Source organism: Psychrobacillus sp. FSL W7-1457 (genome assembly GCF_038593405.1).
Taxonomy (GTDB): Bacteria; Bacillota; Bacilli; order Bacillales_A; family Planococcaceae; genus Psychrobacillus.
In genome coordinates, this window is sequence record NZ_CP151993.1 from 3,458,388 (window position 1) to 3,516,058 (window position 57,671).

Sequence of the window (57,671 nt, forward strand, 5' to 3'; positions counted from 1 at the left end):
CTTTAGAAACAACCACTCCAATGTCTGAAATACCTAATGCATCTGATGCTAGCTTTTTAAACAAATGATCGACCTCCTTAAAGTAACTTTATCCTATATTAATCCATTCTATTCATAAAGAAAAGTGGTAAAAATTATTATTTTTTGATAATATTAATTTCTATATGAGTTGAAAGGAATGTGATAAATGAAAAAGTTAGCAAAAGTACTTGCAATATCGTTTCTTGTAGGGCTTACTCTTACAGGCTGTAAGGACGAAGAGGCAAAAGATGATCAAGATAAAGTAAAGGACGGAGTAATCAATCAGTTATTTATCATCTGTTGATGTAGATTATGCCTATGAATTTACTAAAAGCTTAGAAGAGTTTAAAACAAATGAAAAGCTTGGATATCGAACAGCTGGTTCTGATGCTGAACTCAAGACCGGTGAAAAAATTGGACAAGAAATGGAGAAAATCGGCCTTACAGAAGTAACGAAGGACGAGTTTACTTTAGATACTTGGACATTTGAAAAAGCAGATTTAACGTTTACCGATGAAAACGGTAAAGAGCATTTAGCGGTTCTTGGTGGCTACCAGGTTAATTTCAATACAAATGGCGTCAAGGAATACGACATTGTTTACGGTGGCAAGGCCACAGCTGAGGACTTAGATGGACTCGACATCGAAGGCAAGCTCGTTTTAATAGACATAAATCAACGTGAAGAATGGTGGATCAACTACCCCGCATACCAAGCTCATGTAAAAGGTGCAGCAGGAGTTATAGCTGTACAGGAAGCTGGTTATGGAGAAGTCTCTCCAGATGCCTTAAATGCTCAAGATTTTTGTGGACCGGATGATGCTCCTGCATTTTCAATGTCCCAAACGGATGGAAATAAGTTAAAAAAATTATTGGAAGCTAGTGAGACAGGCTCCATGAAAGTGAAATTTGATGCAAAATCTACTGTTGAAATGGATGGCAAATCCTATAACTATTATGGAAAAATAGTAGGAAAGGATCCGGAGTCCTATATTATTCTATCCGCCCATTATGATTCCTACTTCACAGGATTTCAGGATGACCATGCAGCAATAGGATTGATGATGGGAGTAGCCAAAGGACTGATCGATAGCGGCTACCAGCCAGAAAAAACGATTATCTTTAACGCACTTGCTGCTGAAGAGTGGGGAGTTTCAAACTCTCGCTATGACTGGTCCACTGGTGCATACAATCAAATATTTAACATTCACCCAGAATGGGCTGGAAAAGCATTTGCTAACATGAACTTTGAACTCCCTGCATATGAGCACACGACGCAGGACGAAATTCGTGCTACATACGAATTGAACAATTACCTTACAGAATTCTCTAAAGATGTTCCAGCGGTAGAAGGTGTTTATAAGGATGGAATTTCTGTAATATCTCCATTGCGTACTTGGTCAGATGATTTTTCCTTTAATATTGCTGGGGTTCCAGCTTTACGAAACGATTTCCAAGATAGCGATTTTATGCGCTCTCATTACCATTCACAATTTGATACAGAAGAAACGTATAATGAGGAAGCTTTTAAATTCCACTTGAATTTATATGGTCTTCTAACTATGCATTACGACAAAACGGCTGTGGTGCCTTTAGACTTTACCACTCGTTTGAATGCTATGAAAGAAACAATTGATGAAAATGCCTTTGAACAAGCTGAGGTATCTAAGGACGAGCTGATTGACGAGATTGATCAGCTGATGGATACAGCAAAGGACGTAAATAAAAGAGTTGCAAAGATTAATGAGGATTACTTAAATGCTATAGCTAAAGACGACCAAGCTGCTGCTAAGAAGCTTTATAACGAAAGCCGTCAGCTTAACAGTGATTTATTAGCTGCATTCAAGCATGCAGAGGACAGCTTCACTCGCCTGACTTGGGAGGACGTTGTTATATTCCCTTACGAGCACGCACAAAACAATATAAATAATTTATCCCTTTCTATTGAAGCGTTAGAAGATGGAGATCTTGCTACGCCTCTAGACGAATATTTATGGAATATCGATAACAACTGGTATGCCTATGATTTCGACCAAGAAGTATTTGATTACTTTACAGACTACGTGATAGATGCACCTGCTGAAAAGCTGATGTGGGGTGCTGGAAGAATTGTTGGTCATGAAGATCTATATGAAGTCATCCATTCTCTTAAAGGAAAAAGCGACATAGAAAATGCTGACTTAACAGAAGAAATTGAATCACTCAAGCAATCATTAACCAATCAAAAAGCTTTACTAAAAACAACTACATCACAGCAAGTTGCTGATTTAAGAGAACTAGGCAGACAGTTAGAAAATTTGAAGTAAAATGATAGAACGAGGCACAAGACTATGAGATAGTCTTGTGCCTCTTTTGCATGAATCGGTCGGTTTTCATTCATAATCGGTCGGTTCGCGCTATTAATCGGTCGGTCCCCCTAATTATTGGCCCACTGGCTTAATTTATCTTCCGAATTTCTGCTCCCTCAAGAAAAGCTACAATGTCCTCTACCGCTTCTGTAAAGTAGACGCGGTAATTATGTTCACTTACATATCCTAAATGAGGAGTTGCCAGAACGTTAGGTAGCGTACGATATGGATGTTTCTCTGGCATTGGCTCTTCATCAAATACATCTAAGCCTGCTCCTGCAATCCAGTTTTCTTCTAATGCCTTTACTAGTGCCTGTTGGTCTACAATTGCTGCTCGTGATGTATTGATGAGATAGGCACTATGCTTCATCTGCTTTAATTCCTGCCTGCCTATTATTCCTCTTGTTCTATCGCTCAACACAAGGTGGATTGACACAAAGTCACTAGTTGCTAAAAGTTCCTCCTTTGAATTTGCTAAACGAACTCCTAATTTATCTGTATCTTCCTTCTTAAGGTTTTGACTCCATGCAATAACGTCCATCCCAAAAGCTTGGGCAATCGTGGCCATACGTCCTCCGATTTTACCCAACCCAAGGAGTCCCAACGTTCTTCCGTGTAAATCTACTCCTACTGTGCTTTGCCACGGCCCGTTTTCTCTTAAAGCTCTATTCTCCAAAGTAATATTTCTAGCGAGATTTAAGAGTAGTGCCCAAGTAAGCTCAGTCGGTGGCTCCGAGGAGCTCGCGGTACCACAAACAGTTACTCCATACGTTGAAGCAGCAGCTAAATCAATCGAGGCATTCCTCATCCCTGAGGTGATTAAGAGTTTTAATTTAGGTAATTTTTCAAATAAAGAAGCCGTGAATGCAGTTCGTTCTCGCATAATCACAATAATTTCATACTCTTTGATTTCCTCTATTAGATCTTCTTCGTTTTCGAAATGCTGTGAGAAGGAGTGTACCTCCACCTGCTCCTCAATAGTCGCCCAGTCTGCCATTTTTAAAGCGACCTGCTGATAGTCATCTAAAATTGCACATTGTAATTTCATCGTCATTTCCTCCTCACTTATTACTTCACATAATCCCAAATTATTTGCACAATCAATAATACGGTTACTACTCTTAGTAAAGGCTTAATATGCTCTGATTTTAATTTCCGGGCAAGCCTTACACCTAGCTGCGCTCCAATAATTGCACCAATCATTAAAGCAATGGTCACTGGCCACATGATTTTCCCCGTGGATATATACGTAATAGAAGCACCAAAGCAGCTTGCGAATACACCGATTCTAGCAAGGCCAACAGCCCTGATGTATGCAATTTTCTCGCTGGCATACAAGTAAAGGGCAAGGGTGCTACTCCCTGGGCCAAACATTCCATCATAAATGCCTATACCTAATAAGGATGGTATTGTTTTTCTATTCAACTGAAAGGTCGATGTCCCATCAAAATTTCCTTTTCCCATAAATGAGTTGATGAAAGCAAAGCTTAATAACAGGATGGCTATGACCATGAGTGTCTCCCCACTTAGAAAGGATGCCGTAAGTCCCCCTAAAATTCCTCCACCTAAACAAAATACTAGAACAGACAGCGCTTCTTTCGCTGACACTTCCTTTTTAGTAAAAATAACTAAAAAGCTAGATAGGGAGCTCACAGTATTTGAAACCTTGTTGGCACCAATAGCCGAATGAATCGGTAAGCCCATTAGCAGCATCATTGGAAGACTGATCAGTCCTCCCCCTCCAACTAGCGTACCAACCATATTTCCTGCAATCCCAATAATAAAAAATATTAGAAATTCCATTATTTTTCCTTCTTTCTAAACTTCTCTGTTAATTCAGCATACTCCTCCATTTATGATAAGTAAATTTGATAGAATCTATCGTTTCTCATTTGTAAAACTTATGGTAAAGAGCAGGAATCTGCATTTCATTCCTAGAAGTAGTAACTAGAGGAGGTTTTTATATGAAAAGACTCATACTTTTAACACTTCTATTAGTTGGTTGCTCAGAAGAAGCAGCTGAACCAGAAAAAGAAGCCGCAGATAAAATAGCAACCAATTTAGAAATCCCTTGGGCAATCAACCAACAGGACAGTATCTTTTATATATCAGAGAGAGTAGGTACAATAGCTGTCATTGATGGGTCTACCGTTACCCATGAGGAAGTCATTTTTTCGGATACCTTGTCCTCCGCGGCAGAAGCCGGACTTCTCGGCTTTGTATTAAAGTCTGACTTCAGTAAAACCAATGAGGCATTTGCCTATTATACGTATGACAAAGACGGGGAATCCTTTAATCGTGTAGTGACTCTAAAACGAGAGAATAATCAGTGGCAGGAAACTGAAATACACCTCGATGACATCAAGACCGGTAATATCCATCATGGTGGACGACTGGAGATAGGTCCTGATCATAAGCTATATGTAACTATTGGAGATGCAGGTGACCCTGAGCTTGCTCAGGACGATAATTCCTTGAACGGTAAAATTGTGAGAATGGAAGAGGATGGATCATTCCAAATTTTCTCCTCTGGTCACCGTAACCCACAGGGACTTGCCTGGCACGAGAACGGGACTCTTTTTGAGGCAGAGCATGGCCAGTCAGCTAATGATGAGGTCAATTTAATTGAGCAAGGAAAGAACTATGGCTATCCCATCATTGAAGGATCTGAAACTAAGAACGGCTATGTAACACCGCTCATCACTTCTGGCAGTAATGAGACTTGGGCACCTTCTGGAATAACCTTTCACAAAGGTAAGCTATATGTCGCTTCCCTCCGAGGAGAAGCTGTTAAGGTCATGAATGTTGAAACTGGTAAGGTAGAACAATCTATCACTGGCTTTGGTAGAGTGCGTGATGTCTACTCTGATGGAGAATCGTTGTACTTTGTCACTAATAATACCGATGGACGCGGTAATCCAAGCGAGGAGGATGATATCTTATATAAATTAAACTAAAAGTGGAAGAAAGGAATTTCAGAGTATTTTAGTTTTTATGTGACTAATATTTTCTCATCAAAAAAGCATCTATCACAGATGCTTTTTTCCTTAAATCTTTCGCTTATATTTTAAGGAGATTGCTTGGTCCTCTGGGTTACTCTCATAAGATTGCTCCTCGCATTGAAAGACAAAGCCACGTGCCTCATAAAAAGGAATTCCAAGCATATTGTTTTTGGCTACGGACACCCATTGCTCGTGCGCACCATACTTCTTTTTCTGAACATCCGATAAATAGTTTAAAAGCTTTGTCCCGATTCCTTTGTTTCGTTTCTCGGGATCTAAGTAAAGGACATATACCTCAGCAATTCCTTCTTCGTCAACCCCGCCACCTATAGCACCAACTATTTCATTGTTAAGCAGAGCGACAAAGTATCCATTCCAATAACGGTTGGTTTCAGCAATTTCCTTTTCAATTCTATCCACTGTGTAAAACTTTTCAATAACACCTTCTATGTATTCCTTGTTATATAAATTCTTGTATGTGTTCCATTGGGCGGCCACACATACATCGACTATCCCTTGTTCATCTCCAGGTATTGCTTTCCTTACTATTACCTGGTCAACCTTAAGACACAAAGCTAATTGGATTCCAGCATTACCTAAGTATCGACGCCCCTTGTCGATAAACCCATTTTTTAAATAGACAGCCTGAGCAGCTTTATTAGCCTCATTTACACCAAGCACAACCTGCTTAATAGATGGAAAATGCTCCATTACAAACTGGGGTAAAAGCTGCATAGAAGACTTTGCTATTCCTCTCCCTTGGAAACTAGGATGAACGGAATAACCTCTAAGTAGGATACTTTCTTTCATATCCGTATAATTTAACTTATCATCTCCAGTGTCCAATACAAAAAATCCAGCCACCTGTTCACCGTCTAAAATAACAACCGGTGTATAGGTAGGACACATTTCAACCTTTTTAAGCATTTCTATTGGGTGTCCCGTGAAGCCTAATTGCTCTTCAGATAATGGATAATGGTCTAATGCCTCTCGATGCTTTGATTCATACATGCGCAATGTAATCATGTTTCTCCCTCCCTCTTTTTATTAGCATATCATAAATTTTCTGCTAGACTAGAGATAATTAAGGAGGTAGATCCCATTGAACATTGCCATCATTGGCGGTGGTATTGGAGGACTTTGTGCAGCAGTTACTCTGCAAAAGCAAGGTCATGAGGTGCACGTGTTTGAGTCTGCTCCAGTTTTCCACCCAGTTGGTGCTGGAATAGGAATTGGCTCCAATGCTATGCAAGCACTAATGGAGATTGGTGTTGGAGAGGAGATATTCCGCAATGGCTATATCCTAAACACACAAGTCTTTCAGGACATGCATGGAAAAGTGCTCAATACGATCGATTTCTCGGTTCTTAAAAAAATGTTTGGACAAGAGAATATCACCATCCATCGAGCAAACCTCCATCGAACCTTTCTCGAAAATCTAAAACCAAATACCATTGAATTTAATAAAAGATGTATACGTATTAAGCAACATAAGGAGAGGGTCACTGCTTTTTTCGAGGATGGGACAGCCTTTGAAGCTGAGCTACTTATAGCGGCAGATGGCATTAATTCTCCTATTCGCCAACAGCTCGTTCCTGAATCTAAACTAAGATATGCTGGATATACTTGCTGGAGAGGGATAACTGAAAACAATGGTCGAGTAAAAGAATTTACATCCACAGAGCTTTGGTCCACAAAAGGGAGATTTGGTATGGCACCCATGAAAGATGGGCTCATTTATTGGTTTGCTTGTATTAACACTTCTCAAAAAAATCCAACCTATCAACAGCTTGAACCTAATGAGGTGTCATCTATCTTTCGTCATTTCCCTGAAACGGTTTCCGATATTATTGCTAGCACACCTTCTGAACAAATTCTTCACCATGACATTTCAGATATCAAACCACTACGCAGTTTTGTGTTCGATCGGGTTGTCTTATTAGGTGATGCAGCCCATGCGACTACCCCAAATATGGGTCAAGGGGCTGGGCAGGCTATTGAAGATGCAATCGTCCTCGGCAATGGCTTTAAACAATTTGAAGATATAAGAAGCGTATTAGATTTTTACAATGAAAAACGAGTAGCACGCACCGGAAAGGTAATTCGTCTTTCCAGACATATTGGAGCGATTGCCCAAATTTCTTTTAGCCCAATAGCAGCTGCTCGTGATTTGATCTTTCCCCTTCTCCCTTCAAAGTCTTTACTATGGCGTCTTAAGTTCTTATTTGATGTAAAACTATAAGGAATAAAAAAGGAAGCAAAAATCAAAAGACGTGAGATCAGCAACTTGATTTCACGTCTTACTTATTTTAAAAGTAACTAATTCGATTTTGAAATCTCTCAATAAGAAGACTACAAATATTTTTTTCTACGCCTCTTTACTGTTCTTTATCCCGTATTTTTTCTAGAATTTCAATGACACGGTCGTTTTGTCTTTCAAAGTTTTTTAATCTCTTTTCGATTATATTAGAAGAGAAAAACACGATAAGTACTAATGCTATTCCTGCTATTAAATCCAAAACCATATTCCTCCTCTTAATAAATTTGTAAACCTAAAGCATCATCTATTTCTATATGCTTTGGAACCTTTAGGTGAATATAGGTCATACCTCTTACATTTGTAAAGGAATAGGTATCGTCACTACTAGCTTTTGGTAAACTTACTAAACGGTTAGAAAACTCACTAAATTCCAGGCTTATTCCTATTGGCTCCTTCACAGATAAGTGATTTCCAGCCCAATATAGCTCATGTAAGGGGATTATTTTATCCAAGTGAATACCTTCTATAATAGAGTTAGATCTATATACTTTACCTTCTATCAATTGATTATTAGCATCTGTCCATTCTATAACAAACCTAGTGGAATAAGAATCAGCGCCTTCATAGCCTATAGATAACGTATTTCCACTTAACTCATGAGACCACTCATCTATCAGAAATCTTTCAGTAAGATTATTCCCCTCGTAGTTTCTTAAAGCTTCTTCTAATTGAATGTTTTCTGCTTCTAGAACTTGAACTTCTTCCTTTGTTAAAGGCTCCAAGTGGTTATTAGGAATGAGCTCATAAACTAACATTGCTATAAATAGTATGACAACATAGATGAAAATGATATATTTTTTAAGCTGCAAGGAACCATTTAAATTTTTTGTACCTTTCTTTATACCACCTATCAATACAAAGGATATTAATAATATTAGAACAATAGGGAGCAGGCCTACTATGAACGCTATCCACACACCACTCACGCTCGTACCTCCCATCTATTAGCTACTGCAACTGAAATTAAAAAGAAAATTACTGATAAACCAAATATTTTAAGCATGAATACCCACAAGTTTCCCTCCACTATAAAGAAAAACTCTACAATTTTAAGCCCCATAGAACTCATTACTACCCCAACAAGAACTATCGGAAAAATTAAAAACAATGCCTTATGCTTTTGGACTAAGGATCCGATTAAATATCCAAAGGAAGTGAACATCCATATTAAGATAAATAGTAAAAGCAAAGTTTGTATGGTCTGCATAGGCTCATCCAATATCCCTGGGCCATCAATAAACACCACGTTACTAAACAATACCTGATATAATCTCAACAAATACGTACATAAAAAAGTTGTAACCGATGCAACGGCACTTACAATCATCAGCACAGCAATATTCGCGATGTTGCTACTTAATCTCGTGGAAACAAATGTAAAATCGTCATAGCGATAAGCCTTCGTAGTGATTAAGTTTCCTACAAATACTGCCCATGCAGCTACAAAGAATAAGACACCATCAAGTGTATATGTGTTGATAGTAATTTCTGTGCCTATACTGCTTGTTCCTATCATTCCAGTGCTACTAGTGAGAAGTAATCCTAATATTTGTATAAATATAAGCGATAGAACAGCCCCTATATATGCCTGTAATTTGAATTTAACCTGCATCCTTACTATGCTTCCTAAACTGACATTACTTAAAAACATCATCAATCCCCTCCTTTGTTTCACTCGTCACGTACATACACACATCGCTTGCCGACAAAGCCTGGAGCATAGCACCCTCTGTTCGAGCCTTCTCTATAGAAGAATTGTATTTTACAACGACATATTTTCTTTGATGATCTAACTGCTTGGAGAAATAAACCTCTTCCCCTTGCGTCCATCTTTCAATGTCAGTTGCATTCCCCTGTAATCCCACGGCATACTCTCTTATTTCGTCAAGCGGTTGATGTAATACCACCCTTCCTTGGTGAATCAAGAGGATATCCTCCAACAAGTGCTCTATCTCTGCTAAATGATGACTAGAGATTAAAATAGAACGAGGATGAGCTATATAATCCTTTAGCAACGCTCGGTAAAAGTCTGACCTTACTGCTTCATCCATCCCATTCATCGGTTCATCAAGCAGGGTTAGCTCACAACGAGTAGAGAGCCCAAAAATTAGATTAAACGTAGCAGCTGTTCCTTTAGATAAGCTAGAATGATTAAGCTTAGGATTTAATTTGAAATAATCCATTAGTCTTTTAGCAAGCTCTCCATCCCATTTTTTATAAAAGGCTGGAGCCATTTTCAAAATCCCTTCTAAATTCAGTGTGTCAGGAAAAGTCATTTGATCATCCACTAAGATACTGTTCGCAGATACTAACAAATCATTATAGGGACTTCTATCGAAAACGCGCACTTCTCCAGAGCTATGGCTGGTAAAACCAGAAAGGATTTTCAGTAAGGTTGTTTTCCCAGCTCCATTGCGGCCAATAATCCCTGTAATTTTCCGATCACTTAGCTCGAAGCTTATATCCTCCAATGCATTCATCCGATGAAAAATTTTTTTGACATTTCGACATTCAACTACCTTCATTAGACTTCCTCCTCACATTTATGTATGAGTTGAATTAGCTCCTCTTTGGTTATTGACAATCTTTTAGCTTCCATCACTAAATCTGACACCATTTGCGTCAACGTCTGGTCTCTCCGTTTAGCTAATATCATTGCCTTGGCCTCTGTCGCTACGAACATTCCCAGTCCCCTTTTCTTATATAAAATCTCTTCTTCTACTAGTATCGTTAACCCCTTCGCTGCAGTTGCTGGATTAATATTAAACAATTCTGCAAGCTGGTATTGGGAGTAAATTTTCTCATCTTCTTTAAAATGCTCGGCTATAATTTCATTCTCTAACCATTCCGCAATTTGTACATAGATGGGCTTTGCACTATCCGAATTTAAAATCATTGCGGTAAGTCTCCTCTCAATCTAAAGTTAGTGCATTAGTGATGTAATGTAGTATATAACATAAAAATGTAATTGTCTATATAATTTAGACAATAAAAAAATCACACCCTTAGGATGTGATCAAGAACTCAAAGAATTTATTGCCGATAAAGAACTTCAGAACGATAATTAACACAAAAATAATTACTATAAAGAGATAACCTATTATATTTTTTCTCTTACTTTCCATACGACTAATTAATCTCTACATCAAAATTCAAATTAATCGGTTCTGTTGGCAAATTATCAGGAGCTTTTAAGTTGGTTGTCGGTGTTTTCTCATCTACTTCTTCAAAAGTAAACTCATCCATCCATAACGATCCGGAGCCTTGTAGTAAAACCCCGAAGTATATCGCTCCTGCATTTTGAGGCACATCTAACACGACACTATAATAGTTCCATCCAGTTGTACCAGTAATGGGACGATTACTCATATTATCAAATTGAAGTGTGTCCCCATCCTTGGCGTCGATGCGCATCCAAAGCCCTGCAAATCCATTTATATCCTCGGTTTTAATAAAACAAGATAGCTTTAGTCGTTTCCTACAGTATTTACTAGCTTGGAATTGTTGCATAACGGTGCCAAACTGTTCTTCTCCTCCTGCCTTAATAGAACGCAAGTAACCGGAAGCATTGCCTTTGTGGACCTCTTGAAAATCTCTACCCACCTCAAAGTTTTGTGGGGTTGCCCCACTTAAAAACCAACCATTCATAACCTTTACCTCCTCTGGTTTTTCTAGTAAGGTTCGCATGAGCATTCGATACTTGCCTGGTGGCAAGCCATGCACCTTACGGAAGGCTCTCGTAAAAGCTTCCTGAGATTCAAATTGATAGGTTAAGGCCAAATCCAATATTCGTTCATCTGTATAAATTAGCCTTTGTGCTGCCATGGTAAGTCTCCTATTACGAACATATTCGTGTAAAGACATCCCGACTTTTTGTTGAAATAACCGATGGAAATGATAAAAGGAATAACCAGTGACTTGAACCACTTCATCATTACGAACCGGTTCTTCTAATTTTTTTTCCAGCCAATTAATCGTCTGGTGAATTATCTTCATTTGCTCATGCACCTCCTATTAGCTCCAGTTTATATGGTATAGGTTAAAATGTTTTGATATTTTTTGCGGAAGTTGAGTGGGGGTTGCCTTACCGACCGATTATCGGGGGAAACCGACCGATTTTCCTTGAGAACCTACCGATTATTTGGAAAAACCGACCGATTTTTTACTCGAACCGACCGATTATTCCTTTAAACCGACCGATTATCTCTTTTTCTATAAAATGTTCTCTTATTCGATCCACATTCTTTTAAATTCATCGACTTTATAATTCGTAAAGTTGCTTGCTGAGAGTTTAACTGTAAAAATTCTCTACATTCTTTATTATTCAAGCTGCCTTTTACTAGAATAAACCATTCATTTATTGCTTTTTCATGTGCTTTCCGATCTACTTGACGACACACCTCACAATACCAACCAGCTTTTATTTTTTTCATTCCGAATAACGAACACTCTGGACACTGAACACCTTTAATTATATCCTTCGTTTCAATTCCCCATGCATCACACATAGGGTAAGGACAATAATCCTCATGATTGTTCTTTAAACTATTAGTCACCTGCTGAAACTGTTCTAGTGATAGGTAAGCCTTATCTCTCGGGAGCCCCCATATAAAGTTGGGGATAGTAGTAGGATACATAATAGGAGAGGTAACTGGAGATTTATGAACTCTTGACTTTGTAGACCCTAAGATTATTGCTCCTATAACTGGAATATCTACACGCTCCTTTTTTAACCACTTTCTAAGCAAGTTAATATTCCGTTCTAATTGCACTTCTGGGCTCTCATATATATCAACCTGCCCACTATCTAACTCTCTTCTCAAACAGAATGGATCTCTTTCAAAACTCAAGTTTCCAACAACGTTCTTAGACTCTAAAATCAGTATATAATGTCGAGTAATAAATAAGGCATCAATTTTAAATTTACCATTAGAACTCAAATTTAAGTCTAACAAAACTGCATAATCAAAAGGAAAACTATATTTACGGAAAATGGCTTCTACATTTTTCTCTCCTATAATACCTGCTTTCGCAGATAATATTTTGGAGTGAATACGTTCTTTTAGTGCATGATTATTACCTAAGCGTTCATATAGTGCTTGTAAGCCAATATAATTATAATTAATAGCCTGCTCTTTTAAAATCAAATCTTCCCTCCTTTTTGCATAATATAACATAATTTTAGAAAATGTAAATTTTACACATTTAATAACTCTTTTATTTAGCCTCCAATTATCAGCTCTTTTTTCTATTTTCCTCGTTATTACTCTTTGAAAATTTTATTTTGATTGTTTCTGTCGTATATAGTTTCTATTTCCCGGGAAATGTCAATTTAGAGGAGGAACTTAAAGGTTTTATTCGACATAAATTATAAATTGCAACGGGATTCTCAGTTGTATGCTTCGATGAAGAGATTATCTTTCGCTTTGGTAATAATAAAAGTAAAAAAAGCCGCCACCGATTACTCGGTGACGACTTCCTTTAGTGCCCAGCGACGTCCTACTCTTGCAGGGGAGACCCTCCAACTACCATCGGTGGCTGCGAAACCAGATGGGCGGCAGATTTCTTCGTCAGCCGCAGTCGTTCGGTTCTCGCGTATGCCATACGCTCCGATCCTCTCTTCCTTGCTTCCTCGAACTCTTTGCCCCTCCGGCTTCTCGCACACTTCTTTATGGAGAGAGTGCCTTCGGCTTTTATAAAAGACAAAACAAAAAAGCCGCCACCGATTACTCGGTGACGACTTTCTTTGGTGCCCAGCGACGTCCTACTCTTGCAGGGGGAGACCCCCAACTACCATCGGCGCTGAAGAGCTTAACTTCCGTGTTCGGTATGGGAACGGGTGTGACCTCTTCGCCATCATCACTAGACTTTTTCGGCTTTCAATACACTTCGCATTGCGTTGTCAACTTCGTTCGTTCAATCAGTCACGTACCTAAGTACGTTCCTTCATTCACTCACTCGTTTCCTAGCACTGCTTGCGCCTTGAAACCCTCAGAGTTGTTCACTCAAAACTGGATAAAAGACATCATTAATCGAAACAAACCATTTGGTTAAGTCCTCGATCGATTAGTATTCGTCAGCTGCACGTGTCGCCACGCTTCCACCCCGAACCTATCTACCTCATCGTCTTTGAGGGATCTTACTTACTTGCGTAATGGGAAATCTCATCTTGAGGGGGGCTTCGTGCTTAGATGCTTTCAGCACTTATCCCGTCCACACATAGCTACCCAGCGATGCCCTTGGCAGAACAACTGGTACACCAGCGGTGTGTCCATCCCGGTCCTCTCGTACTAAGGACAGCTCCTCTCAAATTTCCTACGCCCACGACGGATAGGGACCGAACTGTCTCACGACGTTCTGAACCCAGCTCGCGTACCGCTTTAATGGGCGAACAGCCCAACCCTTGGGACCGACTACAGCCCCAGGATGCGATGAGCCGACATCGAGGTGCCAAACCTCCCCGTCGATGTGGACTCTTGGGGGAGATAAGCCTGTTATCCCCGGGGTAGCTTTTATCCGTTGAGCGATGGCCCTTCCATGCGGAACCACCGGATCACTAAGCCCGTCTTTCGACCCTGCTCGACTTGTAGGTCTCGCAGTCAAGCTCCCTTCTGCCTTTACACTCTTCGAATGATTTCCAACCATTCTGAGGGAACCTTTGGGCGCCTCCGTTACACTTTAGGAGGCGACCGCCCCAGTCAAACTGCCCGCCTGACACTGTCTCCTACCCGGGTTACGGGTATGGGTTAGAATTTCAATACAACCAGGGTAGTATCCCACCGACGCCTCCTCCGAAGCTGGCGCTCCGGGCTCTAAGGCTCCTACCTATCCTGTACAAGTTGCACCAAAATTCAATATCAAGCTACAGTAAAGCTCCACGGGGTCTTTCCGTCCTGTCGCGGGTAACCTGCATCTTCACAGGTACTATAATTTCACCGAGTCTCTCGTTGAGACAGTGCCCAGATCGTTACGCCTTTCGTGCGGGTCGGAACTTACCCGACAAGGAATTTCGCTACCTTAGGACCGTTATAGTTACGGCCGCCGTTTACTGGGGCTTCAATTCGCACCTTCGCTTGCGCTAAGCACTCCTCTTAACCTTCCAGCACCGGGCAGGCGTCAGCCCCTATACTTCACCTTACGGTTTTGCAGAGACCTGTGTTTTTGCTAAACAGTCGCCTGGGCCTATTCACTGCGGCTCTTCTAGGCTATTCACCCAAAAGAGCACCCCTTCTCCCGAAGTTACGGGGTCATTTTGCCGAGTTCCTTAACGAGAGTTCTCTCGCTCACCTTAGGATTCTCTCCTCGACTACCTGTGTCGGTTTGCGGTACGGGCACCTCCCACCTCGTTAGAGGCTTTTCTTGGCAGTGTGAAATCAGGAACTCCGGACATACGTCCTTGCCATCACAGCTCAATGTTACAGAGTGCGGATTTGCCTACACTCACACCTCACTGCTTGGACGTGCATAACCAACAGCACGCTTACCCTATCCTACTGCGTCCCCCCATCACTCAAACGGTGGGGTGGTGGTACAGGAATATCAACCTGTTGTCCATCGTCTACGCCTATCGGCCTCGACTTAGGTCCCGACTAACCCTGAGCGGACGAGCCTTCCTCAGGAAACCTTAGTCATACGGTGGATGGGATTCTCACCCATCTTTCGCTACTCATACCGGCATTCTCACTTCTAAGCGCTCCACCAGTCCTTCCGGTCTGACTTCAACGCCCTTAGAACGCTCTCCTACCACTGATACCAAAGGTATCAATCCACAGCTTCGGTGATTTGTTTAGCCCCGATACATTTTCGGCGCAGCGTCACTCGACCAGTGAGCTATTACGCACTCTTTAAATGATGGCTGCTTCTAAGCCAACATCCTGGTTGTCTAAGCAACGCCACATCCTTTTCCACTTAACAAATACTTTGGGACCTTAGCTGGTGGTCTGGGCTGTTTCCCTCTTGACTACGGATCTTATCACTCGCAGTCTGACTCCCAAACATAAATCATTGGCATTCGGAGTTTGTCTGAATTCGGTAACCCGGGATGGGCCCCTAGTCCAAACAGTGCTCTACCTCCAAGATTCTAACGTTTGAGGCTAGCCCTAAAGCTATTTCGGAGAGAACCAGCTATCTCCAGGTTCGATTGGAATTTCTCCGCTACCCACACCTCATCCCCGCACTTTTCAACGTGCGTGGGTTCGGACCTCCAGTAAGTGTTACCTCACCTTCATCCTGGACATGGGTAGATCACCTGGTTTCGGGTCTACGACCACATACTCATTCGCCCTATTCAGACTCGCTTTCGCTGCGGCTCCGTCTTCTCAACTTAACCTCGCATGTAATCGTAACTCGCCGGTTCATTCTACAAAAGGCACGCCATCACCCGTTAACGGGCTTTGACTATTTGTAGGCACACGGTTTCAGGGTCTATTTCACTCCCCTTCCGGGGTGCTTTTCACCTTTCCCTCACGGTACTGGTTCACTATCGGTCACTAGGTAGTATTTAGCCTTGGGAGATGGTCCTCCCGGATTCCGACGGAATTTCACGTGTTCCGCCGTACTCAGGATACACTCTGGAGGGAATGAACTTTTGACTACGGGGCTTTTACCCTATCCTGCGGACCTTTCCAGATCGCTTCGTCTAGCTCATTCTTTTGTAACTCCGTATAGAGTGTCCTACAACCCCAAGAGGCAAGCCTCTTGGTTTGGGCTCTTCCCGTTTCGCTCGCCGCTACTCAGGGAATCGAATTTTCTTTCTCTTCCTCCAGGTACTTAGATGTTTCAGTTCCCTGGGTGTGTCTCAGATGCGCTATGTATTCACGCAAATGTACTGCCCCATTACGGGCAGTGGGTTTCCCCATTCGGAAATCTTCGGATCGAAGCTCACTTACAGCTCCCCGAAGCATATCGGTGTTAGTGCCGTCCTTCATCGACTCCTAGTGCCAAGGCATCCACCGTGCGCCCTTATTAACTTAACCTAAAAGTTAAAAGTACTACACTTGCAATCACGTAAGTGATCACAATTTGAATATCTTGCGTTTGTTTCTTTTTTTGATGTCGTTTTATCCAGTTTTCAAAGAACAAGTTAAAAAGCTTTAAATGCTCATATAGAATGAACATTCAAAACTGAACTGCAAAACGTTAAGATACAGATAAAGATCTGTATTCCGAATATATCCTTAGAAAGGAGGTGATCCAGCCGCACCTTCCGATACGGCTACCTTGTTACGACTTCACCCCAATCATCTGTCCCACCTTCGGCGGCTGGCTCCCAAAAGGGTTACCCCACCGACTTCGGGTGTTACAAACTCTCGTGGTGTGACGGGCGGTGTGTACAAGGCCCGGGAACGTATTCACCGTGGCATGCTGATCCACGATTACTAGCGATTCCGGCTTCATGTAGGCGAGTTGCAGCCTACAATCCGAACTGAGAACGGTTTTATGGGATTTGCTCACCCTCGCGGGGTTGCGACCCTCTGTACCGTCCATTGTAGCACGTGTGTAGCCCAGGTCATAAGGGGCATGATGATTTGACGTCATCCCCACCTTCCTCCGGTTTATCACCGGCAGTCACCTTAGAGTGCCCAACTGAATGCTGGCAACTAAGATCAAGGGTTGCGCTCGTTGCGGGACTTAACCCAACATCTCACGACACGAGCTGACGACAACCATGCACCACCTGTCACCGCTGTCCCCGAAGGGAAAAGCCTATCTCTAGGCCGGTCAGCGGGATGTCAAGACCTGGTAAGGTTCTTCGCGTTGCTTCGAATTAAACCACATGCTCCACCGCTTGTGCGGGCCCCCGTCAATTCCTTTGAGTTTCAGTCTTGCGACCGTACTCCCCAGGCGGAGTGCTTAATGCGTTAGCTGCAGCACTAAGGGGCGGAAACCCCCTAACACTTAGCACTCATCGTTTACGGCGTGGACTACCAGGGTATCTAATCCTGTTTGCTCCCCACGCTTTCGCGCCTCAGCGTCAGTTACAGACCAGAAAGCCGCCTTCGCCACTGGTGTTCCTCCAAATCTCTACGCATTTCACCGCTACACTTGGAATTCCGCTTTCCTCTTCTGTACTCAAGTCCCCCAGTTTCCAATGACCCTCCACGGTTGAGCCGTGGGCTTTCACATCAGACTTAAAGGACCGCCTGCGCGCGCTTTACGCCCAATAATTCCGGACAACGCTTGCCACCTACGTATTACCGCGGCTGCTGGCACGTAGTTAGCCGTGGCTTTCTAATGAGGTACCGTCAAGGTACGAGCAGTTACTCTCGTACTTGTTCTTCCCTCACAACAGAGTTTTACGATCCGAAAACCTTCTTCACTCACGCGGCGTTGCTCCATCAGACTTTCGTCCATTGTGGAAGATTCCCTACTGCTGCCTCCCGTAGGAGTCTGGGCCGTGTCTCAGTCCCAGTGTGGCCGATCACCCTCTCAGGTCGGCTACGCATCGTCGCCTTGGTGAGCCGTTACCTCACCAACTAGCTAATGCGCCGCGGGCCCATCCTGTAGTGACAGCCGAAACCGTCTTTTAACATTTCCTCATGTGAGGTAATGGATTATTCGGTATTAGCCCCGGTTTCCCGGAGTTATCCCAATCTACAGGGCAGGTTGCCCACGTGTTACTCACCCGTCCGCCGCTAAATCAGAAGAAGCAAGCTTCTTCATCATCCGCTCGACTTGCATGTATTAGGCACGCCGCCAGCGTTCGTCCTGAGCCAGGATCAAACTCTCCATAATAGAGAACTTAAAAAGCTCATTTTGTTTTGCTGGCATCATCATTAAATGATGTCAAAAATTGTTTTGCGTCAATCAAGCCGAAGCTTGTTGATGCTGTATGTCTTAACGTTTTGCATGTTCAGTTTTCAATGTTCATGTATTACTTTAGTATAATTGGAGCGGGTGAAGAGAATCGAACTCTCATCATCAGCTTGGAAGGCTGAGGTTTTACCACTAAACTACACCCGCATATATAATATATTAAATAATTGTTTGTTTGGCGCGCCCGGCAGGAGTCGAACCCACAACCTTCTGATCCGTAGTCAGACGCTCTATCCAATTGAGCTACGGGCGCTTAGTAAAAGACAATGCTTGGTGCGGCCGAGAGGACTTGAACCTCCACGGGGTTAACCCCCACTAGGCCCTCAACCTAGCGCGTCTGCCGTTCCGCCACGACCGCGTAGTTATAAAATGGGAAGATATTTATTATAACTTACTCTCATGAGCTTGTCAACAATTATTGTAATATGATGAGCCATGAAGGACTCGAACCTTCGACCCTCTGATTAAAAGTCAGATGCTCTACCAACTGAGCTAATGGCTCACGAAACGAAATGGCTGGGGTACCTGGATTCGAACCAGGGCATGACGGAATCAAAATCCGTTGCCTTACCGCTTGGCTATACCCCAACATGGCGGTCCCGACCGGGATCGAACCGGCGATCTCCTGCGTGACAGGCAGGCATGTTAACCGCTACACCACGGGACCTATGTATCTTTAATTCAATTAAATGGTGACCCCTACGGGATTCGAACCCGTGTTACCGCCGTGAAAGGGCGGTGTCTTAACCGCTTGACCAAGGGGCCATTTAAAGATGGCTCCGAAGGTAGGACTCGAACCTACGACCAATCGGTTAACAGCCGATTGCTCTACCACTGAGCTACTTCGGAATAATTTATGTCGTTTTGTTCTACTCGACTTTTTCTATTATAGAGAGGGTTTGGACAAACGTCAACACTTTTCATCAAATTTCTTTCGTTTTTTTAAAAGAACTTAAATGCAGCTCCCCAAAACACTTGCCACACTTGAATTTCTGCGTATTTACTCGAATTTTCCGTCTATATAACAAACCACATTTTGCACACTCATACACATACAGTTTAGTATTTTTTTGATTTTTAGGCTCTACGAGTGTTGAGCAAAATCTAGGTGAATCTGTTTGTTTTAGAAGCTGACGAAAATCTGTATCTCTATGTTTATACCCTTTCCCTTCTATATGTAAGTGATAATGACATAGCTCATGCTTAATAACTCCAATTAATTCGTTCATTCCATGTTTCTCTAACACTAGAGGGTTTATTTCAATCATATGTGTTCTTAACATATACCTTCCGCCGGTACTGCGCAGTCTTTTATTGAAATAAGCTTTATGGTGAAACTTTCTTTTAAAAATCTGTATTGATATGCTACTTACTAATTCACTCAATTGTTCATCAGTCACTATACTCTCTCCTAGATATAAGAGCTTGTCCACTGATATTCATCAATGGACAACTCTGATTATTATTAGACTTGTTGTTCCGGTGGCAGCATCGTTAATGCAATTCTTCCTTTGTTCGCATCGAACTGTTCTACCCATACAGTAACGATATCCCCAAGGGAGACTACATCTAAAGGATGCTTTACAAATCCTTTTTTAAGCTTGGAGATGTGTACAAGTCCATCTTGTTTAACACCTATATCTACAAAGGCGCCGAAGTCAACTACATTTCGAACTGTACCTTGAAGCTCCATTCCTGCTTTTAGATCCTCTAATTTTAGTACATCTTTTTTAAGTAACGGCTGCGGGAAAGCTTCACGTGGATCTCTTGCTGGCTTAATCAATGCATCCAAAATATCCTTTAGCGTAATCTCACCAATCCCTAATTCTTTACTAGTTTCTTCTATAGAAATAGTTTTTAGTGCTTCTTCTGCTTCCTTAGAGCCTATTTGGCTTTTGGTTAGCCCTGCAATTTCAAGGACTTGTTCAGCTGCCTTATAGCTTTCCGGGTGAATTCCTGTTGCATCTAACGGATTTTTAGCGTCTGGAACACGTAGGAAACCAATTGCCTGTTCATATGTTTTAGCTCCAAGACGAGGGATTTTCTTAAGCTGAGCTCTTGAAGTGAAACGTCCTTGTTCGTTTCGCATGTTTACCACGTTCTCTGCTACCGTTTTAGAAAGGCCAGATACGTATTGAAGTAATGAAGCTGATGCTGTGTTTACATTTACGCCTACTTGGTTAACCGCAGTCTCTACTATAAAAGAAAGAGATTCCGACAGTTTCTTTTGTGACACATCATGCTGGTATTGTCCCACACCTACTGCCTTAGGATCTATTTTTACCAACTCCGCCAAAGGGTCTTGTAGTCTTCTAGCAATAGATACGGCACTTCGTTGCTCAACTTGAAGGTCGGGAAACTCGTTTCTTGCTGTTTCTGAAGCTGAGTATACCGAAGCACCTGCTTCATTGACAATTACATACGCTACTTCCCCTGTTACTTCCTTCAGGCAATCTACGATGAATTGTTCTGTTTCACGAGATGCCGTACCATTTCCAATCGCTATCAGAGAGATTGGATAATTCTTAAGATAAGAAAGAACTTTCTTTTTCGAGCCTTCTATATCCATTTTAGGTGCGTGAGGGTAAATGGCAGATACCTCTAATAGCTTACCTGTATCATCAACCACTGCAAGTTTACAGCCAGTACGGTAGGCCGGGTCCACTCCAAGTACCACTTTTCCCTTTAATGGTGGCTGAAGTAAGAGGTTACGTAGGTTTTCAGAAAAAATATGAATAGCCTGCGCTTCAGCTTTTTCTGTAAGCTCAGCGCGAATTTCTCTTTCTACGGAAGGTTGAATTAATCTCTTATATGAATCCTCTATCGCTAGCTTCACCTGTTCCACTGCTTCACTAGTAGTGTGATTTGGTATCCATTGTGCTTCCATTACTCTTAAAATTTTGTCCTGTGGTGTTTGTAGGCCAACTTTAAGAACATCCTCTTTTTCACCACGATTTAAGGCAAGAATTCGATGAGGCACTATTTTTTTCACTGGCTCTTCATATTCATAATACATTTCATAGACATTTTTTTCATCGAGCTCTGCTTTTTTCAAAGAGGATACAATTCTTCCATCGGTGCGTGTTAGGTTACGTATTTGCTCCCGTATTTTAGCATCATCTGCAAACTGTTCAGCTAATATATCACGAGCACCTTGAAGCGCCTCTTCAGTAGTCATCACCTCTAATTCTTCATTTACATAAGCCTCTGCTAGTGTTTGAATAGATTCTTTTGGGAATCCAAGTAGCTCCGTAGCTAAAGGTTCCAGCCCTTTTTCTTTTGCTATAGTAGCTTTCGTTCTACGTTTCTGTTTGTACGGTCTATACAGATCCTCTACTCGTTGAATGACAGTCGCATTTTGTATAGAAGCAGAAAGTTCTTCAGTAAGTTTTCCTTGTTCTTCTATTAATCGTAGAACTTCCTCTTTGCGTTGTTCGAGCTGTTGGATATAATGATAACGATCTTCTATTGCTTTTATTTGCACTTCATCTAACGAGCCTGTTTGTTCTTTACGATATCGAGCTATAAAAGGAACTGTGTTTCCTTCTTCTAATAATTTTATTACTTGCTCTGCTTGCGATGTTTTAGTGCCCGTCTCTTTGGATACGAGCTGAAGCATTTTCTTTAGTTCCAAAACAAACCCATCCTTTCTTTCTAACCTTATTTTAACATATACTGAACGCAGCAAAAAAGCTTACCCTTTAATTATGAGAGTAAGCTTCCTACAATGAATGTGGCGTCATCGCCATGTTCTATTTCTTTATAAACTGTTTCGTACAAACATTTAGTACCGCTAGATTCCTTAATAGTGGACTTTGGACTCTTCATCACTACTCCATCAGAATGCAAAAGGAACAAGTCATCTTTGGCACATGGGTATGTTTGTGTATTAATCTTTTGTTTACGTCCCGACAGATATCCCATTACTGGCAATGGATAAATCATTTTTCCTGTGGAGCGTTGGTACATATAAAACTTTATATTGCCTACACAGCTATAAGATATAGTTTGAGCTTTATAATCTATTTTCACAAGTGCAACGGCTGCTCCTCGTTTTTGTACCATAAGCTCATTGCATTTTAACAATAAGTTATCCAATGTCTCTTCAGGATATTGTTCTAAAATGTTTGGTATTACATCGGCTGATTCTTTTGCTATTGGACCGTTTCCTAATCCATCTGCAATTGCACAAAGCATAAAATCTTCATGCTTAGATACATAGTAAGTATCACCAGATTCCGCATTCCCTGTTTTTGCTTCCTGAAAGACTAGCAACTCGACTTTTTCATCTGAGTAGTTTATCAATTTACAATTCCACCTGACGATAATATTGCCTCTTGTAATTTCTTTATTGCTTTGCGTTGAATTCTCGATACGTGCATTTGCGAAATACCGAGACGGTCGCCTGTTTCTTTCTGACTCAGCTGCTCCATGTATGTAAGTAAAATTATCTCTTTTTCTCTTTCAGACAACACATTAAAAGCTTCGGCTACAAGTAAGCGCTGATCCGTTTTTTCAAACTCCCCGTCTGTCTGACCAATTACATCAAACAACGTTATAGTACTACCATCTGCATCGGATTCTAAGGAATGATCCATCGACAATGCTTGATAGCTTTTGCCCATTTCCATTGCTTCTAGAACATCTTCAACTTCTACATCAAGATAATCTGCAATTTCCGGTACTAAGGGAGATCTTTGAAACTCAGTTGTTAGCACTTCCACAGCCGATCTAATACGTGGACCTAATTCTTTAATTCTTCTTGGAACATGGACTGCCCAAGTCTTGTCTCTGAGAAATCTTTTTATTTCACCTATAATCGTCGGAATGGCAAAAGCTTCAAAGTTCTTACCAAAGGACGGATCGTATCTTCTAATGGCCCCTAATAGACCAAGCATACCTACTTGAACTATATCCTCATGATGAGACTTACCATTAGAATATTTACGAGCAATCGACTCAACCAAACGCTCGTAGTTTAACACAAGATTTGTTTGAGCCTCTTCGCTTTCTGTCGTTTGATATTCTTTAATCCACTTTAATATTTGTTCCTTTGACTCTTTAGGAAGAGATGTGTTCGACATTATCATCCACCTGCTTTACTCCGACATGCTTCGTCATAAATACAGTTACACCCTCTTGGTGATGAACTTTTACTTCATCCATCAATGTTTCGATAAGGTATAAGCCAAGCCCTCCTTCACGTAAGAATGATCCCTCCTCTAAATCATGGTAAGGTCCCACTTGCGCTTTTGTTTCCTCAAAGTTAAAACTTTTTCCATGGTCTGCAATCATAATTTCGATTCTATCAGAATATAACGCACAACCAATTACTACTTCGCCGTCCTCATCTTCTGCATAAGCATGCTGAACTGCATTAGTAATTGCTTCACTCGCTGCAATTTTTAAATCTTCTATATCATCATAGGAAAAGCCCATACGATTCGCCAGCCCTGAAATTGTAAGACGTGCTACACTTACATATTGAGGCTTTGCCGGCAAACGAATCTCCACATAATCAAACGGTTTCATCTATTTTCACCTCTTCGCTCGCTTGAATGTCCATAATATCCCCTAACCCAGTTATATCAAACAATCTTTTAAGGCGAGGTGAAAGTCCTGTTAACTCCATATGGACGCTAGACTCCTTAGCACTCTTATAAAAACCTACAAATACACCTAATCCAGTACTATCCATATATGTTACGTCAGTTAAATTTAACTCAACACGTATATCTTCTTTTAAATTGATTTCTGAAAGTTTTTCTCTTAACAAAGGTGCAGTAAATGCATCAATTTCACCTTTAATAATTCCTTTGACACGCATTTCTTCTTCGTGTAGTTCTACTAATATATTCATTATCAAATTATCCCCCGTTTTCACTATATATACGTATCTATACCACGATACAATCAATGTTAAACATTTTTAAAGCGATTTCTTGAATATGACTAGAGTAAAATCATCACGTTGTTCAAATTCCTGTAATTCCTCTAGCTTGTGAAATACATACTCAACCATTTCTTGAGCTGGCTTGTCCTTTACGCTTTCGATAATACTTAGTATTATTTTTTGGTCAATAAAGCCTTCCTTCGAACGACATTCAGTTACTCCATCAGTCATCATGACGATAAAGTCATCTTTTTCTAACGTAATAGAATGTTGTTCATATTTGACATTAGGGACCACTCCGAGCAATAGACCTTTCGCCTGAAGTTCTTTAAATTCTCCCGTGTGCGCACAATAGAATAAAGGTGGCTCATGTCCCGCGGATGCATATGTGAATTCACTTAATGCTGTATCGTATGTTCCATAAAACATCGATATAAACATCGAGTCACTAACACTTTTTTCAACAATCCGATTGATGATATCCAAAACGACTACTGGATCTGTATCAGGACCATCCAAACTATCCATACCATATTTAATCATGGACATACAAAGAGCTGCAGGTATCCCTTTACCAATGACATCAGCCACTGCGATACCTATTGCATGGTCATTACTCAAAAAGTGAGTATAATCTCCATTCATTTCTTTTGCCGGAACAGAGATTAACCCAATATCCAGGTTATTCATGTTTGGGATTTTGGATTTAAGCAGTGTTTGCTGCACATTAGTTGCCAGTTCCATTTCCATTTTAAAATTTTGTTGTTTTTCAATAAGCGTTTGATGTTCTTTTAAGGCTAAGCCATATCTAATCATAACTTCTATCAAAAAATCAAACGAATGAGATACCTCTTCCGGTAAATCAGGCATAATCTCTTCCAATGAAGCCTTATGTATACTGATTACTTCCTCCGGAGAAATACTTTTTTGTATGAGCTCTCTACTAACATTTTGACCTTCATATAAATTATGCTCCGTTTGACTTAACGTATACTGTCTCAAAATTTCCTTATACTGTTTTTTAAATTGTTGAGGCATTTATCTTACCTCCTACCTTAACCACTTAGTGGCAATAATTGTTGTCCCATCTCCAACTGCAGTTTCGATTTTGAAATCGTCCATTAGTCGTTTTACCCCTGGTAACCCTGCACCCAAGCCTCCTGAAGTGGTATACCCATCTTCCATAACTTTACGGACATCAGCAATACCAGGTCCTTCATCAGCAGCAATAATCAAAATCCCTTTTTGATTACCTTCTACAATTTGTTTGATCTCTATATTTCCTTTTCCAGCGTATAAATATATATTTCGAGCGAGTTCGCTAATAGCTGTCGTAATTCTTGCTTGGTCAACTGTTCCGAAACCAGCATCTTTTGCTTCGTTTCTCCCCAGTTGCCTTGCAGCTACTATATCCCACTCACTTATAATGTGAACAGAAGACTTCATATTCATAATGGATTAGTCCTCCAATTCTCGTTCAAGTTTTTCCAATCCATTTTCTAAGTCTAAAGCAGTTACTACATTCTCAAGTCTAATTCCTAACTCGATTAATGTGATGGCAACGGCAGGTTGAATTCCCGTTATCACTACTTTAGCTCCCATTAAGCCTGACATATTAATGACGTCTCCAAGGACTTTGGCGATAAAAGAATCAATAAAGTCTATCGGTGTTAAATCTAGAACTACTCCCCTAGCAGCCGTCGTATGCAGCTTGTCCAATAAATCCTCTTGAAATGACAAAGCAGTTTGATCATCTAACTCCCATTGTATGGATACAATTAAACAATCCCTTAACTTCAAAATTGGAATTCGCGTCATCATTATGATTTCACCTCAACTATCGCTCTATTTGTTAGTGCCAATGCTTGTTCCACTCCACGTTGCAAAGTACTTGTTGTTGTAAAATCATTTAAATTAATACCAAGCGTTACAATTGTTTGAGCAATCTCTGGGCGAATTCCCACTAAGAAACACTTTGCCCCTACTAAACGAACTGCATCGGCAGCCTGAATAATATGATGAGCGACCATTGTGTCTACTACGGGCACTCCTGTAATATCCAATAACACTACTTCTGCTCGATGCTTCACTACTCCTTGCAGTAAGTTTTCCATTATAAGCTTTGCACGCTCAGTGTCAATTGTTCCAACCAATGGCATCACTGAGATTTTCTCAAACACAGGAATAAGAGAAGCTGAAAGTTCCTGCAGTGCTATTTTTTGTAGGTTAACTGTTTTTTCCCACACAATAGAGTAAGCTTCTACAATTGTATGAGTAAGAGGCGTTAGCCAATTGTTCAAAATAGAGCGATAAGATTTATAATTATTTTCATTTAAATGTCCGGCACTTTCCATATCTTCATAGATAACTTCTGTAAAGTTAGTCAATGATTTTAAAACAAAAGATATGGACCACCCGTAGCGCACAATTTGTTCGGAAAAGTCGTTTAGCTTCCCTGTATAAATTTCCTGATCCTCCGTAAGACTCGATATCATTAATTCCCCAAATTCGCGTGCAGTATGGTCAATAACTTGATCTGACATAATTTGAAAAAAACGGTCATCTTTTTCATCTTCCATCTTTACTTTCCATTTTTCCAATATTATATCGATATTATCGCGAATGTATGTAGCAATTTGTTTATTCATTTGGTTGTACCCAGCTCCTCATAATTAAATGGTAATTATATTGTAACGAATCTTATAAGATTTTACATCTATTAATATCTTTACTGGATTTTTTATCTTGCTTAAACGTAATATAATCCCTTCTCACAATGCTATTCATTTAAATGGAATCTTTTTAAACATCCCCAAATATATATAAAATTAAAAAAACACAATGCGTATTTGTCGGTTACACATTGCGTCTTGTCTATGTATTTAAAATTTTACGATTCCTAAACTGATGCCTAGTGCATGATCTACTTCTTCCATTACATCTTCATCTAAATGTGTAATTTTATCTGTAAGCCTCGACTTATCAATAGTTCGTAATTGTTCTAATAATATAACTGAATCACGTTCAAAATCATACTCTTTTGCATTGATTTCTACATGTGTTGGCAATTTCGCTTTCTGAATCTGAGCCGTAATTGCTGCCACAATTACAGTCGGACTAAACCGATTCCCGATATCATTTTGTATCACCAATACGGGTCTGGTTCCACCTTGCTCAGACCCGACTACTGGCGATAAATCTGCAAAAAAAACGTCCCCACGTTTTACGATCAAGTTTTCATCCTCCACTTACGAGTCGCTCTGTCGTATGTTGGGCTTCATATTCCGCATGTAGACACTCTGTACATATGGATAAGTTAATATGAGACATCTCAACATAGCCTTTCATCATAGCTTCTCTTATAAGATTTGCCTGGCCTTTCTTTATATATTCATTTGCATGTACACGAGCAACGCTTTCCCTACCTGGTAATGATTGTGTAGCTTGCTTTTCCTCATTACCCATTTGCATTGGAATCTCTATAAGCGCTTCTTTTTTCTTTTTATCACTTACCACAGCAAACACCTCCGACAAAACATTTCCCTATCTGACAATATACTTCATCTTACCATTACTGGGCGTGAAATAAAAGACATTATAAGAAATGGTTAGACAAATTATGCATGAAGAACTACGTTTTGTCGACAGTTTACTTGCGATAAATTCTAGGTATTCTAGTAGATAAGGTACAGCATACTTCATATGGAATCGTTTGAAGCGTTTTTGCCCATTCTTCAACCTCGATTTCCTCGTCTCCTTGTTTTCCTATTAAGACAACTTTTTCTCCGACTTTCGTTGGGCCATCTAGACGTATCATACATTGATCCATACAAATCTTTCCGACGAACGGCATTCTTTTCCCTTTTACTAACACATGCTCAGTATGGAGTTTTCTAAGTAGCCCATCCGCATAGCCAATTGGTAATGTGCCAATCCATTCTTCGGTTTTAGCTGTATAAGACGCACCATACCCTATTGAATCTCCCTCACTAACCTTCTTTACATGTATTATTTCTGTATGCAAAGATAGAGGCTTTTCCAATGGGAAAGGAAGATGGTTATTTAAAAATGGTGATGGAGCAATTCCATACATAGATATACCGAAACGGACCGCATCCCAGCTTTGACTAGGATGTTGCAGGGCAGCAGCACTATTGGAAGCGTGAATCATAGCAGGCTTCTGTTCAAATAACCCTAAAAAGGAGTTAAATTTTTTGACTTGCTTATTAAAATATTCGGTATCCTCATCGTCTGCAGTAGCAAAGTGGGTATAAGCACCCGTAATTTCTAAACTACTAGATTCCTTTATAAAAGCTAGAGCTTCTTTCAGTTCTTCTTTTTTTGAGAATCCTATTCTTCCCATACCACTATCTATTTTAATATGGATCTTCACATTGCTTTTAAACTCTTTTGTAGCAAAAATCCATTCACATGAATAAGCTGTAAGAGTAATATTCTGGGCATTAGCCTCCGGTAAAAAAGAAGTTGGTGCAGCTCCCAAAACAAGAATCTCAGCTTTTATGCCAGCTCCTCTTAGATGTAATGCTTCCTCGGGAGTGGCTACAGCAAGCATTGAAGCACCTGATTGAAGAGCAGCTTGTGCCACCTCAATGTCTCCGTGTCCATATGCATTTGCTTTTACTACTGCAATTATTTGAGTGGAAGATGGTAAAGTCTCTTTTAGCCGCTCTATATTAGTTTGTATTGCTAGTAAATCTATTTCTATAAAAGTTGGTCTATATAGCTTTTGTGACATTTTTAAACCTCTTCTTCCAAGTCTTTAAAATTATTATGCTCCTTGGAAGAAGAGGTCGTCAACCTATAATCACTTTAATTCAGTAACTGTCATCGAAGCTGCGACCTCTATCATTTCCTCTTTAGTTAGTGAAGAGGAGGCAATAAAGAACGACATCCCATCTTGTTCCCAGCTAATAGATTGATCTGTAACTGCTCCTATCGCCACACCTAAATCTACTGGATCACCAGGCGCAAACACAGGAATAGTAGAAGGCATTGATGCATCGCTCAATTGTTGGATGACTGTAAAATCCTTGTCTCCTCCACTAAAAGTCAGCACTACTCGTTTTTGATTTTCTAATTGTATAACTTTCTCCTCCATTAGATGAGTATCTTCCCATTTAATGACTGGGTAGTGCGTTTCAAAGTCTCTATTTTCTAACTCCGCTGATGCCTCGACTGTATTTCCCTCAGCCTGAGCAGCAGGTGTTTGTTCAATTTTATAGTCTCCAGCAGCTCGTGTTTTTCCTAAAGAGACTTTATCAAACTTGATATGAATCTGTTCTTCTTGATTTTCATTTAATATCGAAACGTCTGTTGGTAACATCGTCTTTTTGTCGATATAGATTTTTTGAGTCGGAAGCATATTTTTGTGATTATTAGTAGTTTTAGCTTCAAATACATATTTATTTCCTTCTTCTTTAAATGTAGCAGCTTTGTCTTTCTTAATGTCCTCTGCTAACGAGCCGATTAAATACGCTTGGCTATTTTCTGAAGGCCACTTACTTTGGAATTTGTAAGTTTTGTTAAGGGCAGGTGTAACTACGAAAACACCTTCAGCATTACGAACAATCATTTGTGTGTTTTCTGCATTTGCATCAGAAACTTTAACGCGATAAAAGTCTGGTTTAGTATGCCAAACTTCCACATCATAAACTCTTGGCTCTGCACCTGTTAGAATACTCATTTCTGCAGTTAGTTCATATCCCTTTGCGTCACTCCATTTGTTGCTCAACTTCTTTACTACGTCTTCCTTCGATTCAGCTCCACATGCAGATAGTACCAGAATCATTGCAAATAAAACTACCAGTCTAGCCACTAGGCTCTTCAATTTTGTCCACCCTTTCTATTATCACTGCCTTCGTTCATTGTATGTAGGTGGACGACCGGTTATGATTGAAGAATTACTTGTGCAGCAGCATAATCTTTTGTGTGAGTGATAGAAACAAAGCCATTTATAGGCTTTTCCTTAAAATATAATATAGGTTTCCCAGAACTTTCTTTTAAAATTTCTATATCTTGAAAGCTACATTGCTTCCCAATTCCGGTACCCAAAGCCTTAGAGAAAGCTTCTTTAGCTGCAAATCTTCCTGCTAAAAATTCTAATTGCCGAGCACCTGATAATGTCTCCATAATTTCTTTTTCTTTTTTCGTTAAAACACGCGTAACAAACTTTGAAGTTTTAGTTGAAATGGATTCTATTTTTTTTATTTCAGTTATGTCTAAACCAATACCAGTTATCATGAATGTTCTTCCTTTCCTATATGCTCTTTACAAGATATACTATTAATAAGAAATTCGAGGTGAGAGTATGTTCTCGAGAAGAGAAAGCTTTAAACAATACATAAAATTATATCCGATTGTTTCTACCTTATTAGCCATCAATATTTTTATCTTCCTATTAACTATTATACCGGTTTATGGGATATATTTGCGGTATATGGGGATGGGGGTTAACCTACTCATTGCAGAGGGTGAATATTGGAGATTAATCACTTCCATGTTCTTGCATGCAGGATTTGCTCACTTACTATTTAATATGTTCTCTTTATACATCTTCGGTCCTGAGTTGGAACAGCTTACTGGTAAAGCTAGGTTCTTAACCATCTACTTCCTATCAGGCTTCATGGGTAATGTAGCAACTTATTTGATTCATGACTGGAATTACGCTGGACTTGGAGCTAGTGGAGCAATATACGGAATTTTAGGTGCTTTTGCTGCGTTAGTTTATTATACGAAACACTTATTACCCCAGCTCAGACAGATTATCATTCCTATCATCGTAATTGGTGTCATTCTATCATTCCTACAACCGAATGTAGGGGTGACTGCTCATCTTGGCGGTCTAATCACAGGGTTCATACTTGGAATGATCTATTTTCATCCTAATCGAATTGCTTCCTGGAAGAAAAAGAAGAATCCATACAGAGTGGTTAAGTAACTTACCATTGTACCCAAAACAACTAGAATGGAAAGATTTCTTACTTAGATATCAGGGAATAAAAAGAAGTAAAAACGTGAAATCGGGTTTTCCGATTTCACGTTTTTTTATGGATAGGCTATGTTGAAGGGTAGGGTTGATTTATGATGCAAAGAAATCTTAGATTAGAGAGTAGAATTGATTTTTCGCACCAGCCGGACGCTTTCCTCGTGGTGAGCGATAAGCCGTCACCCATCGAATGCGCGCGTGGTTGTGATGTCTTATCTGTCTCCCTCATCCAGTAGGGCTCGCCATCTGGTGCTCCAATCAATAAATGGGAGCGGCTTTCCTTTATCGATAAAGCGCTAATAAGTTTACTCGCATAAACAAAGCTGAAAAACTGTCACCAACCCCAATTTCATCATCTTTTTATGTTCTTAATAGCCATTTGAAAGTTCCTTTGTTTATGTTTACAGTCACTATAAAAAAAGAATTGTGAGTCAAAATCAACCAATAACTTTAACAAAGCTTATGGATAAAATAATTATCATTCCATCTCTTTTTCTATATCTATTTTAGGCTTTCGTATTGGCTCATACCAGCTTAATAGGTTTTCAGAATGTTCCTTCTCGATATGAGGAATCACTGTTTCTGCCCCGCCAACCCCTGATTTTATGGTTACTACTATAGAAGAAACATCTGATTTCTTCTGAAAGTACGTAGTTCGAGCAGTCATCGATTGAATCCTTCTTTTCTCCATCCAAACAGTCACTCTACTAAATAATCGATATTGGGCAACTAGCTGCGTCTCTTCTATATAAAAACCAGCCGTTCTCTTCTGCCACAAGCCTAAACCAAAGCTTGCAGGGATTAGTAGAAGTGATAATAATCCATAGGGATAAAAGAAGTAAATAACTGTGGCAGCTATAGGTAAAATCCACAGCAAATCTAAGCGATAGAAGAATTTTCGAGATTTACTTGGCACTCTTTGAAAGTTAGGGTGCATCTGAAAATCAGGGAAAATTTCTTCTAAGATTGGGTAAATCTCTGCTTTCTTTATTAATGGCAATAAACGAATGGTTTCATCTTTTTCTGCCATTGATCCTCCTGCACTATCTACAGTTACCGTAGCATATCCAGTAAGCTGACGAAGAGGGTTTTCTACTAATCGTATCCCTTGTATTCGAGTTAAAGGAATTGTAATTTTCTTTTTCTCTAAAAGTCCTCTAGTAATAATAATCTCGTCATCCTCTATCTTTATTGTAAAATCATAATAGTTGATGAAGGTTAACAGAACTGAAACAATCCAAGCCATAAGTAAAACAGCGAAGATTACTAAGACTACCATAAGCACTCCAAATTTGATGAAAATCATAATTTCGTTATAAATAGTTTCATAGGGAATAAATTCTGAGAACTGGGAGGCAAATACTGCAAGACCTGAAAAAAATACTCCTACACCACCTGAAGTGCTCGCTAGTACGAGAAGATCCTTTGTGGACATTCGGAAAATTGGCTTCTTTTCTTCTATAATTGTCTCTTCAACCTCTAAGTCATCTTCTATAATAGGTACTTTTTGACCTTTAGCGAGCATGATTTCTTTCTTTATTTGCTCTGCCGCTTCTTTCCTAATAGCAGTAAGCTCAGCGTCAGCCTCTTTTGTAGGACCTCCACCTGCTGTTTCCACCTTTACTTTTACCAATCCAAATGGTCGATGGAATATACCCTCCGTATAGTCAAGACTCTGAATACGTTCAAAAGGGATATATCGCTTTTTCTTTACAAAAAGACCATACTCTATTCGCAGCTCCCCGTCTTCAAACCAATAGCGAAATCTTCTCCACTTAATAATCCCACTGATTAGCATGAACAAGAGTAGCACTCCGTAAATGCCGTAAGTGAAAAGTCCAGACCAAAAGTTTGCATCGTCTCCAAAACCATTGACTAACACCAGAACAATTAACGGTAGAATCATTTCCTTTAAGACTTTCACAAAATTAATAACTGCAGAAATCGGGTGAAGTCTATACTTTTCTTTAGACATCTTCTTCCGCCACCCTTGCTAGCACCGAAATTCTTCCTCTCAGCTCATCCGCCTCTTCTGTTATTAATGCGGGAATTGTGTGGCTGGTAGCAGCCGTCGAGATAGTAATAGACGACAAATCATACTTACGTAAAATCGGTCCTTGCTCTGTGTCTACATGTTGAACTCTAACCATTGGGACTAGCGTTCTCTTCACAACAAATAGCCCATGCTGCAGCTCTATTTCCTGATCTCTTACCTCGTATCTCCATCTGCTCCATCTTACCTTTGGAAATAAATAAATGAATAAATATCCAAATAGCAATACTACTGCTCCTGCCACTATGTATAACCATATGTAGTTCCCCGTAAAATAATTGATTACTCCTGTACCAATGCCTAATAACAAAACGACTAGGGTTTGTATGATGCCATAAATTCTCCACACTCTTAAACCTTTTACGGATATTCGATTAATTGGTTCTTTTCTCATTATCATCCACCTCTTCTCTTGTCATTGTATACGAATATTACACAAAAATGTTTCAACTTTATAATTAGATTCATTAAATTAATTTTATTTGCTAGTCATACAGGCTAAATCATTATCTTTTTACATGCTACGCGCACAAAAGGCGAACCCACCAAAGTGGATTCGCCTTAAAGGATTATATAAAATTAGCCTTCGTTACGTGGTGTACGAGTTCTTGTGCTACGTTGTGTAGAACCGTCACGTGGACCGCTGCTACGACGACCACTTGGACGTGAACCGCTTCCTGAACGAGAAGATCCGCGATCGCTTCCTCCACGTGATGAAGAACTACGTCCGCCACCGCCGCTGCTACGGTTACCTTTGTATCCGCCGCCGCCACTGCGTCCGCCGCCACTACGCTCTCTACGAGCTGGTAATGGACGTTCTTCTGAAAGTGAGATTGGTGAATCGTCTGGCTCTTTCGTCATTGACTTGATTGCTGCTGCAACCACGTCAACTGCTTCATGCTTTTCAAGCATTTCTGCAGCAAGTGTACGATAGTCACCTAAATCATTTTTGTTAATAATTTCAGTAAGAGCTTCAATTGCTACACGTTGTTGCCCTACTAATGCTTCATCTGAGCTTGGTGGACGAAGAGCTGTCATACGTTTTTTCGTAGTGTCTTCGACAATACGAAGGTAGCCCATTTCTCTAGGAGTAACAAATGTTACCGCAATACCACTTTTACCAGCACGTCCTGTACGACCGATACGGTGAACATAGCTTTCTGGATCTTGTGGAATATCAAAGTTATAAACGTGAGTAACGCCTGAGATATCTAATCCACGAGCAGCTACATCAGTTGCAACAAGAATATCAATTTTATTTGATTTGAACTGTTTTAATACAGACATACGCTTCGCCTGGCTTAAGTCTCCATGAATTCCTTCTGCTAAGTAACCACGGATGCTTAGGGCATTTGCAAGCTCGTCTACGCGACGTTTAGTACGTCCAAAAATGATTGCAAGCTCTGGTTGGTGAACATTTAATATTCTAGAAAGGAAATCAAATTTTTCACGCTCAGTAGCTTTTACATAGAACTGTTCAATATTTTCAACAGTCATTTCTTTTGATTTGATCTTAACTTCAACTGGATCTTTCATGAATTTATCAGCAATTTTACGAATTGGTCCCGGCATAGTTGCTGAGAACAATAAAGTTTGACGATTGTCTGGAACACTTTCTAAAATTGTATTGATATCATCAATGAAGCCCATGTTTAACATTTCATCTGCTTCGTCCAAGATTAATGTTTCCACTTGGTCAAGCTTTAAAGTACGACGGTTAATATGGTCAAGAATACGACCAGGTGTACCAACGATTACTTGTGGCTTGTTTTTAAGCGCACGGATTTGACGGCCAATTTCTTGTCCTCCGTATACTGAAAGTAAACGAACTTTTTTATCATAGCCTAATTTATAAAGCTCTTCAGAAACTTGAATTGCAAGCTCACGAGTTGGAGCAATAATTAAAGCTTGAATGTTAGGGTTTTTAGGGTCAATCTTTTCAATCATCGGAATACCGAAAGCGGCAGTTTTACCAGTACCAGTTTGTGCTTGGCCAATAATGTCGCGGCCTTCCATAGCATGAGTGATAGTACCTTCTTGGATTGGTGTTGCTTCTTCAAATCCCATTCGTTGTACGGATTTTAGTGTAGAAGCGCTAATATTTAATTCTGAAAAATTTGTCAAAATTTTAATCTCCTTTTTGTTCTGTTTTGACAAATGGTTACATTTTCAGATGAAATTGCGGCAAATTCGAGCCTATACGAGGAACGTTTCCGTTACTTAAAATTCTCTGTGGTTTCAATCAGAGGGGTCTAATATAAAGGGAAAGCCCGGTCTTTTGCCGAGCGGTTCGTTAATTCTTACGTAAACAAACCGTTATGTTCAAAAAAAAGTACTCTTCAATAAATGCTGAAGAGTCTTCGCACAAAATGTATCCATTGTTCTAAACGTAGTATAGCATGCAATTGTCCCAGTTGCAATGAATTAGAATTTAAAGTCAGTAGCTCCGAACTTTTCTTCTACATTTCTTCCCTTAAAAATGTAAGAGCTTGTGGAAACCATTCCTGACAATCATCGCTGTAACAAATATGGTGCTTCCCGCTCTCCGAAAAAATTAGCTGTTTGTTTGTCGAACGGATATGGTCAAATAAGAAGGGTGCTGTCGTAAAAGGAACAATTCCATCTTTCTTTCCCTGAACTAAACATACTGGGATTGTAATTTGTTCATAATAAGGTTCAACCATTTTCACCACTCGAACAAATTCTAAAGCAGCTTGAATAGGAGTTGCACGAAGTTTGTTACTATAGATTTGAAACAGCGTATTTTCTTCTGCTTTACCTTCAACTATTTTTTTGGCGACGTCTCCTATATCATGTAGCAACTGCGTTGGATTTATGTATTTTGCGGCAGCACTTAATAAAACCAATCTTTCAATTTTATAGCGTAGCGCCAAGTAAATGGCAATAATCCCGCCCATGGAAAAACCAACCACAAACACTCGATCTACTTCCTTTTGCAGCAAACGCAACGCCTGCTCCGCTGCCATCATCCATGTTTCGGCTGTTAGGTTTTTTAACTCCAGTGTTTCCCCATGGCCAGGTAATGTAGGAACTACAATTTTCCAGTCTGTATTTACTTCTAGATAATCCACATAAGGTTTGACTTCATATGGACCTCCAGTAAAACCATGTAAGCAAAGTACTCCTGTTTTCATGTCATCCCTACTTTCTACTATTTTTGAAAGGGTTCAATTACCTTCTCTAACTTCATTCCCCTTGATCCCTTAACTAAAACAATAGATTGATTTGTTATTTTTGATTCTAAAAAGGATATAAGTGAATCGTAATCATTTTCCACCCATTTCAGCTGTTGCTCATCAAACTTGTCTGACAGTTGGTCTTTTAACCACTTCATACGTGAGCCAAATAAACAAACTCCTGAGAACACATCATTGGATATATACTCACCAATTTCCTCGTGGAATGTTTTTTCATCCGGACCAAGCTCCAGCATATCTCCAAGCACAAGCCATTTATCGGGTTTAATAGTCGACTTCTCTAAAAATTGAATAGCTGCTCTCATAGAGGTTGGGGCAGCATTATATGCATCGTTAATAAAAATACTGCCATTGTTAGTTTCAATTACCTGCATGCGCATATCCGTTAGTACGATTTTCTTTAAGGCATCACGCATCTGTTGACTCGACAAACCTATCTCTTTCCCTACAAGTAATGCAGCCAACGTATTTTTCACTTGATGCTCCCCTAGAATTGGTATAGACATTTCTTCATTTAGCTCTCCATTTACCATAAAGCTGCTTCCCTGCTCAGTAAATGTAACTTGTTCAATACATAAATCGTTATTATTTCCTGTGCCAAAGGATTTAGTATTTAAACCTGGTACATTCGATATAAACGGTTTCAAAAGAGGTTCGTCACCGTCATAAACGAGTAGCCCATCCTCATTTAAACCAGCTATAATCTCAAACTTCGCTTTAGCAATTCCTTCTCTAGATCCAAGATCCTTCATATGCGCCTCTCCAATATTTGTGATTACTGCATATGTTGGTTTTGCCATATTTGAAAGGAATTCAATTTCTCCAAACGAGCTCATTCCCATCTCAAGTACCGCATACTCAGTGTCCTCCTCAAGAGATAGAATAGTCAGAGGAAGTCCTAGTTCATTATTAAAGTTCCCTTCCGTCTTCTTCACACGGTAATAAGGCGAAAGCATTCCTGCGATTAGGTCCTTTGTGGATGTTTTACCGTTCGAACCAGTAATTCCTATGAATACAGTAGATAGCTCTTCTCGATACGCTCTAGCCATCTGTTGAAGTGCTACCTCACTACTGTCTACAAATAGCAAAGGTACATTCTTAGGAGGATTCGGCTCATCCTTTAACCAGAATGCTGCAGCTGCTCCTTTATCGAATGCACTCTCTACGAATTTATGACCATTTACATTCTCACCTCGAAAGGGGATAAATAAATCCCCTGGCTTTAAGGTACGTGTATTAATAGAAACTCCTGTTACTACGGGATTACTAGATGGTTGTTTTATACCTAACCATTTTGCGATATGCTCTAATGTTTTTTTCAACTTAGTCACTCTCCATCCTTTGAATGTTCGAGCTGCTGTTTTTCCTCATAGCGTTCAATAGCTAGTGATATTAGCTCCTCGATCAAGTCTGAGTAGGATAAGCCGGAAGCCATCCAAAGCTTAGGATACATGCTAATTGGGGTAAAGCCAGGCATTGTATTCACTTCGTTGATTAGTACCTCTTCTGTATCTGTAACAAAGAAATCTGCACGAACCAGCCCAGAGCAATCTAATACTTTAAATGCACGAATTGCCGCATCCTCTAGTGATTTTTGCAATCTAGTTGAGACATTTGCAGGTATTGCATAGTTTGTCGTTCCATCTATATATTTTGCAGAGTAGTCGTAGAAATCTTTCGTTGGCAATACTTCTCCCGCTACTGAACATCTTGGAGAATCGTTTCCTAAAACGCTCATTTCTATCTCACGAGCTACAATACCTTGCTCAACTAATATTTTACGGTCATATTTAAACGCTAGGTCGATTGCTTTTATAAGCTCTTGGCGATTGTTTACCTTTGTAATTCCAACACTTGATCCTAGATTAGCTGGTTTGACGAACAAAGGCCATTTTAAGCTTTCTTCAATTTTTTCAAGTAAAACTTCTTGATTGTTTTTCCACTCACGTCGAATGAAATGAACGAAAGGAACCTGTTTTAAGCCAGCTTGAGCAAACAGTTGCTTCATTACTACTTTATCCATTCCGGCAGCAGAAGCTAGCACTCCATTTCCAACGTAAGGCAAGTTTAATACTTCTAGTAATCCCTGAACTGTTCCATCCTCACCATTAGGTCCATGCAGCAATGGGAAGATTACGTCTAATCCTTCATTACCTTCCGCAGTTGCAAGGTTCTTAGTTGTATTATCAATTGGAAGGAAACTTGTTATATCATTCGCTTTTCCTGTATCTTCTCCAAATTGAAGCGTTTCAACCGTTTCAACTGGCCCTAATAGTTTTTGTCCCTTTCTCCATTCTCCCTCTTTCGAGATGAAGACAGGATACACTTCATATTTAGCAAAATCTATTGCTTGCGAAACCGCTCTTGCCGTTAATAAAGAAACCTCGTGCTCCGCAGATTTCCCACCATATAATAATCCTAATTTCAATTTCATCACTTTGACCTCCACGTTTTGGTATTTCTATTTTATCATTTCTCGTATCTATACATGAATTGTTAGCCAAATAGTTTTAGACCAACAACTCCACATATAATACAGCTTAAAAAGAATAATTTTAGACGGCTTTTCTTTTCGTTAAACAAATACATACCGATCAATACACTTCCTGCTGCCCCAATTCCAGTCCAAACAGCATACCCTGTACCTACAGATATATCTTTAAGGGCTAAGGAAAGTAAAAAGAAACTTAAAGATGCCGTAATAATAGTAAGTATAGAGAATTTCTTATTTGTAAAGCCATTAGAAAGCTTCATACAAACTACAAAACCAACCTCAAAAAGACCAGCTACAATCAGTATAATCCATTCCATTAGTCTGCCTCCTCTGTATCAATCAGCTTTAAACCAACGATACCGAAAAGCAGCAGACATAAGAATACGACTTTACCTGCATTTACTTGTTCATTGAACCATAAAATACCTACTACCGCCGTGCCGGCAGCTCCAATTCCCGTAAATATAGCATATGCAGTTCCAATCGGAATCGTCTTCATCGCCTGTGCAAATAAAAAAAAGCTAATCACTAGAAACATTATGGTGATAATAGAAGGGATAAGCTCTGTAAAACCATGAGCTTCCTTTAACCCAATTGCCCATATAATTTCAGTTAAGCCTGCTACTATAAGTAAAATCCATGCCACTATTTATCACCTCATATACATAATAGACGCTTTTGCAACAGAATGTAGCAAAAGCGTCCTCTTATATTTCTATTAAGAAATCATATGGTCTTTTAACATGGTGCTTAATATCCTCTAGCACCTCGTCAGGAAAAATATTTTCCGGTAAGCAACGAATTTCAATTCCATAATTAGTCTTATCCACGCGGAACAAAGACATGAGAACACCGTCTTCATAAAAATCGGTGTACCTTTCCACAGTTGCAGAGGACAACTCTGGCAATATAATATTATTCTTTTTTCTCCAAAATGCAGTAGATTTCGTTTTTTCTTTTATCACTTGATTGAATAAGTCAGCGATTAAACCGTAAAAATCCTCTATATCTCGAAAATATATTTTAGTAATATGCTCATCTTCATCGGTCAAATAGACAAATCGATTTTGAAGGTGATGATAAAATGGTGATCGAAACGCTTCTTTTTTGTGTGCTATATATAAAAGCTCTGCTTGTTCTTGAGGAGTCAGCAGATTTAATCGTCGCTCATCTGAGAAATCCAAAAAACAAAGGGAAGTAGGTTTTTCAGAGGACTCCTTTAAAAAATGCCCAAATTGATTTTCCCCTATAAAGTCCATTTGTGTATGGATATTAAAAGAAGCATCTTCGTAACGATGCTTTAACAACAAAAGGGAAGACAAATTAGCAAATTTTAAAAATAGTTGAACTGAAATACCACTAAATAATGTGAAATGCTCTATCTCATTTGCATGAACGTATAGATGAGTTAAATAGTCATCTAAGTCTCTCTCTTTTTTAGCCACTGAATTTTCACTCCTCATATAAGATATATATTAGCATAATTTTATTTAAACGAAACAACTGTTTTTGTAATATCGTCTATATTACTCACAAGCCAAAAAAGAGTATTTACGATATAATAGAAAAAGTGTGTTTCCTTCTATATAAGAGAATGGAAATGAAACAAAAAATTGTATATTTAGAAAGAAATCTAGGTGATTTTTATGGAAAATAAAAAAGGCTTTGCTGATCGCTTCGATTGGACATTAGCTTTTATTTTATTATTATTTCTGATCGTTAGCTTACTAGCCATTTCCTCGGCTCAGACTACAGGTCAATACGCGGCGTATAACTTTGTATCCAAACAGCTTTTTTGGTATGTTGTTGGGTGCGTTATTATTGGGATGGTTATGTTTTTTGAGCCAGAACAATACAAAAGAATGGCATGGTATATATACGGAATAGGAGTTTTCCTTTTAGCCATTCTTGCTATCCTACCAGAGAGCATGGCTTTAGTATCACCACGTAATGGAGCAAAAAGCTGGTTCCATTTACCAATAGGGGACATTCAGCCTGCCGAATTCATGAAGACCTTTTATATATTAGGTTTAGCACGCCTTATTACCTATCATCATGAACAGTATGTGATGAAAACAGTTAAAACAGACTTTATTCTATTAGGGAAAATTGGTATAACCTTAATTATCCCGTTAGCTTTTATCATGCTTCAGCCCGATTTAGGTACTTCGTTAGTTTTCTTAGCAATTACTGCTGCATTAATCGTCGTAGCAGGTATTACATGGAAAATTATTTTACCTCTATTTTTAGGTGGGCTTGGAATAGGTGGACTCTTTTTGTGGATGGCCTTGTATGCACAAGACTTCTTGGCTAAATATTTTGGCTTCGACCCTTACCAATTTGCACGTATTTATTCATGGATAGATCCATATTCATATGCTTCCAATGAAGGAATGCATCTTATTACAGCTTTGAATGCAATTGGTTCAGGAGAAATATTCGGTAAAGGGTATGGAGAACGTGTTGTGTATGTACCGGAAAATCATACCGACTTTATCTTTGCTGTCATTGGAGAGGAATATGGATTTGTTGGTGCTAGTATAGTAATAAGTCTCTACTTCCTACTGATCTATCACTTAACTAAAATAACCTTACAGCTCAAGGATATGTACAGCACCTATGTATGCGCTGGAATTATTGCCATGATCACTTTCCATGTATTTGAGAATGTTGGAATGACTATTCAGCTCCTGCCTATAACGGGTATTCCACTACCATTTATAAGCTACGGAGGTAGTTCCTTGATGGGTAATATGCTTGCTATCGGTTTAGTCTTTAGTATGAAGTTTCACCATAGAACATATATGTTTGCTAAGAATGAAGATTAAGCGACAAATATAAAAAAGAGTGACTGAAGCATTCGTTTTAACGAGGCTTCAAGTCACTCTTTTTTTAGGATTGCACATGTGGACTTTGTGCGGGTGGTGATAAAGCTTTAAGTATTTCAAGCCTAGATTTTGTCATTGTAACAGTCACACCAAGTTTTGATAGATTACTTACAATTTTCTTTAAATCAACTTCCTTAGCCAATCCACCTCAGTCCCTTCCATTTATTATTACGAATATATATTTAAAAGGTTTCTTTTATTTTATTTATTTTTCTCTATCCTATAATACCACTTTTTACATGGCCTAAACCTTTCATTTTTATTACATATTTTACGCATTTGTAAACCATCATAACCTCTAAAGGAGTGATATCGATGATTGTACAGGATGTAATGAGTAAGCAAGTGGTTACGTGTAGCCCTAATGATTATGTAAACGAAGTTGCGGAACAAATGCGTTCATTGGATATCGGTTGTTTACCAGTAGTAAGCAAGAAAAAGCTTGTTGGAATGATTACAGACAGAGATATTGTAACAAGAGCAGTTGCTAAAGATGTCAAATGCACGGTAGAAAACATTATGACTAAAACCGTTATCTCAGTTTCACCTCAAGACTCTACAGCTGAAGCATCTATTTTAATGGGTAAACATCAAGTCCGCCGACTCCCAGTAGTAGAAAATGAAGAGTTAGTAGGCTTTGTGTCTCTTGCTGACTTAGCATTTCCTTTTCCACATATACAAGAAATCTCCGAGGCTATACAGAGTATATCCGAACCAAGGAGTTATTAAACTGATCTTAGCTAGTTCACTTCCCTGATAATGTGAGTAGGGAAAACTACCTGGTAAGATCTGTCGCCATTTTAAAATTTACACAAAAGATTATAAATTTCTTCAGCTGGTAACATTCTTGATTAAACCTTGATATTCCTGCTTTTATTCACCAATTTATCTTCACCTATTTCGAGGTGAAAATTCCTTCCGAAACAGTTATTATAGAGGGTAAGGTTTGAGAAAGCAGGTTTGACAATGAAAAAATCACTTTTTATATTAATGTCCGTTCAATTTCTTGTTTATCTAGGTTTCGGGATTATTATTCCCGTACTACCTGAGGTTATACTTCAGGAGAACTATAACGAGGTTCATGTAGGAGGTCTACTAACAGTCTATGCTTTAGCTTCCTTTTTCACTGCTCCTCTTTGGGGAATGCTTTCTGATCGGATTGGACGTAAAACACTTATTCTAACAGGATTAATCGGCTTTAGCTTAAGCTTTTGGTTATTCTCCTTATTCTTCGATTCATTGGTAATGCTTTACCTTTCTCGTGTAGTCGGTGGACTATTTTCAGGTGCGCTTTACACTGCGGTAACTGGCTTTATAGCAGATCTATCCGATGAGGAAAACAGAAATAAGTATATGGGTTTCATGGGAATGTCTATTGGTTTAGGTTTTATATTTGGACCAGCAATTGGAGGTATTCTAGGTCATATTAGCTTGGAAACTCCATTTATCGTCTCAGCTATTCTATTGTTAGTCATTTTTGTTTATGCGTTAATCATTTTAAAAGAACCAGCTCGTACTGGTGAAGCCAATAAGCGAACGATTCTTCCTAGAGGCGCTTTGAGCTTATGGTCCTACCGTATAAAATACTTATTCCTCTTTTCTTTTATGGTTACCTTCCTACTTGCTGGCTTGGAGGCAACTTTTCAGTTATTTCAAATTGAAAGAGTAGCTATAACACCATTACAAATTGGTTATCTGTTCATGTTCAGCGGCTTTGTCGATGCAGCTATTCAAGGTGGAGTTGTACGACGTATCAAGAACGGAACGGAGACAACTTGGCTTCTTTATGCACAAGTAGTAACAGCTATAGGGTTGGTCATGACAGTTTTTACGACTAATATTTTTTGGGCGGGACTATCCCTTTGTGTTTTCACAGCAGGTAATGCACTTGCCCGAACAACCATTGTATCCCTTACCTCCAAAGAGTCAGGTGGTCGATATGGAACTGCAGCTGGGATGACTTATTCAATGGATAACCTCGGCCGCATCATTGGTCCTCTCTTGTTTGCATGGTTGTTTACGAAGCAGCCAGATAATATTTATGTATTGTCGGGGATTCTTGCGATATTAGCAATAGGTTTAATTTTCGCGTATCGTAGATCAACTAAAACGTTAAAACATGGGCTTTAAAATTAACTGTTAGGATAGTGCCCACAGAGCAAATAAAGGCATTGTAAATGTAAATTTACAGTGCCTCTATTTGTATTAATCTCAAATTTAACATTTACATATCATTAAAGTATTTCCATCAGGATCCTTAAAATTAAAATAATGATTATGTTCAATTTTAGTAAGAAGAGTTACCCCTTTATTCTTCATATATTGAAATGCTTCTTCAATATTTTTAGTATTGAAATGAAAGGCAGGTATTTTGAATATTATATCCTCTGAATAAATTTTACTATCTAATACTATCCCTGTACCTTCCATAGGTAAAACGTAAAGATGACCAAATTGAATATCTCCGTCTATTTTTATCCCCAAAATATCGCAGTACCAATCTCTAGCTTGTTCTATATTCCTTACTGGAATAAATACTGTTCCTATTTGTTTTAATATAGGGCTATTCAAAGAAACACTCCTTTTAATATACTGTGAACTCCCCGCCAATTAACACCCTTGAAGTGGGTGCTCATTGTAATCGCCACTTTTATTAGTTGTCTTAATGGACCAACTTAACCCTCTTTGTTCCACCAGAGCGGATTTCATTCTGGCTGAGGGTCTGGAGTAGTCTCCACTTTCCCTTTCGCAAGCTCTGGATGTGCTTTTCTAATAACCGATGGCCTTGCAAGCACTAAAACGGTAGCTATTAATAGAACTCCCGAAGTAATTAGGATAAGCTCTGCAGAGAACACATCATACAGAAACCCAAAAACAACCATCCCAAGTGGCATTAGAGCCATTGACCCTGTCTCTAAAATAGAAAATACGCGGCCTTTATAATCATCATCTATTGTCTTTTGCATCATGACCATTATTGGTGTATTAGTGACCATCATAGTCACTCCAAAAACAAAGAGGATTATAATATAAAATACCACGGTCCCAAAATAAGACATGTTCATTAGTAGTGGCGTCGCAATTGATGCCAATAAAAACCCTGTGCCCACTATGCTCCATTTAGAAACAAAAAGAGGGTATTTTAACTCCTTCGTACTTGAGAAGTAAATAGACATTAACAGCATTCCAAGAGCAAAGGCCATTTCTGTATAACCAAAATGAACTGGATCAAGCTTTAATTTTTCGATTAGGATAAACGAATATCCAACCTGAAAAGCCCCAAACAAAAAATTCACTATTAAAGAAATGAAAATAATTATTTTTACCACAGGCTTTTTCATTAAATATTTAAAACCTTCTTTGATGCTTTGTAGCATCGACTCTTTAGGAGCCCCTTCCACCACTTCTTTTCTTGTAGCAAATAATTTAAAGTTCATCGTAGATTCTAAGACTACCGCTATTATAGACGCTGTCAAATAAATACCTAAAAACACCAGCATAGTCACAGTTCCATATAATATTCCACCTACTGCTGGGCTTCCAATTGTCGCAAAGGAAATAGACATCTGATTTAATGACATCGCTTTTTGTATTCTCGCTTCATCTACTAGTCCCGTCATAGAAGAACTAAATGTCACCCCCGAAAACGTTGAGGTAATGGATAAGATGACCGTTGTTATATAAATCGCGATCAATGACAATTCTGCATTTATACTGAAGATTAATAAGCCACCTATTGCCAACGAGCTGGCAATTTGAGCTCCAATAATAATTCCTTTTCTAGAGTATTTATCAGCAGCATACCCCGCAAAAGGAGCAAGTAGAGTTCTAGGCAAAATACTACATATTAGGTTTGTTGCGAAGCTTGTGGCAGATCCAGTTAGCTGTAGAATATAAAAACTGATAGCAAATGCATAAACTTGAGCGCCAAAAATCGATATGAGCTTACTAATGGTGAATGTCCATAAATGATAAGTAGCTTTTTTCAACTTCACTATTTCTTCCATAATTATTTCCCCTTTGTTTAGCTTTTTCTTTCTATTTGTTCTGAAAAAACTAAAAGTTTAATTTTATTAAACAAATAATATCATATTCATTCTTCCATTTCAACAAAAAGTTTAATATAATTAAACTAAAGATAAAAGAGGTGAAGCAATGCAGACGCTTGGAGAGCGAATACGTACATTGAGAAAACAACAAAAGATGACTCTAGAGGCTCTTGCAGGTACCGAATTAACTAAGGGAATGCTCAGTCTAATAGAAAACAATAAGGCTAAGCCCTCTATGGAAAGCCTTCAATATATCGCTAAACAGTTAAACGTAGATGTTTCGGAGTTACTAGAGGAAGTAAGCGGACAAGAATTACGTGTAGTTTTAGAGAAAGCCGAGATTCTTTTTAATACACACTACGATGTTCTATCAGATGAATATGAGCAATTAATACAATTAGTAGAACCGTACTTGCCAAAGATTGGTCAGGGGTATGAATCAGCGCGTTTGTTAGAAATGTACAGTCGTTGTATGTACCAAGTACATAAAAAAGACTGGGAAGAACCATTAAACCAAGCTGCAGATCTTTATGAGAAGTTAAATATCACTTCAAGACGAGCTAAAATAGGAATTGTACGAACAGCCGTAAAATTTCAGGAGCATAAATACGAGGAAGCTTTAAAAATCCTTCAACGGGAACGTACTTACTTAGAGGATACAGGAATTTGGATTGACCCTATCTCTCGACTAGACTTTGACTATGTAGAGACTGCACTATACTATGCAATCGGTGACCATGAATCTGCGCTGAAGCTAATGGACCAAGCGATTGAGTATTCTAAAGAAAATAAAACGTTTTACCATTTAGATGACCTCTATAGAATCGCTGCTGCCCATGCAATGATGCAAAAAGATGAGGAAAAAATAGAGTACTATGTAAAGAAAATAGAGGCATATGGAGTCTTTGCAGATGATCCAGATGCCGGGCGCTTCTCTTCTTTTATGAAAATTCATTACTTGAATTCCTATACACATGAATATGAAGAAGCAGAGAAGCTATTCCAAGCCTATACTTTAGAAAAAAATAAGATATTTACCCCCTACTTTGTTTTGGAGAGAGGAAAAACCTTATTTGGTTTAAAACAATTTGACGCTGCAATTGAACAACTAGAAGAAGTCGTTATTCAGGAGACAGTCGGTCACCCTATTGATTTGTCCATTTTTTACGAGAAGGATGCTTATCTAGCATTATGCTACAAAGCGAAGGGACAGAATGAAAAAGCTAAAGAAGCTGTTCAAAAAGCATATGACAATATAAGTAATATGCCCGCCACTCCCTATAAAACATTCATCCAGCAGACTTATAAACAAATTAATTCTGATTAAAACTTTCCATACCTACATAAGTAAGGCTCATTGTAACCAATGTTACAATGAGCCTTATTTAATGTTGCGTTCATTTATTCACAGGTACTTGATTCAAAAAGCGACTTACTTCTTCCTTCATGATATAGGCGGTAATTAGCAAACCAATTTATAAATTTTGTCCATGCAACTTCAAAATCTGGCTGAATACAGGATATTTGAATAAGGCTTTTTTCTTTTAAATATTCACTTTTATAATGTAAATCAAAGCCTGACATTCTTGCATCCTCAGCGAGGTGTGGAAATTGGTTTTCTTGTAATGTGAATATCATAGGATATGTGTTATTTGTAAAGAGCTCTATATTATGTCGTTTAACTTCCTCTTCAATATACATCCATCGTTTATGTAAAAGCTTATATCTTTCCCCATTGTCATAGGCCATTAAGGCATTTTCTAGGCTATGGATAAGTTGGGATGGCATTGTAAAGGGTACGTGAGAGTTTGTCGTTAAGCCTATGTCTAAATAGGCAGGGATACGCTCACAGGAGACTATTTCTGAATTGGCAAAGACAAAGGAAAGTCCGCTCATGGTACCTATTGCCTTTCCACTGACCCCTGTAGTCAAATATAATCCTTCCATAGAGAATGGGAGAGAACCAAACGAGCTAACACAGTCAGCACAGAGCAATACATTATAACGACGGCAAATGTCTTTCAGTTCTTCTAATTCATTTAGCATCCCTGTCGAGGTTTCCCCATGAACCATTAGTAGCCAGCTATAATTTCCAAGCGCAAGTTTTTTTTCAATGGCCTCTAAATCATATGCCTGTCCCCAATCATAGCTAACCACGTTATAATCTAATCCCCAACGTAATGCCTGTTTTTGAAGACGCTCTCCAAAAGCTCCATTCGTTAAGATTAGACCCCTTTCATCCAACACCTTCAATTGAGCAATCATTGCTTCATTTGCTAAAGTACCGGTCCCAACTAGTAAGTGAACGTATTTAGCACCACTCAACTCGTTTAGCCTATGCTTAACTCGATCGAGCATTACCTCAAATTGATGAGAACGATGGGTGAGTGGATCTTCCTGAAAAGCATTTTTGATTACATTAACCTGATGAACAGGACCGGGATAAAAAGAATACCTTTTCTGCTTAAAGCGTGCAGCGACCGAATTATCAAAGCGCTCTCTCGTTAATACCATTGGGACAAATAAAGCATCCTCTGCTCCAATTGGATTTGCAAAAGGCTCAAAACCAAGTTGATTATACAGCTTTTGCTCTCTTACTGTTCCCGAAATAACGGCCGCTCCATATCCATTTTCGTATGCAAAGTCAGATAGTGCTCTAGCTAAATAATAAAAAACACGCCCATTCCGATGCTTTTTATCTACCGCTAGTAAACGAACCTCACAGAGTGCCCCTTTTAGAGCATCCTCTGGGAGATAATTTTCTACTGGTCCAAGCTTCTTGTCTAATGAGAATGGACGCTCCGCTCTAAAGGCTACCATTCCCGCAAGCTCTTGGTCTTTTAATACAATCACATAAACGTTTTCATGGTGAAAAGGATCTACTCTCATTCCACTTGGATCTTTTTCATGTTGCGGAATTTCTTCTACGAATGTTTCATAATTTAATTTTGCTATAGCTTCAAATTCTTCATTTGTTCTCGCTATTTTGCACCAGTACATTTCCATTCCCCCTTTTTACTCACTAGAATGGCCACGTTCTGCTTTCTTTTCTAATAAATATATACCCCCTGCTATAAACGTAGCCGCCAATAAAAGCATCATCCATAGGTACGCTGATACAGCACTTAAGGTTTCCCCATAAATGGTAACTCTTTTTAATGCTTCCATCGCGTAGTAAATAGGAGACAGCCATTTCATATTCAGTAACCCTTCTGATTGAACAATTTCAAGTGGCCAATATGCCCCACCTAACATAGCGAAAGCTACAGCCAGCAAGGAAACAATAACTCCACTTTGACTAACAGTTTTGGCTAGTGAAATGATTATTAAGGATATCGCCAAAACTAATAATACATAAATACTCGATATAATAATTATTTCCGAGAATGCTCCATACATATTAGTTTTCACGATAAATCGGAACACTAATAAAACTAAAAGCATTTGCAAAAAACCAATTAGAAAGCTAAAAGATAAATGCCCGAAATATAATTTAGTCCGACTAATAGAAGCTAACTTTAGACGATTCCACACTCCTGTTCGTTTATCTTCCAATATAAATTGAACATTTGTTGAGATGGTATAAAATACAAAAAAGAGCATATAACCAAATAAACTTTGTAGAGCTCCATCATATCGAAAAGTTTGCTTTTCATTCATAGCACGAATCTCGATTTCGAAAGCTTCCTCATCGTCTAAAATTCTATTCATTTCCTTCCACTTATCCCTACCGCCAACTTCTACTATTCTTTTCTCAAAGGCAATTTCGTTATATGCAGCTTCTATTATTAAAGATACATTTCTAACGACATCTGTTTCTGCACTACTCAAGACTGTATACGTAGACTCTGTAAGCAACACTCCTATTAAGTCAGGGTCTCCCTCTATCTTCTCTTCCAACTCAATTTTAGACAGTGGAAGAAAGGAATAATCCTCTAAAGATTTTAATTTATCTAATACGTCACTACTTGTTTCGGAATTATCATTAGTGATAAAAATTGCTTGCTGGCCACCTACACCACCACTGAGAACATATGCGAGGACAACTGTCATAATGGTCATTGTTAGAAGAACCAACGGCTTTCGCTTTAAATTTTGAGCCCTTGCAATCCAAATGCCCTTCATGATGTCACACCTCTTTTAGGAAATACTATAATGGACAAGCTGACACATATTAATAGGCCAATATATAGCACATACATCTGTGGCCATATCACACCAACTGAATCCCCGGTTTGAATAGAAAGAATTGCTTTCATTGTGGCTCCGTTAGGGGTATAGCCACCAATGTCACCAAGCGTCTCGGATACATCACTAATTTTAAAGAAGGAGCCTCCTAGGAAGGAGAAAATAGTAATCACTAATCCATTAAACACATTAGCAATACCTTCAGTTCCCGTTTTAAATTGTAAGGCGGTTAAAAGTGCTGAAAGTCCCCCGATAAATAAGCTGAAGCTAACGACTATTACAATCATAGTCTGTATGCCAACCCAGTCTATTCCCAGCACCAGGCTTCCATAAAGCAATATGATCGCCTGTTGCAGTAACGCTACAATTGCCCCTGTTATAAATATAGAAAGAGAGTAATAGGTTGAGGATACCCCTGCTAAAAGGATTCGGTCATAGACCTTCCAATATACTTCCTGTAACGCAAATCCTGCCAAAAAGGAGGGTATATAAAGAGCAAACATTACTAGCATTCCCACAGAGTAATAAACGGAAGATGGAATAGTACGTTCTCCCTCATTCATTAAATGCTCTAATTTTTGTACTGCAATTGTTTGACCCATTACTTCGTTTGGAGTTATACCCACTTTATTTAACGCCATTGACTGGCTAAACCCTTTTTTCCACTCCTCAAGAATTGAAACAATTATAGATGCCCTTATTTCATTCTCTTGATTTAATAACAACTCAAAACTCGGCTTATTTCCTTGGTCAAAATAAGATTGTTTAATATAATCTAATCTGAAATTATCAGGAATGACTAAGATACCATCCACATTATTACTCTTTCTTAAATCTTCTAGATTGGATATATCATCGTTAGTTGTTTTTACATATTTCTCCATTTCCGTAGAGAGGAGAATTGAATTTTGCAAAACATTAGTAGGATCGTTTTCTTCAAACGTTTGCAATAGAGTATTAAGAGTTGACCCTTCCAGTCCAGACTCTTTTAGAAAGGCTGTAATAGATGCCTGTTCCTTCTCCCAGCTAGTTTCATCTATAATTACCAAGTGAGCCTGAATAGCAGAAGATCCGTCTGTATCCATGATCCCCGCCAAGGCTGATGATAAAATAGTAATCAAGATAATAGGCATAGCTAAAAGGATAATAAGCGGCTGCTTATTACGAATAATCACCTTTAGTTGCTTACTAATTAAGTTTAAAAGCATTCTATTTCCTCCTAGTCTCTCAAAGCTCTTCCTGTTAAATGTAAAAAAACATCCTCGAGAGAAGGAATTTTAACTACTGCAGAAGTAATCGTCACTTCATTTTCGGCAGCAACTGCAAAAATACTTGATAATGGCTCCATAAACTTAGAAAGAGATACTAAAAGCTTTTCTTCTTCCCTGTGGATGTTAGCAGTTGGAAAATGCTTCTGTAAGCTTTCCTCAAATGCAACTGAAAGCGAATGACCCTTTAACTCAATTGTTTGTTGGTCGGAAACTAAAGACTTTAATTCCTCTTTTGTTCCCGATGCAATAATTTCACCTTGATCCATAATGTATATCTTTTCGCAAAGCAGCTCTACCTCTTCTATATAGTGACTTGTGTAAAGTAACGTCATACCTTCCTCTACAAGCTGCTTTACGGCCTCTAATATGTAAGCACGAGACTGAGGATCTATTCCTACAGTAGGCTCATCCATAATGAGAAAGGAAGGCTTATGCAGTAAAGCCGCTCCAATGTTAAGTCTACGCTTCATCCCACCGGAAAAGGTTTTTACTCTGTCCTTTCTCCGGTCACTTAAACCAATCTTTTCAAGCACATCCTCCACCCGTGTTTCTAAATCTTTTCCTTTCAGCCCATAAATTCGTCCAAAAAACTCTAGGTTCTCTTTTGCTGTAAGCTCTGGGTACAAGGCTATTTCTTGAGGTACCACCCCTAAATTCTTACGAAGCATTTGAGGATTCTCCTCAATGGAAGTCCCATTCCAAAGAACAGTTCCACTCGTAGGTTTCATTAATGATGAAAGCATGGATATAGTAGTTGATTTTCCTGCTCCATTCGGACCTAACAGTCCAATTGATTCTCCTGCGCCAAGCTCCAAATTTATCTTTTTCACTACTTCTTTTGCTTTAAACTTCTTCTGAAGATTTTTTGCTTGAAGCATTTTTCCCATCTCCTTAAGTCTAAATTCCCACCTTGATTATATCAGACTATTCAAACACCTTATATGTATATTTCATTTTGCTAATTACTTATGCTTATAGGTTTACTCAATATGTTACAATTCTTCTTTCTTTTAACTAAATCGGCTATACTAGAAAAGACAGACATAAAAGGGTTGGGGGTGTAATTTTGGCTGCAAGTATATACGGTTTTGTTGGTACAGGCATACTAATTTTAAATATTTCTTTGGCAATCGCCTTAATATTTTTAGAGAGAAGAGATGCGTCCTCCACCTGGGCATGGATTTTAGTTCTATTCTTCATCCCTATCCTAGGTTTCGGTATTTATTTACTGTTTGGAAGAAGATTGCGACGCAAAACCCTTTTTCGCTGGGAAGGGAAAAGTAAAATAGGTATCGATAAATTAATTGAGTTTCAAATGGAAGCTATTGAAGATGAATCCTTTGATTTTAGATTAGATGACGCTAGTCATTACAAAGACTTGATTATTATGCATCTTAATAATAACCATGCCGTTTTAACGCAGGATAACAAAGTAGATATCTTTACAGACGGGCGTGAAAAGTTTGATGCCCTCTTGTTCGATCTAGAAAACGCAAAGGACCATATACACATTCAATATTATATTTTCCGTTTAGATAATTTAGGACAAGAGATTTATAAGGTTCTACTAGCAAAAGCTAAACAAGGAGTAAAGATTCGCATACTGTATGACGATACAGGCTCTCGCTCTTTACGAAAGCGACACTTTCATGAACTCATTAAGCTAGGCGGACGCGTGGAAGCATTCTTTCCATCCATTCTTCCATTGATCAACCCACGGATGAATTACCGAAACCATCGCAAAATAGTAGTCATTGATGGACGAATTGGTTACATAGGAGGATTCAATGTCGGTGATGAATACTTAGGTAAGAAAAAGAAATTCGGGTACTGGAGAGATACGCACCTTAGAATTGAAGGAAGCTCCGTTCATCCGCTCCAAACTCGTTTTATACTCGATTGGAACCAAGCTTCTGCAGAACACGATATCGAATATTCCGATCGTTTTTTCCCAGCTATCCCATTGAAGGGTTCTGTTGGATTACAAATTGTTTCGAGTGGACCTGATTCTGAGTGGGAGCAAATTAAAAATGGTTATTTAAAATTAATCATGATGGCTAAGAAATACATTTATATTCAGTCTCCCTATTTCATACCAGATGCTAGTTTTATGGATACTCTCCGTGTAGCTTGTCTTTCAGGCATAGACGTAAGAATTATGATACCTAACAAGCCTGACCATTTATTTGTATACTGGGCAACCTATTCATATGTTGGAGAGCTTATCAAAGCTGGGGCAAAAGTATTCATTTATGAAAATGGATTCCTACACACGAAAATGATTGTTATTGATGATGAAGCTTCTACTGTAGGTACTGCAAATATTGACGTTCGAAGCTTCAAGTTAAATTTCGAGGTAAACGCATTTATTTATGACAATGAAACTTCCCATCAATTAGCGGAGTTATTTGAAGAGGACATGAAGCTTTCTACTGAACTTACATGGGAACTTTATGAAAGCCGGTCGACTATGATTAAGTTTAAGGAATCACTTGCTCGACTGATATCTCCAATTTTATAAAACGATGATTGATAAAAGGACATTAAGCCATTGTCTTAGTACAAGAAAAAGATCCCACGAATGATGGGATCTTTTTCTTATATGCCTAAATATTCTTCTAATGTTGTATTTGCTTCATATATTTTAGCTGCATGGTCCAATCCTACATATCTAAAATGCCAAGGCTCATACATATACCCTGTAATTTTTTCTTTTCCATTCGGAAAACGCATAATAAATCCATATTTATGGGCGTTAGAAGCTACCCATTGGCCAGCTGGCGTCTCTCCAAAGCTCTCTCTTGCGAAGTGCTGCTCAAAGTGTAATTCTCCAATATCGAATGCAAGCCCGGTTTGATGCTCAGAGTATCCTGGGCGAGCGCTATATCGATCTGCAGCTTCCACTCCATCATTGCTCACATATCTATTATATAGCTGCTGTTGATAGTCAAAAGAACGATATGTACTAAATGCTACTAATTCGTAACCGGAAAGCCTTGCTTCAGCTGCCATTGCTTCGAATGCTTGTCTTGCTACTTCGTTTTCCCCAGGCGCATAAGTGGCAGGTAGGGGATATTGCTTGCTTGCTATTAAAATTCCATCTACATAAGTAGGCTCGGCAGGTAAAGTTTCATTGCCTACATAGCCTTTTGCCCCTGAACGATCTACTTCTTCTATAGGCTCCTCTACAATTGGAGGCTCCTCTTTTACTGGATCTTTTGCTTCCTCTATTACTTGCGTTGGTTTCTCTAGTTCAACCTCAGGTTTTTCTTCCTGAACTGTAATACCTAACGCCTTTAAACTTTTATCTATATTCCAATCATTTATACCAATCCATCCCACGGCACTTACAACTATTAAACCCAAAATAATACTAACTACAATTTTTGGCCACTTTCTTTTCTTTTTTGCCTTCATTAAACTAAATCTTGATTGCATCCCTTGCTCTTCCTTCTTTCCAATTAGCGATATTACTAGTTTAACATTTTTCATAGAACTTATCCCTAATCAAATTAAAATGCTTTATAATGTTATTAAACTCGTTTCAAAATTGTAACTTATGCGAAAATAAAATCGCACCAAAAATTAAATCTAGACAGTTATTACAGCTAGTTAACTTATTTACTTAGCTTTAATAAGTCGAAAGTAAAGAGGTCATTCTATGAAGTCTCAAAAATGGTTATCCATTAATTTTTTCACGTTCTTCTTCACATGGGGAGTGTTTATGCCCTATTGGACCGGTTATTTAACCAACGCTAAAGGCCTTAGTGTCACCTCTGCTAGCGTTATTATGGGTGCCGGAATGCTTGCAAGAGCCTTTTCCACATTCGCCTTATTCCCACGAGCTACTAGTAAGTATAGTATGCAGAAGGTGCTTCGCTTGCTCGCGTTACTTTCTTTTGCAGCACTTGTTTTATACATACCCTTTAATTCTTTCTATTCTTTGTTAACTATTACTGTTTTGTTTAGCTTAATCTATCCTAACTTATTACCTGCTATGGAGAGTAGTGCATCCATTCTCATGCAAAAGGATAAAGTTCACTATGGAAAAAGCCGTTCGTTTGGATCAGTCGGCTTCATGGTAGCCCTGTTGTTTATCGGAGGAGTAACTGCTATATGGGACGAGCAAGCAATACTCTGGACGATGCTAGCTGCACTTGCAATTATCATGTTGACCTACTCTAGACCAATGCCAGCCTCTTTGAGTGAAATACCCTTGAGAACAACAAAAGAAAACTCAGTTAAATGGAAAGAACTTTTTACTTCTAAACAATTTATTATTATTTTAACGTTAACTGTACTTATACAGGGGTCTCACGCATCATATAATAATTATGGATTTATTTATCTTCAGGATATCGAAGTCAACAGCCTTTATATCGGAATCATTTTAAATGTTGCTGTTATATTTGAAATTGTATTCTTTCTTATTGCTGACAAGTTATTTTCAAGTAAGAAAATATCTTGGATGTTTCTCTTAGCCGGGATCGGCGCCACCATTCGTTGGATTGGAATCTATCTATTTCCATCAGTTTGGATGTTTATCCTCACTCAGGCACTACATTCCGTTTCTTTTGGAGTTGCACATTATGCCTTTATTCAATATATATCTAGAACACTAGACAAAAGACTCATACCTGCTGCCCAAGGAATTTATGCTGCTCTATCCATGAGTTTAAGTAGTGCCGTCCTAACACTAGCTGGTGGTTATTTATATGACATAGAACCAAAACTAGCCTTTTTAGGAATGGCATTTTGCACGGTTCCAGCTATTATACTCATTGTTCTGTCTAGAAAAAAGTTTAGCTATTAAATTTTAAAGAACTTTAAACAAAACAAGAAAAGCGCAAGCGCCTATGTCTGCCCCGACAGGCAAATGGAGAAAAGCGAGGAGGCAGTTCCTCAGCCACCGGAGCTTTTATCCATTTGACCCCGAGGGGCAAGGTGGTGGAGCTAGACATCAATTTATCCACAGATTCAAAACTTTATAATTTCCTAAACAATAAAGAAAACGTGAAATCATCTACACATGATTTCACGTTTTTTTAGGTAATTGTTAGAAATAATACGAGTACAAATAGGACAGCGAAAACGATTGCCATTGTTTTCATCCATTTCGCCTCTCGTTCATGCCCTTTTTCCTTAAATACAATAGCTCTGTAACCATTACTTAAGACAAAGATAAGAGTCATAAACAAAACAGCTAAATTTATATCTCCTTTTATAATAAATACTAAAGAAGCAATACTAACAGCTACAATTAAAATACCAAATATCCAATTTCTTTTCATACGAACACCTCTATTTATTTAATGCGCAAGCAGTCTGTCTCTGACCCGACAGGCAAATGGGGAAAAGTGAGGAGGCAGTTCCCCAGCCACCGGAGCTTTTTTCCATTTGACCCCGAGGGGCAAGGCTGCTTGCGCTGGATACCATTTAATGCGCAAGCAGTCTGTCTCTGACCCGACAGGCTAAGCATTGACCCAATCATTATAACTTTTTCATAAGAAAAGCGAAACCGCCTATGTCTGCCCCGACAGGCAAATGGAGAAAAGCGAGGAGGCAGTTCCTCAGCCACCGGAGCTTTTATCCATTTGACCCCGAGGGGCAAGGCGGTGGAGCTAGACAACAAGAAAAGCGAAACCGACTATGTCTGCCCCGACAGCAAATGGAGAAAAGCGAGGAGGCAGTTCCTCAGCCACCGGAGCTTTTATCCATTTGACCCCGAGGGGCAAGGCGATGGAGCTAGACATTAAAAAAAGAAGCTCTTTTTACAAAAAGCTCCTCTCTCTTTTATACAGACTCTTCTGCTTTTTCTGGATGGTTCGAATAAAATTTACGACCTAAATATGTTTGGAATATTAACAAGATACCACCTACAGCCCAATATAGCGGTAATGCTGCCATAGAACTGAACGAGATGAACATAATCATGATCGGTGAAATATAAACCATCAACTTCATTTGTTGTTGCTGTTGCTCAGGCACTGTCCATAGAGAAACTTTTGCTTGTGCAAAATATACAGCCCCAGCAATAAGCGTCATAGCGATATCAGGTGACCCCAAGTTATACCATAAAAATTCGTGTGATTTTATATCTGCTGAATA

56 protein-coding genes, 8 tRNA genes and 3 rRNA genes (2 of these 67 cut by a window edge) are annotated in these 57,671 nt (G+C 39.1%); 11 read left to right on the plus strand and 56 right to left on the minus strand.

Annotated elements, in window-relative coordinates; translation table 11 throughout:
* Positions 1–64, minus strand: the 5' portion of a protein-coding gene (locus NSQ95_RS16895) for a PH domain-containing protein (protein WP_169361130.1). The gene continues 551 nt to the left of window position 1, outside the view; 64 of the gene's 615 nt are visible here — the first part of the coding sequence; its start codon is at positions 62–64; the stop codon falls past the left edge of the window.
* Between the two features lie 123 nt (positions 65–187).
* Here NSQ95_RS16895 and NSQ95_RS16900 point away from each other — a divergent pair, with 123 nt between their 5' ends.
* Both NSQ95_RS16900 and NSQ95_RS16905 read left to right on the plus strand, forming a co-directional pair.
* Positions 188–325, plus strand: coding sequence for a hypothetical protein (locus NSQ95_RS16900; protein WP_342559994.1), 138 nt, complete (start codon positions 188–190; stop codon positions 323–325).
* Positions 326–446: 121 nt separating this feature from the next.
* A complete protein-coding gene (locus NSQ95_RS16905; RefSeq protein WP_342559995.1) occupies positions 447–2,324 on the plus strand; it encodes a M28 family peptidase in 1,878 nt (625 codons plus the stop codon).
* Between the two features lie 130 nt (positions 2,325–2,454).
* Here the strand turns inward: NSQ95_RS16905 and NSQ95_RS16910 are convergent, their stop codons facing one another.
* Positions 2,455–3,414, minus strand: coding sequence for a D-2-hydroxyacid dehydrogenase family protein (locus NSQ95_RS16910; protein WP_342559996.1), 960 nt, complete (start codon positions 3,412–3,414; stop codon positions 2,455–2,457).
* A 20-nt stretch (positions 3,415–3,434) separates the two neighbouring features.
* Complete coding sequence (locus NSQ95_RS16915) at positions 3,435–4,169, minus strand: sulfite exporter TauE/SafE family protein (protein WP_251557087.1); 735 nt, start codon at positions 4,167–4,169, stop codon at positions 3,435–3,437.
* Between the two features lie 161 nt (positions 4,170–4,330).
* Here NSQ95_RS16915 and NSQ95_RS16920 point away from each other — a divergent pair, with 161 nt between their 5' ends.
* Positions 4,331–5,323, plus strand: a complete 993-nt coding sequence (locus NSQ95_RS16920; RefSeq protein WP_340881828.1) for a PQQ-dependent sugar dehydrogenase — start codon at positions 4,331–4,333, stop codon at positions 5,321–5,323.
* A gap of 90 nt (positions 5,324–5,413) precedes the next feature.
* Here the strand turns inward: NSQ95_RS16920 and NSQ95_RS16925 are convergent, their stop codons facing one another.
* Positions 5,414–6,394, minus strand: coding sequence for a GNAT family N-acetyltransferase (locus NSQ95_RS16925; protein ID WP_340881827.1), 981 nt, complete (start codon positions 6,392–6,394; stop codon positions 5,414–5,416).
* Between the two features lie 76 nt (positions 6,395–6,470).
* Here NSQ95_RS16925 and NSQ95_RS16930 point away from each other — a divergent pair, with 76 nt between their 5' ends.
* Positions 6,471–7,610, plus strand: a complete 1,140-nt coding sequence (locus NSQ95_RS16930) for an FAD-dependent monooxygenase (protein WP_340881826.1) — start codon at positions 6,471–6,473, stop codon at positions 7,608–7,610.
* A 136-nt stretch (positions 7,611–7,746) separates the two neighbouring features.
* On the opposite strand, the gene NSQ95_RS16935 is transcribed toward NSQ95_RS16930, so the two are convergent.
* The 33 genes from NSQ95_RS16935 to acpS all read right to left on the minus strand — a co-directional run bounded on the left by NSQ95_RS16935 (position 7,747) and on the right by acpS (position 30,657).
* Positions 7,747–7,887 carry a hypothetical protein gene (locus NSQ95_RS16935; protein ID WP_340881824.1) on the minus strand — a complete coding sequence of 47 codons (141 nt, stop codon included), beginning with the start codon at positions 7,885–7,887 and terminating at the stop codon, positions 7,747–7,749.
* Positions 7,888–7,903: 16 nt separating this feature from the next.
* Positions 7,904–8,614 carry a hypothetical protein gene (locus NSQ95_RS16940; RefSeq protein ID WP_340881823.1) on the minus strand — a complete coding sequence of 237 codons (711 nt, stop codon included), beginning with the start codon at positions 8,612–8,614 and terminating at the stop codon, positions 7,904–7,906.
* The gene (locus NSQ95_RS16945) at positions 8,611–9,342 is read right to left on the minus strand and encodes a hypothetical protein (RefSeq protein ID WP_340881821.1); all 732 of its coding nucleotides are present in this window, start codon (positions 9,340–9,342) and stop codon (positions 8,611–8,613) included. Before NSQ95_RS16945 ends, NSQ95_RS16940 begins: the two co-directional genes overlap by 4 nt.
* On the minus strand, positions 9,326–10,213 hold the full coding sequence (locus tag NSQ95_RS16950; protein WP_340881819.1) for an ABC transporter ATP-binding protein: 888 nt from the start codon (positions 10,211–10,213) through the stop codon (positions 9,326–9,328). The genes NSQ95_RS16945 and NSQ95_RS16950 overlap by 17 nt, the downstream gene beginning before the upstream one ends.
* On the minus strand, positions 10,213–10,584 hold the full coding sequence (locus NSQ95_RS16955) for a GntR family transcriptional regulator (protein ID WP_340881818.1): 372 nt from the start codon (positions 10,582–10,584) through the stop codon (positions 10,213–10,215). Before NSQ95_RS16955 ends, NSQ95_RS16950 begins: the two co-directional genes overlap by 1 nt.
* 233 nt (positions 10,585–10,817) lie before the next feature.
* Positions 10,818–11,684, minus strand: coding sequence for an AraC family transcriptional regulator (locus NSQ95_RS16960; RefSeq protein ID WP_342559997.1), 867 nt, complete (start codon positions 11,682–11,684; stop codon positions 10,818–10,820).
* A gap of 191 nt (positions 11,685–11,875) precedes the next feature.
* Entirely contained in the window at positions 11,876–12,835 is a 960-nt protein-coding gene (locus NSQ95_RS16965; RefSeq protein ID WP_342559998.1) for a nuclease-related domain-containing protein, read from the minus strand.
* 604 nt (positions 12,836–13,439) lie between these two features.
* Positions 13,440–13,555, minus strand: a 5S ribosomal RNA gene (rrf, locus tag NSQ95_RS16970).
* A 179-nt stretch (positions 13,556–13,734) separates the two neighbouring features.
* A 23S ribosomal RNA gene (locus tag NSQ95_RS16975) occupies positions 13,735–16,663 on the minus strand.
* Between the two features lie 205 nt (positions 16,664–16,868).
* A 16S ribosomal RNA gene (locus tag NSQ95_RS16980) occupies positions 16,869–18,422 on the minus strand.
* The 16S, 23S and 5S rRNA genes sit together here with 8 tRNA genes alongside, the layout of an rRNA operon.
* A 154-nt stretch (positions 18,423–18,576) precedes the next feature.
* Positions 18,577–18,650, minus strand: a tRNA-Gly gene (locus tag NSQ95_RS16985).
* A 29-nt stretch (positions 18,651–18,679) separates the two neighbouring features.
* Positions 18,680–18,756 (minus strand) — tRNA-Arg (locus tag NSQ95_RS16990).
* An 18-nt stretch (positions 18,757–18,774) separates the two neighbouring features.
* A tRNA-Leu gene (locus tag NSQ95_RS16995) sits at positions 18,775–18,861 on the minus strand.
* A 71-nt stretch (positions 18,862–18,932) separates the two neighbouring features.
* A tRNA-Lys gene (locus NSQ95_RS17000) sits at positions 18,933–19,005 on the minus strand.
* Positions 19,006–19,016: 11 nt separating this feature from the next.
* Positions 19,017–19,091, minus strand: a tRNA-Gln gene (locus tag NSQ95_RS17005).
* Between the two features lie 3 nt (positions 19,092–19,094).
* Positions 19,095–19,170: transfer RNA gene (locus NSQ95_RS17010), tRNA-Asp, on the minus strand.
* A 23-nt stretch (positions 19,171–19,193) separates the two neighbouring features.
* A tRNA-Glu gene (locus tag NSQ95_RS17015) sits at positions 19,194–19,268 on the minus strand.
* Between the two features lie 9 nt (positions 19,269–19,277).
* Positions 19,278–19,352 (minus strand) — tRNA-Asn (locus tag NSQ95_RS17020).
* A gap of 74 nt (positions 19,353–19,426) precedes the next feature.
* Entirely contained in the window at positions 19,427–19,903 is a 477-nt protein-coding gene (locus NSQ95_RS17025; protein WP_340881814.1) for a SprT family protein, read from the minus strand.
* A 65-nt stretch (positions 19,904–19,968) separates the two neighbouring features.
* A complete protein-coding gene (locus NSQ95_RS17030) occupies positions 19,969–22,137 on the minus strand; it encodes a Tex family protein (RefSeq protein WP_340881812.1) in 2,169 nt (722 codons plus the stop codon).
* A 71-nt stretch (positions 22,138–22,208) separates the two neighbouring features.
* Positions 22,209–22,808, minus strand: coding sequence for a PP2C family serine/threonine-protein phosphatase (locus NSQ95_RS17035; protein ID WP_251553346.1), 600 nt, complete (start codon positions 22,806–22,808; stop codon positions 22,209–22,211).
* Positions 22,805–23,587, minus strand: a complete 783-nt coding sequence (sigB, locus tag NSQ95_RS17040; RefSeq protein ID WP_169360992.1) for an RNA polymerase sigma factor SigB — start codon at positions 23,585–23,587, stop codon at positions 22,805–22,807. The genes NSQ95_RS17035 and sigB overlap by 4 nt, the downstream gene beginning before the upstream one ends.
* Positions 23,565–24,035 (minus strand): anti-sigma B factor RsbW, encoded by a 471-nt coding sequence (gene rsbW / locus NSQ95_RS17045; RefSeq protein WP_251553344.1) that lies wholly within the window; start codon positions 24,033–24,035, stop codon positions 23,565–23,567. Before rsbW ends, sigB begins: the two co-directional genes overlap by 23 nt.
* Complete coding sequence (locus NSQ95_RS17050) at positions 24,022–24,363, minus strand: anti-sigma factor antagonist (protein ID WP_340881808.1); 342 nt, start codon at positions 24,361–24,363, stop codon at positions 24,022–24,024. The genes rsbW and NSQ95_RS17050 overlap by 14 nt, the downstream gene beginning before the upstream one ends.
* 69 nt (positions 24,364–24,432) lie before the next feature.
* On the minus strand, positions 24,433–25,434 hold the full coding sequence (locus tag NSQ95_RS17055; RefSeq protein ID WP_340881806.1) for a PP2C family protein-serine/threonine phosphatase: 1,002 nt from the start codon (positions 25,432–25,434) through the stop codon (positions 24,433–24,435).
* Positions 25,435–25,446: 12 nt separating this feature from the next.
* Entirely contained in the window at positions 25,447–25,848 is a 402-nt protein-coding gene (locus NSQ95_RS17060) for an anti-sigma regulatory factor (RefSeq protein ID WP_169360985.1), read from the minus strand.
* 6 nt (positions 25,849–25,854) lie between these two features.
* Positions 25,855–26,217, minus strand: a complete 363-nt coding sequence (locus NSQ95_RS17065) for an STAS domain-containing protein (RefSeq protein ID WP_169360984.1) — start codon at positions 26,215–26,217, stop codon at positions 25,855–25,857.
* Entirely contained in the window at positions 26,217–27,044 is an 828-nt protein-coding gene (locus tag NSQ95_RS17070) for an RsbT co-antagonist protein RsbRA (RefSeq protein ID WP_298471356.1), read from the minus strand. The genes NSQ95_RS17065 and NSQ95_RS17070 overlap by 1 nt, the downstream gene beginning before the upstream one ends.
* A 234-nt stretch (positions 27,045–27,278) precedes the next feature.
* Positions 27,279–27,629, minus strand: a complete 351-nt coding sequence (locus NSQ95_RS17075; protein ID WP_144539613.1) for a type II toxin-antitoxin system PemK/MazF family toxin — start codon at positions 27,627–27,629, stop codon at positions 27,279–27,281.
* Between the two features lie 4 nt (positions 27,630–27,633).
* Positions 27,634–27,867, minus strand: a complete 234-nt coding sequence (locus NSQ95_RS17080) for a transcriptional regulator (RefSeq protein ID WP_240949796.1) — start codon at positions 27,865–27,867, stop codon at positions 27,634–27,636.
* Positions 27,868–28,045: 178 nt separating this feature from the next.
* Positions 28,046–29,152: an alanine racemase gene (gene alr, locus NSQ95_RS17085; protein ID WP_340881799.1), complete on the minus strand. Its 1,107-nt coding sequence runs from the start codon at positions 29,150–29,152 to the stop codon at positions 28,046–28,048.
* A 69-nt stretch (positions 29,153–29,221) separates the two neighbouring features.
* Positions 29,222–30,244, minus strand: a complete 1,023-nt coding sequence (locus NSQ95_RS17090) for an outer-membrane lipoprotein carrier protein LolA (RefSeq protein WP_169360980.1) — start codon at positions 30,242–30,244, stop codon at positions 29,222–29,224.
* A 59-nt stretch (positions 30,245–30,303) separates the two neighbouring features.
* The gene (acpS, locus tag NSQ95_RS17095) at positions 30,304–30,657 is read right to left on the minus strand and encodes a holo-ACP synthase (protein WP_340881796.1); all 354 of its coding nucleotides are present in this window, start codon (positions 30,655–30,657) and stop codon (positions 30,304–30,306) included.
* Between the two features lie 67 nt (positions 30,658–30,724).
* Here acpS and NSQ95_RS17100 point away from each other — a divergent pair, with 67 nt between their 5' ends.
* Positions 30,725–31,354, plus strand: coding sequence for a rhomboid family intramembrane serine protease (locus NSQ95_RS17100; RefSeq protein ID WP_340881794.1), 630 nt, complete (start codon positions 30,725–30,727; stop codon positions 31,352–31,354).
* Positions 31,355–31,880: 526 nt separating this feature from the next.
* On the opposite strand, the gene NSQ95_RS17105 is transcribed toward NSQ95_RS17100, so the two are convergent.
* From NSQ95_RS17105 to NSQ95_RS17145, 9 genes are all read right to left on the minus strand, one after another.
* Positions 31,881–33,377, minus strand: coding sequence for a PH domain-containing protein (locus NSQ95_RS17105; protein ID WP_340881793.1), 1,497 nt, complete (start codon positions 33,375–33,377; stop codon positions 31,881–31,883).
* Positions 33,370–33,849, minus strand: a complete 480-nt coding sequence (locus NSQ95_RS17110; protein ID WP_340881792.1) for a PH domain-containing protein — start codon at positions 33,847–33,849, stop codon at positions 33,370–33,372. Before NSQ95_RS17110 ends, NSQ95_RS17105 begins: the two co-directional genes overlap by 8 nt.
* 185 nt (positions 33,850–34,034) lie before the next feature.
* Positions 34,035–35,579 carry a DEAD/DEAH box helicase gene (locus NSQ95_RS17115; RefSeq protein ID WP_340881791.1) on the minus strand — a complete coding sequence of 515 codons (1,545 nt, stop codon included), beginning with the start codon at positions 35,577–35,579 and terminating at the stop codon, positions 34,035–34,037.
* A 335-nt stretch (positions 35,580–35,914) separates the two neighbouring features.
* Positions 35,915–36,610 (minus strand): alpha/beta fold hydrolase, encoded by a 696-nt coding sequence (locus NSQ95_RS17120; protein WP_340881790.1) that lies wholly within the window; start codon positions 36,608–36,610, stop codon positions 35,915–35,917.
* 17 nt (positions 36,611–36,627) lie between these two features.
* Positions 36,628–37,995, minus strand: coding sequence for a UDP-N-acetylmuramoyl-tripeptide--D-alanyl-D-alanine ligase (gene murF, locus NSQ95_RS17125; protein ID WP_340881788.1), 1,368 nt, complete (start codon positions 37,993–37,995; stop codon positions 36,628–36,630).
* A gap of 5 nt (positions 37,996–38,000) precedes the next feature.
* A complete protein-coding gene (locus tag NSQ95_RS17130; protein ID WP_340881786.1) occupies positions 38,001–39,107 on the minus strand; it encodes a D-alanine--D-alanine ligase in 1,107 nt (368 codons plus the stop codon).
* Positions 39,108–39,169: 62 nt separating this feature from the next.
* The gene (locus tag NSQ95_RS17135; protein ID WP_340881784.1) at positions 39,170–39,484 is read right to left on the minus strand and encodes a multidrug efflux SMR transporter; all 315 of its coding nucleotides are present in this window, start codon (positions 39,482–39,484) and stop codon (positions 39,170–39,172) included.
* Positions 39,484–39,813: a quaternary ammonium compound efflux SMR transporter SugE gene (gene sugE, locus NSQ95_RS17140; RefSeq protein WP_340881782.1), complete on the minus strand. Its 330-nt coding sequence runs from the start codon at positions 39,811–39,813 to the stop codon at positions 39,484–39,486. Before sugE ends, NSQ95_RS17135 begins: the two co-directional genes overlap by 1 nt.
* A 61-nt stretch (positions 39,814–39,874) precedes the next feature.
* The gene (locus NSQ95_RS17145) at positions 39,875–40,612 is read right to left on the minus strand and encodes a hypothetical protein (protein WP_340881780.1); all 738 of its coding nucleotides are present in this window, start codon (positions 40,610–40,612) and stop codon (positions 39,875–39,877) included.
* A gap of 201 nt (positions 40,613–40,813) precedes the next feature.
* Between NSQ95_RS17145 and NSQ95_RS17150 the strand changes: the two genes are divergently transcribed.
* Positions 40,814–41,995 (plus strand): FtsW/RodA/SpoVE family cell cycle protein, encoded by a 1,182-nt coding sequence (locus NSQ95_RS17150; RefSeq protein WP_340881779.1) that lies wholly within the window; start codon positions 40,814–40,816, stop codon positions 41,993–41,995.
* 64 nt (positions 41,996–42,059) lie between these two features.
* On the opposite strand, the gene NSQ95_RS17155 is transcribed toward NSQ95_RS17150, so the two are convergent.
* Positions 42,060–42,197, minus strand: a complete 138-nt coding sequence (locus tag NSQ95_RS17155; RefSeq protein ID WP_251553339.1) for an Lmo0850 family protein — start codon at positions 42,195–42,197, stop codon at positions 42,060–42,062.
* A 173-nt stretch (positions 42,198–42,370) separates the two neighbouring features.
* Here NSQ95_RS17155 and NSQ95_RS17160 point away from each other — a divergent pair, with 173 nt between their 5' ends.
* Together NSQ95_RS17160 and NSQ95_RS17165 are read left to right on the plus strand one after the other, a co-directional pair.
* Positions 42,371–42,784: a CBS domain-containing protein gene (locus NSQ95_RS17160; protein ID WP_340881777.1), complete on the plus strand. Its 414-nt coding sequence runs from the start codon at positions 42,371–42,373 to the stop codon at positions 42,782–42,784.
* A 237-nt stretch (positions 42,785–43,021) separates the two neighbouring features.
* Positions 43,022–44,185 carry an MFS transporter gene (locus NSQ95_RS17165; RefSeq protein ID WP_169360966.1) on the plus strand — a complete coding sequence of 388 codons (1,164 nt, stop codon included), beginning with the start codon at positions 43,022–43,024 and terminating at the stop codon, positions 44,183–44,185.
* Positions 44,186–44,272: 87 nt separating this feature from the next.
* On the opposite strand, the gene NSQ95_RS17170 is transcribed toward NSQ95_RS17165, so the two are convergent.
* Together NSQ95_RS17170 and NSQ95_RS17175 are read right to left on the minus strand one after the other, a co-directional pair.
* Positions 44,273–44,626 (minus strand): VOC family protein, encoded by a 354-nt coding sequence (locus NSQ95_RS17170; protein WP_340881775.1) that lies wholly within the window; start codon positions 44,624–44,626, stop codon positions 44,273–44,275.
* A gap of 134 nt (positions 44,627–44,760) precedes the next feature.
* Complete coding sequence (locus NSQ95_RS17175) at positions 44,761–46,062, minus strand: MFS transporter (RefSeq protein WP_340881773.1); 1,302 nt, start codon at positions 46,060–46,062, stop codon at positions 44,761–44,763.
* A 148-nt stretch (positions 46,063–46,210) separates the two neighbouring features.
* Here NSQ95_RS17175 and NSQ95_RS17180 point away from each other — a divergent pair, with 148 nt between their 5' ends.
* Positions 46,211–47,431, plus strand: coding sequence for a helix-turn-helix transcriptional regulator (locus tag NSQ95_RS17180; RefSeq protein ID WP_340881772.1), 1,221 nt, complete (start codon positions 46,211–46,213; stop codon positions 47,429–47,431).
* A gap of 74 nt (positions 47,432–47,505) precedes the next feature.
* Here NSQ95_RS17180 and NSQ95_RS17185 read toward each other — a convergent pair whose 3' ends face one another.
* From NSQ95_RS17185 to NSQ95_RS17200, 4 genes are read right to left on the minus strand one after another with little or no spacing between them, the layout of a single operon-like run.
* Complete coding sequence (locus NSQ95_RS17185) at positions 47,506–49,104, minus strand: aminotransferase class V-fold PLP-dependent enzyme (RefSeq protein WP_340881770.1); 1,599 nt, start codon at positions 49,102–49,104, stop codon at positions 47,506–47,508.
* Positions 49,105–49,119: 15 nt separating this feature from the next.
* The gene (locus NSQ95_RS17190; protein WP_340881768.1) at positions 49,120–50,229 is read right to left on the minus strand and encodes an ABC transporter permease; all 1,110 of its coding nucleotides are present in this window, start codon (positions 50,227–50,229) and stop codon (positions 49,120–49,122) included.
* Entirely contained in the window at positions 50,226–51,500 is a 1,275-nt protein-coding gene (locus NSQ95_RS17195) for an ABC transporter permease (protein WP_340881766.1), read from the minus strand. The genes NSQ95_RS17190 and NSQ95_RS17195 overlap by 4 nt, the downstream gene beginning before the upstream one ends.
* Before the next feature lie 11 nt (positions 51,501–51,511).
* Positions 51,512–52,441 (minus strand): ABC transporter ATP-binding protein, encoded by a 930-nt coding sequence (locus NSQ95_RS17200; RefSeq protein ID WP_340881764.1) that lies wholly within the window; start codon positions 52,439–52,441, stop codon positions 51,512–51,514.
* Positions 52,442–52,629: 188 nt separating this feature from the next.
* On the opposite strand from NSQ95_RS17200, the gene cls reads away from it, so the two are divergent.
* Positions 52,630–54,084, plus strand: a complete 1,455-nt coding sequence (cls, locus tag NSQ95_RS17205) for a cardiolipin synthase (RefSeq protein ID WP_340881763.1) — start codon at positions 52,630–52,632, stop codon at positions 54,082–54,084.
* A 77-nt stretch (positions 54,085–54,161) separates the two neighbouring features.
* On the opposite strand, the gene NSQ95_RS17210 is transcribed toward cls, so the two are convergent.
* Positions 54,162–55,055: a M15 family metallopeptidase gene (locus NSQ95_RS17210; RefSeq protein ID WP_340881760.1), complete on the minus strand. Its 894-nt coding sequence runs from the start codon at positions 55,053–55,055 to the stop codon at positions 54,162–54,164.
* A 169-nt stretch (positions 55,056–55,224) separates the two neighbouring features.
* Between NSQ95_RS17210 and NSQ95_RS17215 the strand changes: the two genes are divergently transcribed.
* Positions 55,225–56,376: an MFS transporter gene (locus tag NSQ95_RS17215; protein ID WP_340881759.1), complete on the plus strand. Its 1,152-nt coding sequence runs from the start codon at positions 55,225–55,227 to the stop codon at positions 56,374–56,376.
* A gap of 232 nt (positions 56,377–56,608) precedes the next feature.
* On the opposite strand, the gene NSQ95_RS17220 is transcribed toward NSQ95_RS17215, so the two are convergent.
* Positions 56,609–56,854 carry a hypothetical protein gene (locus tag NSQ95_RS17220; RefSeq protein ID WP_251553334.1) on the minus strand — a complete coding sequence of 82 codons (246 nt, stop codon included), beginning with the start codon at positions 56,852–56,854 and terminating at the stop codon, positions 56,609–56,611.
* A gap of 502 nt (positions 56,855–57,356) precedes the next feature.
* Positions 57,357–57,671: the final stretch of a membrane protein insertase YidC gene (gene yidC, locus NSQ95_RS17225; protein WP_169361374.1), read on the minus strand. Its footprint extends 453 nt past the window's final position; only the last 315 of its 768 coding nucleotides appear in the window; the start codon falls outside the window, past its right edge; the stop codon is at positions 57,357–57,359.

Bases quoted from the DNA above. Each gene is read 5' to 3' on its own strand.
- NSQ95_RS17210 (WP_340881760.1), bottom strand. From the start codon at position 55,055: ATGAAAAATGTTAAACTAGTAATATCGCTAATTGGAAAGAAGGAAGAG.
- NSQ95_RS16915 (WP_251557087.1), bottom strand. From the start codon at position 4,169: ATGGAATTTCTAATATTTTTTATTATTGGGATTGCAGGAAATATGGTT.
- NSQ95_RS17065 (WP_169360984.1), bottom strand. From the start codon at position 26,217: ATGATGACGCGAATTCCAATTTTGAAGTTAAGGGATTGTTTAATTGTA.
- NSQ95_RS16925 (WP_340881827.1), bottom strand. From the start codon at position 6,394: ATGATTACATTGCGCATGTATGAATCAAAGCATCGAGAGGCATTAGAC.
- acpS (WP_340881796.1), bottom strand. From the start codon at position 30,657: ATGATAACTGGTATTGGTTTAGACATAACTGAAATAAAAAAAATAGAA.
- NSQ95_RS17130 (WP_340881786.1), bottom strand. From the start codon at position 39,107: ATGAAATTGAAATTAGGATTATTATATGGTGGGAAATCTGCGGAGCAC.
- NSQ95_RS17200 (WP_340881764.1), bottom strand. From the start codon at position 52,441: ATGCTTCAAGCAAAAAATCTTCAGAAGAAGTTTAAAGCAAAAGAAGTA.
- sigB (WP_169360992.1), bottom strand. From the start codon at position 23,587: ATGTCGAACACATCTCTTCCTAAAGAGTCAAAGGAACAAATATTAAAG.
- NSQ95_RS16950 (WP_340881819.1), bottom strand. From the start codon at position 10,213: ATGAAGGTAGTTGAATGTCGAAATGTCAAAAAAATTTTTCATCGGATG.
- NSQ95_RS17080 (WP_240949796.1), bottom strand. From the start codon at position 27,867: ATGCAAATGGGTAATGAGGAAAAGCAAGCTACACAATCATTACCAGGT.
- NSQ95_RS17195 (WP_340881766.1), bottom strand. From the start codon at position 51,500: ATGCTTTTAAACTTAATTAGTAAGCAACTAAAGGTGATTATTCGTAAT.
- NSQ95_RS17215 (WP_340881759.1), top strand. From the start codon at position 55,225: ATGAAGTCTCAAAAATGGTTATCCATTAATTTTTTCACGTTCTTCTTC.
- NSQ95_RS17165 (WP_169360966.1), top strand. From the start codon at position 43,022: ATGAAAAAATCACTTTTTATATTAATGTCCGTTCAATTTCTTGTTTAT.
- NSQ95_RS17110 (WP_340881792.1), bottom strand. From the start codon at position 33,849: ATGAGAAAAGAACCAATTAATCGAATATCCGTAAAAGGTTTAAGAGTG.
- NSQ95_RS17050 (WP_340881808.1), bottom strand. From the start codon at position 24,363: ATGAATATATTAGTAGAACTACACGAAGAAGAAATGCGTGTCAAAGGA.
- NSQ95_RS17175 (WP_340881773.1), bottom strand. From the start codon at position 46,062: ATGGAAGAAATAGTGAAGTTGAAAAAAGCTACTTATCATTTATGGACA.
- NSQ95_RS16905 (WP_342559995.1), top strand. From the start codon at position 447: ATGGAGAAAATCGGCCTTACAGAAGTAACGAAGGACGAGTTTACTTTA.
- NSQ95_RS17220 (WP_251553334.1), bottom strand. From the start codon at position 56,854: ATGAAAAGAAATTGGATATTTGGTATTTTAATTGTAGCTGTTAGTATT.
- NSQ95_RS17135 (WP_340881784.1), bottom strand. From the start codon at position 39,484: ATGGAATGGATTATACTGATTGTAGCTGGTCTTTTTGAGGTTGGTTTT.
- NSQ95_RS17185 (WP_340881770.1), bottom strand. From the start codon at position 49,104: ATGTACTGGTGCAAAATAGCGAGAACAAATGAAGAATTTGAAGCTATA.
- NSQ95_RS16960 (WP_342559997.1), bottom strand. From the start codon at position 11,684: ATGAAGATAATTCACCAGACGATTAATTGGCTGGAAAAAAAATTAGAA.
- NSQ95_RS16910 (WP_342559996.1), bottom strand. From the start codon at position 3,414: ATGAAATTACAATGTGCAATTTTAGATGACTATCAGCAGGTCGCTTTA.
- NSQ95_RS17105 (WP_340881793.1), bottom strand. From the start codon at position 33,377: ATGTCTAAAGAAAAGTATAGACTTCACCCGATTTCTGCAGTTATTAAT.
- NSQ95_RS17120 (WP_340881790.1), bottom strand. From the start codon at position 36,610: ATGAAAACAGGAGTACTTTGCTTACATGGTTTTACTGGAGGTCCATAT.
- NSQ95_RS16955 (WP_340881818.1), bottom strand. From the start codon at position 10,584: ATGATTTTAAATTCGGATAGTGCAAAGCCCATCTATGTACAAATTGCG.
- rsbW (WP_251553344.1), bottom strand. From the start codon at position 24,035: ATGAAACCGTTTGATTATGTGGAGATTCGTTTGCCGGCAAAGCCTCAA.
- NSQ95_RS16920 (WP_340881828.1), top strand. From the start codon at position 4,331: ATGAAAAGACTCATACTTTTAACACTTCTATTAGTTGGTTGCTCAGAA.
- alr (WP_340881799.1), bottom strand. From the start codon at position 29,152: ATGTCACAAAAGCTATATAGACCAACTTTTATAGAAATAGATTTACTA.
- NSQ95_RS16900 (WP_342559994.1), top strand. From the start codon at position 188: ATGAAAAAGTTAGCAAAAGTACTTGCAATATCGTTTCTTGTAGGGCTT.
- NSQ95_RS17150 (WP_340881779.1), top strand. From the start codon at position 40,814: ATGGAAAATAAAAAAGGCTTTGCTGATCGCTTCGATTGGACATTAGCT.
- NSQ95_RS17060 (WP_169360985.1), bottom strand. From the start codon at position 25,848: ATGAATATGAAGTCTTCTGTTCACATTATAAGTGAGTGGGATATAGTA.
- NSQ95_RS17100 (WP_340881794.1), top strand. From the start codon at position 30,725: ATGTTCTCGAGAAGAGAAAGCTTTAAACAATACATAAAATTATATCCG.
- NSQ95_RS16945 (WP_340881821.1), bottom strand. From the start codon at position 9,342: ATGATGTTTTTAAGTAATGTCAGTTTAGGAAGCATAGTAAGGATGCAG.
- NSQ95_RS17180 (WP_340881772.1), top strand. From the start codon at position 46,211: ATGCAGACGCTTGGAGAGCGAATACGTACATTGAGAAAACAACAAAAG.
- NSQ95_RS17055 (WP_340881806.1), bottom strand. From the start codon at position 25,434: ATGCCTCAACAATTTAAAAAACAGTATAAGGAAATTTTGAGACAGTAT.
- NSQ95_RS17070 (WP_298471356.1), bottom strand. From the start codon at position 27,044: ATGAATAAACAAATTGCTACATACATTCGCGATAATATCGATATAATA.
- NSQ95_RS17160 (WP_340881777.1), top strand. From the start codon at position 42,371: ATGATTGTACAGGATGTAATGAGTAAGCAAGTGGTTACGTGTAGCCCT.
- NSQ95_RS17190 (WP_340881768.1), bottom strand. From the start codon at position 50,229: ATGAAGGGCATTTGGATTGCAAGGGCTCAAAATTTAAAGCGAAAGCCG.